Origin of the sequence: Algibacter agarivorans (genome assembly GCF_039543245.1) — a bacterium.
GTDB classification, from domain to species: Bacteria; Bacteroidota; Bacteroidia; order Flavobacteriales; family Flavobacteriaceae; genus Algibacter_G; species Algibacter_G agarivorans.
The window spans coordinates 1-57,671 of sequence record NZ_BAABJJ010000029.1 but is presented as its reverse complement, the minus strand read 5'-3'; the positions used below and the strand labels follow the sequence as shown (position 1 = coordinate 57,671).

Annotated in this window: 39 protein-coding genes, 1 tRNA gene and 2 pseudogenes (1 of these 42 running past the window's edge); 16 read left to right on the top strand and 26 right to left on the bottom strand. The window is 34.2% G+C overall.

Annotated elements, in window-relative coordinates:
* Positions 1–1,318 carry the 3' portion of a serine hydrolase gene (locus tag ABD935_RS09590; RefSeq protein ID WP_345191727.1) on the top strand. It extends 137 nt beyond the left edge of the window, so 1,318 of the gene's 1,455 nt are visible here — the last part of the coding sequence; the start codon falls outside the window, past its left edge; it ends in the stop codon at positions 1,316–1,318.
* A 208-nt stretch (positions 1,319–1,526) separates the two neighbouring features.
* On the opposite strand, the gene ABD935_RS09585 is transcribed toward ABD935_RS09590, so the two are convergent.
* Both ABD935_RS09585 and katG read right to left on the bottom strand, forming a co-directional pair.
* Entirely contained in the window at positions 1,527–1,997 is a 471-nt protein-coding gene (locus tag ABD935_RS09585; protein WP_345191726.1) for an ankyrin repeat domain-containing protein, read from the bottom strand.
* Positions 1,998–2,112: 115 nt separating this feature from the next.
* Positions 2,113–4,314, bottom strand: a complete 2,202-nt coding sequence (gene katG / locus ABD935_RS09580) for a catalase/peroxidase HPI (protein ID WP_345191725.1) — start codon at positions 4,312–4,314, stop codon at positions 2,113–2,115.
* A 219-nt stretch (positions 4,315–4,533) separates the two neighbouring features.
* Here katG and tpx point away from each other — a divergent pair, with 219 nt between their 5' ends.
* From tpx to ribB, 6 genes are all read left to right on the top strand, one after another.
* The gene (tpx, locus tag ABD935_RS09575; RefSeq protein ID WP_345191724.1) at positions 4,534–5,040 is read left to right on the top strand and encodes a thiol peroxidase; all 507 of its coding nucleotides are present in this window, start codon (positions 4,534–4,536) and stop codon (positions 5,038–5,040) included.
* On the top strand, positions 5,033–5,404 hold the full coding sequence (locus ABD935_RS09570) for a diacylglycerol kinase family protein (protein WP_345191722.1): 372 nt from the start codon (positions 5,033–5,035) through the stop codon (positions 5,402–5,404). Before tpx ends, ABD935_RS09570 begins: the two co-directional genes overlap by 8 nt.
* A gap of 203 nt (positions 5,405–5,607) precedes the next feature.
* The gene (locus ABD935_RS09565; RefSeq protein ID WP_345191720.1) at positions 5,608–7,995 is read left to right on the top strand and encodes an FtsK/SpoIIIE family DNA translocase; all 2,388 of its coding nucleotides are present in this window, start codon (positions 5,608–5,610) and stop codon (positions 7,993–7,995) included.
* Positions 7,996–8,004: 9 nt separating this feature from the next.
* Positions 8,005–8,640, top strand: coding sequence for an outer membrane lipoprotein periplasmic chaperone LolA1 (gene lolA1 / locus ABD935_RS09560; protein ID WP_345191719.1), 636 nt, complete (start codon positions 8,005–8,007; stop codon positions 8,638–8,640).
* Positions 8,641–8,798: 158 nt separating this feature from the next.
* Positions 8,799–10,754 carry an LptF/LptG family permease gene (locus ABD935_RS09555; protein ID WP_345191717.1) on the top strand — a complete coding sequence of 652 codons (1,956 nt, stop codon included), beginning with the start codon at positions 8,799–8,801 and terminating at the stop codon, positions 10,752–10,754.
* 30 nt (positions 10,755–10,784) lie between these two features.
* A complete protein-coding gene (gene ribB, locus ABD935_RS09550; protein ID WP_345191716.1) occupies positions 10,785–11,930 on the top strand; it encodes a 3,4-dihydroxy-2-butanone-4-phosphate synthase in 1,146 nt (381 codons plus the stop codon).
* Between the two features lie 19 nt (positions 11,931–11,949).
* Here ribB and ABD935_RS09545 read toward each other — a convergent pair whose 3' ends face one another.
* The 3 genes from ABD935_RS09545 to ABD935_RS09535 form a co-directional block, all read right to left on the bottom strand.
* Positions 11,950–12,183: a hypothetical protein gene (locus ABD935_RS09545; protein ID WP_345191714.1), complete on the bottom strand. Its 234-nt coding sequence runs from the start codon at positions 12,181–12,183 to the stop codon at positions 11,950–11,952.
* Between the two features lie 291 nt (positions 12,184–12,474).
* A complete protein-coding gene (locus ABD935_RS09540; protein WP_345191713.1) occupies positions 12,475–13,677 on the bottom strand; it encodes a DegT/DnrJ/EryC1/StrS family aminotransferase in 1,203 nt (400 codons plus the stop codon).
* Positions 13,678–13,825: 148 nt separating this feature from the next.
* The gene (locus ABD935_RS09535) at positions 13,826–14,455 is read right to left on the bottom strand and encodes an NAD(P)H-dependent oxidoreductase (protein WP_345191712.1); all 630 of its coding nucleotides are present in this window, start codon (positions 14,453–14,455) and stop codon (positions 13,826–13,828) included.
* Between the two features lie 188 nt (positions 14,456–14,643).
* On the opposite strand from ABD935_RS09535, the gene ABD935_RS09530 reads away from it, so the two are divergent.
* Positions 14,644–14,731: transfer RNA gene (locus ABD935_RS09530), tRNA-Ser, on the top strand.
* A gap of 182 nt (positions 14,732–14,913) precedes the next feature.
* Positions 14,914–15,036, top strand: a pseudogene (locus tag ABD935_RS09525) (IS3 family transposase); the annotation flags it as partial.
* Between the two features lie 250 nt (positions 15,037–15,286).
* Here ABD935_RS09525 and ABD935_RS09520 read toward each other — a convergent pair.
* Positions 15,287–16,696: a purine-cytosine permease family protein gene (locus ABD935_RS09520; protein WP_345191711.1), complete on the bottom strand. Its 1,410-nt coding sequence runs from the start codon at positions 16,694–16,696 to the stop codon at positions 15,287–15,289.
* A gap of 344 nt (positions 16,697–17,040) precedes the next feature.
* On the opposite strand from ABD935_RS09520, the gene ABD935_RS09515 reads away from it, so the two are divergent.
* The 3 genes from ABD935_RS09515 to ABD935_RS09505 are packed head-to-tail and all read left to right on the top strand — an operon-like array spanning position 17,041 to position 19,719.
* On the top strand, positions 17,041–17,778 hold the full coding sequence (locus ABD935_RS09515; protein ID WP_345191710.1) for a (Fe-S)-binding protein: 738 nt from the start codon (positions 17,041–17,043) through the stop codon (positions 17,776–17,778).
* Between the two features lie 2 nt (positions 17,779–17,780).
* Positions 17,781–19,148, top strand: a complete 1,368-nt coding sequence (locus ABD935_RS09510; RefSeq protein WP_345191707.1) for a lactate utilization protein B — start codon at positions 17,781–17,783, stop codon at positions 19,146–19,148.
* Positions 19,141–19,719 (top strand): LutC/YkgG family protein, encoded by a 579-nt coding sequence (locus ABD935_RS09505; protein ID WP_345191706.1) that lies wholly within the window; start codon positions 19,141–19,143, stop codon positions 19,717–19,719. The genes ABD935_RS09510 and ABD935_RS09505 overlap by 8 nt, the downstream gene beginning before the upstream one ends.
* Before the next feature lie 81 nt (positions 19,720–19,800).
* Here the strand turns inward: ABD935_RS09505 and aldA are convergent, their stop codons facing one another.
* From aldA to ABD935_RS09480, 5 genes are all read right to left on the bottom strand, one after another.
* Positions 19,801–21,240, bottom strand: coding sequence for an aldehyde dehydrogenase (gene aldA, locus ABD935_RS09500; RefSeq protein WP_345191704.1), 1,440 nt, complete (start codon positions 21,238–21,240; stop codon positions 19,801–19,803).
* Between the two features lie 44 nt (positions 21,241–21,284).
* Positions 21,285–22,574 (bottom strand): class II aldolase/adducin family protein, encoded by a 1,290-nt coding sequence (locus ABD935_RS09495; protein WP_345191703.1) that lies wholly within the window; start codon positions 22,572–22,574, stop codon positions 21,285–21,287.
* 73 nt (positions 22,575–22,647) lie between these two features.
* The gene (locus ABD935_RS09490) at positions 22,648–24,021 is read right to left on the bottom strand and encodes an FGGY-family carbohydrate kinase (RefSeq protein WP_345191701.1); all 1,374 of its coding nucleotides are present in this window, start codon (positions 24,019–24,021) and stop codon (positions 22,648–22,650) included.
* Between the two features lie 10 nt (positions 24,022–24,031).
* The gene (locus tag ABD935_RS09485; protein ID WP_345191699.1) at positions 24,032–25,312 is read right to left on the bottom strand and encodes a sugar isomerase; all 1,281 of its coding nucleotides are present in this window, start codon (positions 25,310–25,312) and stop codon (positions 24,032–24,034) included.
* A 105-nt stretch (positions 25,313–25,417) separates the two neighbouring features.
* Positions 25,418–27,523: a bifunctional aldolase/short-chain dehydrogenase gene (locus ABD935_RS09480; RefSeq protein ID WP_345191697.1), complete on the bottom strand. Its 2,106-nt coding sequence runs from the start codon at positions 27,521–27,523 to the stop codon at positions 25,418–25,420.
* 389 nt (positions 27,524–27,912) lie between these two features.
* Here ABD935_RS09480 and fbp point away from each other — a divergent pair, with 389 nt between their 5' ends.
* From fbp to ABD935_RS09465, 3 genes are all read left to right on the top strand, one after another.
* A complete protein-coding gene (fbp, locus tag ABD935_RS09475) occupies positions 27,913–28,929 on the top strand; it encodes a class 1 fructose-bisphosphatase (RefSeq protein ID WP_345191696.1) in 1,017 nt (338 codons plus the stop codon).
* 8 nt (positions 28,930–28,937) lie between these two features.
* A complete protein-coding gene (locus ABD935_RS09470; RefSeq protein WP_345191694.1) occupies positions 28,938–29,984 on the top strand; it encodes a GntR family transcriptional regulator in 1,047 nt (348 codons plus the stop codon).
* A gap of 101 nt (positions 29,985–30,085) precedes the next feature.
* Positions 30,086–31,132, top strand: coding sequence for a GntR family transcriptional regulator (locus tag ABD935_RS09465; RefSeq protein WP_345191692.1), 1,047 nt, complete (start codon positions 30,086–30,088; stop codon positions 31,130–31,132).
* A gap of 71 nt (positions 31,133–31,203) precedes the next feature.
* Here ABD935_RS09465 and ABD935_RS09460 read toward each other — a convergent pair.
* From ABD935_RS09460 to ABD935_RS09390, 15 genes and pseudogenes are all read right to left on the bottom strand, one after another.
* Positions 31,204–31,551: pseudogene (locus ABD935_RS09460) on the bottom strand (lactonase family protein).
* Between the two features lie 28 nt (positions 31,552–31,579).
* Entirely contained in the window at positions 31,580–31,750 is a 171-nt protein-coding gene (locus tag ABD935_RS09455; RefSeq protein WP_345191684.1) for a hypothetical protein, read from the bottom strand.
* A gap of 46 nt (positions 31,751–31,796) precedes the next feature.
* A complete protein-coding gene (locus ABD935_RS09450; protein WP_345191683.1) occupies positions 31,797–34,226 on the bottom strand; it encodes an endo-acting ulvan lysase-like protein in 2,430 nt (809 codons plus the stop codon).
* 99 nt (positions 34,227–34,325) lie between these two features.
* A complete protein-coding gene (locus tag ABD935_RS09445) occupies positions 34,326–35,690 on the bottom strand; it encodes a BNR-4 repeat-containing protein (protein ID WP_345191681.1) in 1,365 nt (454 codons plus the stop codon).
* Positions 35,687–36,481, bottom strand: a complete 795-nt coding sequence (locus ABD935_RS09440; RefSeq protein ID WP_345191679.1) for a DUF1961 family protein — start codon at positions 36,479–36,481, stop codon at positions 35,687–35,689. The genes ABD935_RS09445 and ABD935_RS09440 overlap by 4 nt, the downstream gene beginning before the upstream one ends.
* A 41-nt stretch (positions 36,482–36,522) precedes the next feature.
* The gene (locus ABD935_RS09435; RefSeq protein WP_345191677.1) at positions 36,523–37,968 is read right to left on the bottom strand and encodes a sulfatase family protein; all 1,446 of its coding nucleotides are present in this window, start codon (positions 37,966–37,968) and stop codon (positions 36,523–36,525) included.
* A gap of 46 nt (positions 37,969–38,014) precedes the next feature.
* On the bottom strand, positions 38,015–39,085 hold the full coding sequence (locus ABD935_RS09430) for an alkaline phosphatase family protein (protein ID WP_345191675.1): 1,071 nt from the start codon (positions 39,083–39,085) through the stop codon (positions 38,015–38,017).
* Between the two features lie 27 nt (positions 39,086–39,112).
* Positions 39,113–40,558 carry a sulfatase gene (locus tag ABD935_RS09425; protein WP_345191673.1) on the bottom strand — a complete coding sequence of 482 codons (1,446 nt, stop codon included), beginning with the start codon at positions 40,556–40,558 and terminating at the stop codon, positions 39,113–39,115.
* Between the two features lie 13 nt (positions 40,559–40,571).
* Positions 40,572–42,053 (bottom strand): sulfatase family protein, encoded by a 1,482-nt coding sequence (locus ABD935_RS09420; protein WP_345191671.1) that lies wholly within the window; start codon positions 42,051–42,053, stop codon positions 40,572–40,574.
* Positions 42,054–42,071: 18 nt separating this feature from the next.
* Positions 42,072–44,456: an alpha-L-rhamnosidase-related protein gene (locus tag ABD935_RS09415; protein ID WP_345191669.1), complete on the bottom strand. Its 2,385-nt coding sequence runs from the start codon at positions 44,454–44,456 to the stop codon at positions 42,072–42,074.
* Positions 44,457–44,520: 64 nt separating this feature from the next.
* Positions 44,521–45,942, bottom strand: a complete 1,422-nt coding sequence (locus ABD935_RS09410) for a sulfatase (RefSeq protein WP_345191667.1) — start codon at positions 45,940–45,942, stop codon at positions 44,521–44,523.
* Between the two features lie 63 nt (positions 45,943–46,005).
* The gene (locus tag ABD935_RS09405; protein ID WP_345191665.1) at positions 46,006–47,493 is read right to left on the bottom strand and encodes a sulfatase; all 1,488 of its coding nucleotides are present in this window, start codon (positions 47,491–47,493) and stop codon (positions 46,006–46,008) included.
* Positions 47,494–47,505: 12 nt separating this feature from the next.
* Positions 47,506–48,843, bottom strand: coding sequence for a sulfatase-like hydrolase/transferase (locus ABD935_RS09400; RefSeq protein ID WP_345191663.1), 1,338 nt, complete (start codon positions 48,841–48,843; stop codon positions 47,506–47,508).
* Between the two features lie 45 nt (positions 48,844–48,888).
* On the bottom strand, positions 48,889–52,380 hold the full coding sequence (locus ABD935_RS09395) for a glycosyl hydrolase (protein ID WP_345191660.1): 3,492 nt from the start codon (positions 52,378–52,380) through the stop codon (positions 48,889–48,891).
* 139 nt (positions 52,381–52,519) lie between these two features.
* Positions 52,520–55,549, bottom strand: coding sequence for a glycoside hydrolase family 2 TIM barrel-domain containing protein (locus ABD935_RS09390; RefSeq protein ID WP_345191658.1), 3,030 nt, complete (start codon positions 55,547–55,549; stop codon positions 52,520–52,522).
* Positions 55,550–55,707: 158 nt separating this feature from the next.
* On the opposite strand from ABD935_RS09390, the gene ABD935_RS09385 reads away from it, so the two are divergent.
* Positions 55,708–57,417, top strand: a complete 1,710-nt coding sequence (locus ABD935_RS09385) for a GH39 family glycosyl hydrolase (protein ID WP_345191657.1) — start codon at positions 55,708–55,710, stop codon at positions 57,415–57,417.
* The last annotated feature ends 254 nt before the right edge of the window (positions 57,418–57,671 follow it).

The following is a 57,671-nucleotide window of genomic DNA, read 5'->3' as shown; positions in this document are numbered from 1 at the left end:
TGTGGTAGGTATGGTCAATTCACATGGTACTACCTTTTACAGCTATGGTGTAAAATCCTCGGAAACAAAAGAGCCTGTAGATGAATATACTACTTTCGAAATTGGCTCTATTTCAAAAGCCTTTACGGGTATTTTACTTGCTGACATGGTTGTAAAAGGAGAAGTAAGTATGGAAACTCCTTTGCAAAAACTATTACCCGATGGTATTACTTCTCCAACTCGAAATGGGGATACCATAAGACTGGTTCACTTGGCCAATCACACCTCTTCATTACCTCGTATGCCAGATAATATGAATAATGAAAATCCGGCTAATCCGTATTTTGGTTACACTGAAAAGCATTTATATGATTTTCTGGACGGGTATGAACTGACTCGGGATATTGGTTCGAAACAAGAATACTCTAATTATGCGATGGGATTATTAGGTGAAGTTTTAGCCGCAAAGTGTAATTCAACTTATGAGGAATTAATGGTGCAAAGGATTGCAAAACCGTTAAATATGAAAAATACACGAATTACTTTTACACCAAATATGTATCAAAACCTTGCAATGGGTCACAGTTTGGGATTGGAAGTTGAAAACTGGGACTTGGGCGCGCTGGGTGCCGGTGGTGCCATTCGTTCGACAGCCACTGACATGCTTAAGTTTATTGCCGCCAATATGGGAATTGAAAAAAGTAAACTTCTCCCTGCCATGCAATTGTCTTATACAAAATCAAGTGAGCAAATAAATGGTTCAGTTGGGTTGGGATGGCATACCAGGCAAGTAGCAGATATGGAACTAGTTTGGCATAATGGAGGCACAGGTGGTTACAGATCTTTTTCTGGCTTTATAAATGGAGGCGACCTGGGTGTAGTGATTCTTTCCAATTCCAATTTTGGAGTAGACAATATTGGATTCCATCTCTTAAATGCCAAATTGAAATTAAAAAATATTAAACCGTCAATTGGCAATAAACTTAACCAAATCTTTGCTCAGGATGGTATTAATAAAGCCGTTAAATCATACTGGAACCTGAAAAAAAATCATCAGGATGAATTCAATTTTAAGGAGTCAGAACTCGACAAATTAGGCGCGCATTTCTATATACAAGGTCAAATTAAAGAAGCACGGGCAATTTTTTGGCTTAATGTAAAAGCATTTCCTGATTCATGGCGTGTTTATGATAATTACGCTTTTGTATTGATGGAAAGCAACAAAAAGAGGAAAGCAATTACCAATTACAAGAAGCTACTTGATTTAAATCCAGATTATGAATATGGGATTGAAATGCTAAAAAAACTAGGCGTAGATATTGAAAACATAAAAAAGTAAGAAGTTAAAGCTAATAAAAACGACATGTTTATCGAGTTGACGGCTCTGCCAGAAACTGACAGAGTGAGGCTCTCACACCACCGAGCGTACGGATTTCGTACTCGGCTCATTAATCATCAAAACCGTCGCTCTTTGTACCGACCATAACTGTTCCCTACTATATAAATGGGCTAAGTAGAGACTTTCCTTTTAATTCCGATAAAAAATTCTATTTCAAAAGTTCTACAATAGCTTCAAACTCTTTTTCCACTGCATAATCCAAAGCTGTTTTTCCTTCATTATCCTTAAGAGAAATACCAACTTTATTCTTAACCAATAATTCCACCATTTTAGTTTGATTATACATAGCTGCAAAAATCAGCGGTGTTATCCCAAGATTATTTTGAGCATTCACATCCGCCCCCTTTTTTATTAAAATAGAAGCCAAATCTGTATTTCCTTTAAAAGCAACACCAATAAGTGCGGTATTTCCAGAACCATCTGCTGCATCTACTTTAGCATTAAAATCTAAGAGTGTTTCAACAATATCTTTTTTATCAAAATAAGAGGCAAAAATCAAAGGTGTAAATCCTCTGGCATCTTTAGTGCTTACTAAATTTGGGTGTAATTTCAATAGTACTTCAACACGGTCTTTTTCACCAGACTGAATAGCCCCAAAGAAAAAATTAATATCATTCATAAATCTTATAATTTTCAAAAAAAAGTGGATTCCGCCTCAAGTCCGGGATGACAAAACTAAAATTGGGATAAGCGTATTGTAACACCCATCCCAATTAAAACTTTTATTCATCTAATTATTTTAAATCAAAACGGTCTAAATTCATCACTTTAGTCCAAGCATCAACAAAGTCTTTAACAAATTTATCTTGACCATCGTTAGCACCGTAAACTTCACACACTGCTCTTAATTCGGTATTAGAACCAAAAATTAAGTCGGCACGGGTGCCTTTAAATTTCACTTCGCCTGTTCTACGATCACGTCCTTCAAAAACAGTATCGTTATTTGAAGTAGCACTCCAAGTGTATGTAAAATCTAAAATATTAGAAAAGAAATCATTCGTTAAGTGTCCAACATTATCTGTAAACACACCATAATCAGACCCATCATAATTTGCGCCCAATACCCTTAAACCACCAACAAGTACCGTCATTTCAGGAACTGAAAGCGTTAATAGATTAGCGCGATCAACCAATACATCTTCAGCTACAACTTTTAATTTTGAATTCTTATAATTTCTAAATCCATCTGCCAATGGTTCTAAATAGCCAAAAGACTCTAAATCGGTTTGTTCTTGAGACGCATCGCCTCTACCCTGCGCAAAAGGTACATTTATATGATGTCCAGCATTTTTAGCAGCTTCTTCTACTCCAGCAGTACCAGCCAAAACGATTAAATCTGCCATAGAAATCGTGCCACTAAATTCATTTTGAACACCTTCTAAAACATTAAGAACGTTATTCAATTCCGAAGGATTATTCACTTCCCAATCCTTTTGAGGCGCTAAACGGATACGACCACCATTGGCGCCTCCTCGCATGTCTGAACCTCTAAAAGTAGATGCCGATGCCCAAGCAGTCCTTACTAATTGAGATATTGATAAACCAGACGCCAAAATCATCTTTTTTAATGACGCTATATCTGCATCACTTAAATTATAATTAACCTCAGGAATTGGGTCTTGCCATAGTAATTCTTTTTTAGGGACTTCTGGACCTAAATATCTATTAATTGGTCCCATATCACGATGTGTTAACTTGTACCAAGCACGTGCAAAAGCATCTTCAAAAGCTTTTTGATCATTATGGAAACGTTTTGATATTTCTAAAAAACCAGGATCCATTTTTAAGGCCATATCTGCCGTAGACATCATTAACGCTTGCTTACCATTTGGGTCTCCTGCTTTTGGAGCCATTCGCGCATTTGATGCCGCTGTTGGTGTCCATTGGTGTGCCCCAGCAGGACTTTTAGTTAATTCCCAATCATAATTTAACAATACATCAAAATATTCATCGTCCCATCGTGTCGGGCTTGGCGTCCAGGCACCTTCTAAGCCACTTGTAATGGTATCATCTAAAACACCTGTTCCAAAAGTGTTTTTCCAGCCTGTACTCATTTCTTCAATAGGAGCGCCTGCGGGTTCTGGTCCAACATATTTATCAGGATCTGCAGCTCCATGGGCTTTACCAAACGTATGTCCACCAGCAACCAAAGCCACAGTCTCTTCATCATTCATAGCCATACGACCAAAAGTGATTCTAATATCATGTGCTGATTTTAAAGGGTCTGGCTCTCCGTTGGGACCTTCTGGATTCACATAAATCAATCCCATGTGCACGGCTCCTAAATGACCTTCTAAATCGCCATCGCTGGTGTCATACCGTTCATCGTTATCTAACCAACCCGTTTCACTTCCCCAATAAATATCTTGCTCTGGCTCCCAAACATCTTCACGTCCACCTGCAAAACCAAAAGTTTTAAAACCCATAGATTCCAAAGCGCAGTTTCCCGCAAGAATCATTAAATCTGCCCAAGAAATTTTATTTCCGTACTTCTTTTTTACAGGCCATAGTAGTAATCTAGCTTTATCTAAATTTCCGTTATCCGGCCAACTATTCAATGGAGCAAAACGCTGATTTCCAGAAGCTGCCCCACCTCTTCCATCACCAACCCTATAAGTTCCTGCACTATGCCATGCCATACGAATCATTAATCCTCCGTAATGCCCATAATCTGCAGGCCACCAATCTTGAGAATCTGTCATTAAATCAATAACATCTTGTTTTAATGCTACATAATCAACACTGTTAAACGCTTTTGCATAATCAAATTCTTCTCCCATTGGATTAGACTTCGGAGCATGCTGCCTTAGAATATTTAATTTTAATTCATTTGGCCACCAATCTCTGTTGTTTGTGCCTCGGCCCGCGGTTTTCTTTTGGTCACCGCTTAAAAATGGGCATTTACTTGCATCCCCACTATGACTATTTGTATCCATGATTTTAGGTTTTATATTTAGTGTCTCTAAATTAATCAATTATTGCTTTGATCCGACATTAAAAAAATTGATTATACTTATTTAAGAATAAATCTTCGTTATAACAAAACGATTACACATAGATATTAATTATTCATTTGTTATAAATTAATAAGAATTTCAGACGTTAATTTATAAGTATAATGTCTATTTTTAACTTCGAATTTAAAAACAAAAAAAATGGCAACAGTAACATTAAAAGGAAACGCAATTAATACTAAAGGAGAATTACCAGAAGTGGGAAGTCAAGCACCTGATTTTGAATTAGCAGCAGTTGATTTATCAAATAAAAAATTAAGTGATTATAAAGGCTCTAGAGTTATCATGAATATTTTTCACAGTATTGACACAAGTACCTGTGCGGCTTCTGTTAGGCAGTTTAACATAGAAGCTAGTGAATTAGAAAACACAAAAGTATTGTGTATTTCAATGGATCTACCATTTGCTATGGCTAGATTTTGTGGTGCAGAAGGCATTAAAAATGTAGAAAATCTTTCTGACTTCAGAGATGGTAATTTTGGTAAGAATTATAATTTAACTTATGTCGATGGACCAATTCGTGGACTTTTAGCTCGAGCTATTATAGTTTTAGATAAAGATGGGAAGATTTTGCACACCGAACAAGTTCAAGAGGTAACTGATGAACCAAATTACAAAGCTGCTTTAGAAGCCTTATTAGATGAATAAAAAAGAAGAATCATTTTTTATTAATAGAATAAAAAGTATTGGTTATGCATTTAAAGGTGCTGTTTTACTTTTAAAAACAGAAGCCAGTATAAAAGTCCAGTTATCTATTGCATTATTAGTTACAGCGGCAGGATTCTATTATAATATTTCTACAACCGAATGGACTATTCAACTTTTAGCCATTGGTTTAGTATTAAGTTTAGAAGGTGTAAATACCGCTATTGAAGCCATTGCTGATTTTATTCATCCAGAACATCATAAGGAAATTGGTTTAATAAAAGATATTGCGGCTGGTGCGGTTTTTATTGCTTCGACTTTTTCTATCATTATTGGGTTTATTTTATACCTTCCTAAGGTTTTTTAATTTACATGAGTGGATAAAACTTAATTAAAAAGATCTCAATTTTCATAGAGACTAACTCAACTAAATATTTTGTTTACATTGCTTTTGCTATTTTTCAAAATAAAGTTCCGTTAACGTTAGTAATTTGTATTTTTGCTGAATCGTTTTTATCGATTCAGTCCTGGCCTTGTTTCAGGATCTCATTTTGAAACCGTATTGCATTAATGGCGAAAAGCAAACCAAAATCTAAAAAAGCACCCAGAAAAAAAACTAAAACACCTAGTTTTAAGTTGTCTAGCCAACAAAAACTGGTTTTAGGCAGCTTTCTTATTATTTCTGGACTACTCCTATTAATTGCATTTATTTCGTTTTTATTTACAGGCGAAGCTGACCAAAGTACGCTATCCGATTTTGCTTCTCGCGATACAAAAACCCAAAACTGGTTAAGCAAATCTGGTGCTTGGTTAAGCGACTTATTTATTCAACGTGGTTTCGGAGTAGCATCTTTTATTTTTTCTGGATTAATTTTCCTATCAGGAGTTTACGTTTTAATGAACATCAATAAAGCTAAACTTAGAAAGCATTGGTTTTGGGGCGTTTTAATAATCATTTGGCTATCTATTCTTTTAGGGTTTTTCGGAAACAAAAATGATATTCTTGGCGGAACCGTTGGTTTTGAAACAAATAGTTTTCTGCAAGATTACATAGGAAAAATAGGTGTTTCACTCCTATTGCTATTCGGGTTAATAACCTATTTAGCAATGCGTTTTAAGGTTACTTTTGAAAGCTTTACCCGTATTTTTAAATCTGCTAAGAAAAATATCAAAAAAGAGTTTTCAGAATTAAAGGATGGTGTTATTATACCAGTAGACAATAATTTGTCTGATGAAGCAGAAGCTTTTAAATCCGCTTTTGAAATTCCTTTAGAAAATAAAGAAGCTCCTGTAAAAAAACACATTACCCCTAAAACAGAATCTGCTCCACTAGAAGTAAAAGTGGCTGAGCCAGAAGACATTGAAGAACCTGAATTAGAGATTAAAGTTGAAGTTATTAAAGAAGAAGTTTCAGAAACGGATAATCTTGCCAATAAACTAGTTGAAGATTTTGGTCAATTTGATCCTACGCTTGAATTGGCAAAATATGAATACCCTCCACTAGATCTTCTTAAAAGATATGATACTGAAGGCATTACCATAAACCAAGAAGAACTTGAAGAAAACAAAAACAAAATTGTTGACACGTTAAGCAATTATAAAATTGGAATTGCGAGTATCAAGGCAACCATAGGGCCTACGGTAACACTTTATGAAATTGTTCCCGAAGCCGGTATTCGTATTTCAAAAATCAAAAATTTAGAAGATGATATAGCCTTATCACTTTCTGCGCTTGGTATTCGTATTATAGCACCTATTCCTGGAAAAGGTACTATTGGTATAGAAGTGCCAAATAAAAGTTCTACGATTGTGTCGATGCGCTCGGTAATTGCATCAAAGAAATTTCAAAGTTCCGAAATGCAGCTGCCAATAGCTTTAGGAAAAACAATTAGCAACGAAACCTTTGTTGTCGATTTAGCAAAAATGCCGCACTTGCTTATGGCTGGAGCAACGGGTCAAGGTAAATCTGTTGGGTTAAATGCCGTTTTAACCTCATTACTTTATAAAAAACACCCTGCTGAAGTAAAATTTATTTTAGTAGATCCTAAAAAAGTAGAACTTACACTTTTTAATAAAATTGAGCGTCATTATTTAGCAAAATTGCCCGATAGTGAGGAAGCTATTATAACAGACAACACCAAGGTTATTAACACATTAAATTCCCTTTGTATTGAAATGGATAACCGCTATGAAATGCTTAAAAATGCATTTTGTAGAAATATAGCTGAATATAATGCAAAATTTAAAGCACGAAAATTAAATCCAAATGACGGACATCAATTTTTACCTTACATTGTTTTGGTGGTTGATGAGTTTGCGGATTTAATTATGACCGCAGGAAAAGAGGTTGAAACCCCAATTGCGCGTTTAGCACAATTAGCGCGTGCCATTGGTATACATTTAATTATTGCAACGCAACGACCTTCTGTTAACGTGATTACAGGTATTATTAAAGCCAATTTCCCTGCACGTATAGCCTTTAGAGTAACATCTAAAATTGATTCTCGAACTATTTTAGATGGTTCTGGAGCGGACCAACTTATTGGACGTGGCGATATGCTTTATACACAAGGCAACGATCTAATTCGCGTTCAATGTGCTTTTGTTGACACTCCAGAAGTTGAAAGAATAACAGACTATATTGGCTCTCAAAAAGCATATCCTGAAGCTTATATGCTACCTGAATATGTTGGAGAGGAAAGTGGCACAAGTCTTGATATAGACATCTCGGACAGAGACAAATTATTTAAAGATGCGGCCATTGTTATTGTAACAGCACAACAAGGTTCAGCATCATTATTACAACGAAAATTAAAGCTAGGCTATAATAGAGCAGGTAGAATAATTGATCAATTGGAAGCGGCGGGAATCGTTGGTCCTTTTGAAGGCAGTAAAGCAAGACAAGTTTTAATAACAGATTTATTGGCATTAGATAAATTTTTAGAAGACGAAATATAATTTTAAAAAATGAAAAAAATTATTACCATAGTATTGATAATACTTTCAGTAAATGTATTTGCTCAAAACAAAGCCAAATCCTTGTTGAATGAAGTTTCAGAAAAAGTAAAAAGTTATGAGAATATTGCCTTAGACTTTAAATACATATTGGAAAATACTTCTGAAAACATTAAACAAGAAACTAAAGGTGATGTTGTTATGCAAGGCGATAAGTATAGATTAAACATTCTTGGTGTTACACGTCTTTTTGACGGTAAAACATTATATAATATTAGCACTGAAGATGAAGAAGTGACTATATCAACTGAAAATAATGAAGAAAATGACGCCATCACACCTAGCAAAATGTTATCTTTTTATGAAGAAGGCTATACATATTCTTATGATATTGAACAAAATATAAATGGAAGAAAAATTCAATATGTAAAGTTAACACCCATTGACTCTAATTCTGAAATCAAGACCATTCTTTTAGGTGTTGATGCACAAACAAAGCACATCTACAATTTAATTCAAGTTGGTAAAAACGGCACTAAAACTACGCTTGTTGTTAATTCTTTTAAAACAAACGCGCCATTATCAAAAACCTTATTTACCTTTGATTCCAATAAGTATAAAGATTATTACATCAACAAACTAGATTAGGCACATCCTTTGAAACGAGTAATAACAAATTTTAAAAACTATTTCTATCTTTTTTAAAAGATTTTTAATATGAGAACGCAGTGGTTATCCCGATAGCTATCGGGATTCTTAATTTTATAATTAGCTTGTTAAGCAAATGATTAACAAAATTTAAACGTGTGAAAATACTAGACCGTTACATACTAACCACATACCTCAAAACTTTTATCAGCGTATTTGTCATTCTCATGATGATTTTTGTATTACAGACTATTTGGTTATATATTAAAGAGTTAGCTGGTAAAGATTTGGATATTGTGGTTATCGTAAAGTTTTTAGCTTACTTTATGCCCAAACTAATACCGCTTGTATTGCCACTTACCATTCTTTTAGCATCCATTATGGTATTTGGAAGTTTTGCTGAAAACTATGAGTTTGCCGCCATGAAATCCACTGGCATTTCATTACAGCGCGCTATGTCAGGGCTTAGTGTTTTTATAGTCATATTAGCCATTACCACCTTTTTCTTTTCAAATAATGTTATTCCTTGGGCAGAGCTTAATTCTTATAATCTAAGAAGAAATATAGCTAAACTTAAGCCCGCTATGCTGCTTGCAGAAGGACAATTTAATCCTGTTGGTACTTACAATATAAAATTTGCTAAAAAAATAGGAGAAAGAGACCTAATAGATGTAACCATACACATTAAAGGAAAAAACGGAAGAACTAACGCTACCGCTATTAAATCTAAAACAGGTAAACTGGTTAGTAATGAAGACTCAGAGGTTATAAAACTTATTTTATTTGACGGGCATTATTATAGCGATGTTTCTCGAACAAAACAAAAAGACAAAAACAAAAACCCATTTGCAAAGAGCAGCTTCGAAAAAAAGATTATCAATATTGACTTGTCAACACTTAATGATGTTGATTTTGATGAAAAAACGAAAACCGACAATTATAATATGCTCCCTATTTCGGGTTTAACCAAAACTATAGATTCGCTTGTTGAAAAAAGTGAATCTGATCATGAAGCTTTTTCTAAAAATCTACATCAGCGCGCTGGCGTTTTAAATAAGATAAAACAAAAAAACACGGTTAAGGATTCTGCTTATTCAGGTGCTCTTTTAGATCTATTTGACACAAAAAACAAGATTAAATTAGTCGATGTAACCATAAGAACCATATCGAATTCCAAACAATTTATTAATTCGAAGAAATCCTCTGTTCAAACCTCAAAAGCTTGGATCAATAGACATGTTATTTCTTTACATGAAAAATTCGCCTTAGGTTTTGCATGTATTATTTTATTTTTTGTTGGAGCGCCATTAGGAGCTTTAATACGTAAAGGTGGTATTGGATTGCCAATGGTAATTGCTATACTATTGTTTTTAAGCTATCATTTTATTGGCATTTTTGCTACAAACAGCGCTAAAACAGGAGACTTTAATCCCATATTAGCCAGTTGGTTTTCAACATTGGTTATGCTACCTCTTGGGGTTTTCCTAACCAAAAGAGCCACGGCAGACAGAGGTTTATTTGAATTTGACGGTATTATGGAACCTCTAAAACGAGCTTTCAAAATTAAAGAAAAAGACACCGTAGACTATAAGTTTCTGTATAATTACAACAATAGCGAATTAATTGATGTCATCAATAAATACAACACCTTGGGACATGAAGAGACTAGCAGATATGAAGCAATTAAAGTTTTAAATTCCAGAGGCATTTCAATAACTCAATTTCAAGAAAATGGAATACATATCAATAAAAGTTATGAAGCTTCTGAAGCCATAAAAACCAATTACAAAGACCACGCTAAATTTGCAATAACACTATATAGTATTGGTGTTATTTTACTGGTATTGTTCTTTGTATTTAAAAACAATAAGTTATTGCCTTTGGCAACAGCATCAATTCAGCTTAGCATTGTTTCGTTTGTGCTGTTTATCATTTACTTTACAAAGTCTTTTATTAATGCTTCCCAATTTTATAATCACATCAATAAAAAACACAAGAAGCCAAAACTTTTTCTTTTACTGCTAGGACTCCCGTTATACATGTTCACTTATATATTCCTAAATGAAAAGATAAAGGAAGACTTAAAACTAAACTGTTTAGAATCTCTAAAATAGCGATATCTTTGCATTATGATTGCAGAAACCATGACACAAAAAAGTAAAACTAAGTTTAAGTTGAATACTATACACGAAGCTATTGACGATATTAGAAACGGAAAGGTTATAATTGTTGTTGATGATGAAAATCGAGAAAATGAAGGTGATTTTTTGGCTGCTGCCGATAAGGTAACACCAGAAATGATAAACTTTATGGCCACTCATGGTAGAGGTCTTATTTGTGCTCCTCTAACAGAAACCAGATGTAAAGAATTAGAGCTTAACATGATGGTACGTAATAATACCGACCCTATGGAAACGGCTTTTACCGTATCTGTAGACCTAAAAGGACATGGAGTAACTACAGGTATTTCTGCAAGCGATAGAGCAAAAACGGTAAAAGCACTTATAGATAGCACAACCAAGCCTTTTGATTTAGCACGTCCTGGACATATATTCCCATTGGTAGCTAAAGAAGGTGGTGTTTTACGTAGAACAGGGCATACTGAAGCTGCAATAGATTTTGCTAGATTAGCTGGTTTACAACCTGCGGGTGTAATTGTAGAGATCATGAATGCAGATGGCACCATGGCTAGATTACCTGAACTTATTGAGGTGGCTAAAACCCTGGATTTAAAAATTGTTTCTATTGAAGATTTAGTAGCCTATAGAATGCAACACGATTCTTTAATTGAGAAAAAAGAAGATTTTCAAATTGAAACCCGTTTTGGAAGCTTTAGGTTAAGAGCGTACAAGCAAACAACTAACAATCAAGTACATATAGCTTTAACAAAAAACCAATGGAAAGACAACGAAGAGGTCCTTACTAGAATAAATTCCACTTTAATTAACAATGATATTTTAGGAACACTTACCAATAATGCCGATAAGCAATTGGATGATATGTTTAAGGTTATAAACGATGCTGGCAAAGGAGCCATTATTTTTATCAATCAAGAATCGCAATCCATGAATATCCTTAAGCGATTATCCTTTTTAAAAGAACATCAAGAGCCAAATAGTATAGCTAAAGCACCAAAAATTAATATGGATAATAGAGATTTTGGTATTGGCGCCCAAATACTCCATGACTTAAACATACGCAAATTACGCTTAATATCTAACACTGGGCAAACAAAACGCGTTGGTTTAATTGGCTATGGCTTAGAGATTGTTGAGTATGTTAAGTATTAATTTACGATTACTTTTTTAACTATTCTTCAATATTGGCATTTACTCCATTCTCTAGTTTAACTATAATTGTATGAGAATTAGGATCGAATACGTAAAACATTAATGTTATTTCATCTTCAACATCTAAATCGATAGATTTATTTAAATCTATATAATGTCCTTGTTCTAATGTAGAATTTGAGCGATTAAAATGACCAACTATATTATTGGAATCCGTTGGAGAAGCCACTGTTGCAAATGTGCCCCTCCCCAAACACTAAAATTATCTGAAGCAATAGAAAAATCAATGGGCATTTGTTGCGAAAAAGCATATTGAGAAACGAAGAGTAAAGCAACTATTAATTTGCTATAGTAATACGTCATAGCGTTATTCTAAAATTCAAAACAAAACTACTTATTACAATTTTAGCCAATAAACTTATAACCACTAAAAAACCATACATAACTAGATAAATGTATGGCTCTTAACTACAACGAGACACTATAAGGCATTAGAGCGAATACAATAACCAAAACCTTATTAGTATTTGCTTTACGTGATGCTTTAATTTGTTTGGAGTACTGAGTTAATAACCTCTACCATCTTACCAGCTCTTTCTTTAACCTCCTGCTCTGTCCAAGATAATTTTATTAAGCAAGATATGTTTCTGGCTATATAGTGGTCAGATTTTTCAAAAGATTCTGTTTGAAGATATTCTAAACCTTTTTTCACTTCCGTGGAAATTGGATGCAGCGATTTTAAATCTTCTAGATGATCCCACTTTCTAATATAATGCCAACTGTTATTGTAATAATTCCAACAGGCATCAACTCCTTTTTCGCTAAATGCTTGCGAAACTTTTGTTGCAGTTTCTAAATCTGGTAAAAAGAAGTTTAAAAATGCACAACTTTCTTCGCCGCCTTCAGGAACTGTTCTGAATATTACTTCTGGAATATCAGCTAAGGCTTCTTTAATGATATTAAAATTGCGTTTTTGAATTTCAAGAAATTCTGGCAAACGCTTTGCCTGTGCCAAACCTACAGCGGCATGCAACTCTGAAATACGGAAATTATAGCCTAAAAACGGATGGGTTTCCGCACCCCGGTCGTTGCCAACATGATCGTGACCATGATCGCTATAATGGTCTGCATTTGTATAATATGTTTTGTTATTGGTAATTACTGCACCACCTTCGCCACAGGTAATGGTTTTCACAAAATCGAATGAAAAACAGCCTAAATCGCCTATGCTTCCTAGCGGTTTTCCTTTATAGTTTCCGCCAATTGCTTGACAGGCGTCTTCTACCAAAAGTAAATTGTGCTTGTTACAAATAGCTTGCAGAGCATCCATATTTGCCATACTACCACACATTTGCACGACCATAACAGCTTTTGTTTTTGGTGTGATGGCCTTTTCAACAGCTTCTGGACTTAATCCTAGAGTATCATCAATATCGACCAATATTGGAATGGCACCAAGCATCATAATGGCTTCAAAACTGGCTACGAATGTAAAAGTTGGCATAATAACCTCATCACCAGCACCAACGCCTGCCGAGGCTAACGCCACAGTAACCGCTGCTGTTCCGCTTGATACCAACTGTACGTATTTGGATTGAAAGGTGTTTTGAAGCTCTTGCTCCAGTTCTTTAGATTTCCAATGGCCTTTACGCATGCCATCGAAACCATAGCGCATAAGCACACCATTATCTAATACATCGTTTACTTCTTTTCGTTCTAATTCTCCAAATAATTCAAATCCTGGCATATTCTAATTTTCTATAATGTTGCATTAAGACGTTGCTTTTGCGTTAGGGATTGAGGCATTTGTTGGAGCTCTTTTTGTGTTGTTGCACCTATGCAACACAAAAAAGCGACTGCCGAAAGCCCGACCCTTGTGGTAACGTCCAAATGATTTATATTATTATAACGGCTTCTTCTATGGGTTTTCTAACTTTTTTGAATGTTGCAAACATATCATCCTCGGCGCGATAACCTATTGGTAAAAGCAGCACTGATTTCAATCCTTTTTCGTCTAATTTAAGAATTTCATCGTACTTTGTTGACGAAAAACCTTCCATTGGACAAGAGTCTATACCTTCGATAGCGCAGACCGTCATTAAATTACCAAGTGCAATGTAAGCTTGATTGGTAGACCATTGCTGGCCAACTTGCTCCGACATACCCTGCATCATGCTAATTAAATCTTCTCTGTAAGGTTTTAAAATATTTTCTGGGGTGTTGCGAATGTCTTTTATATTATTGTAATAGTTTTTAACATCGTCGTCTTCAATATTCTTTTGGATGCAAATAATGAGTAAGTGTGAGGCGTTTAAAACTTGGCTTTGATGGTATGCTGCTTCGACCAGTGGCTCCCTAATTTTCTTATCTTCGATAACGATTAGCTTAATAGTTTGCAAACCAAAAGAGGTTGCTGTTAGGTTAAAAGCCTGTGTTATAACATTTAATTTAGCTTTTGAAAGTTTTTTGGAGGCATCAAATTTTTTTGTTGCGTACCGCCACTCAAGCTGTTTTATAGTATCCATTATGATGTGATGTATTTCTGCAAAAATAAGGTTTGCAATTTTCTTTTTACTGTATTGATATATAAAATATGCACATTGGAAAATACGTAAAATTTATTGTGAAAAAGTTGAGTTTTTATTTGAATAGAATGAAAAAGGACGTTATATTTGCACCCGCATTCAGGCAAATAGCCTGATAAGGCACTCAAGGAGAAATGGCAGAGTGGTCGAATGCGGCAGTCTTGAAAACTGTTGAGGGTCACACCTCCGGGGGTTCGAATCCCTCTTTCTCCGCCAAGATTTATTCAACCCTATAAACATTATGTTTATAGGGTTTTTTGATTTCCTTTTATATCAAGCAAAACCATGGATCAAGAACAATTGTTGTGTTTAAGCAAAAATATTAGTCAGCCTAAAAAGGAAGAAATCTATGTTTCTCACTCCTCTAAACTGTGCTCTAAATGCTTTGATTTTAGCAAAAAAAGTCCATTTTTGAGTATATAGAAATATGTTATAACAAAAAGCGATTACACTCTTCATTAGGATATAAAACTCCACATGAAATAGAACTAGAATTTTATCAATTTAAATATGTAGCATAGGTCTTAGAAAATTTGTCCGACTTTTTGTTGCAAGTCCAAAACAGTAAAATGGTTAGATTTAGTGCGTCCAAAATTTACTTAGGACAGGATTGATAAATAATAATAAAATTATAATGACTAGAATTTTTATTATTATTTTTTTATTTCACAAGAAAAAATTAATCATCAAAAAAATTATTTTAATGTATTTTTCTTCCTTTCAAAATCTTTTCACATTTAATATTACAGTTATTATATTTTATTTACAGAACTATTTCTTTTGAGAATATTTGCTCAATACCAAAAACAGAATACCACATAATAACCAAGCAGGGAGTGTTACAAATGACAAAAACACATCAAATTGAACCGATATAAAATAGAATATTCCAAAGCTAACAGCCCATGCCCAAAACACAGATTTATTAAAGGATAGATTAGCTACTTCCGCATAGTTTTTAGTAATCCCTACTTTTTTATGAAAGAAATGCTCAAAAACTATGATAGCTCCAAAAGGTGCTAAAATAAAACCATAAAGTGCAACAAATCCTAAAAGTTTCATTGCAAACGCAGGGAATAAACCTGCTATTGTAGCTACTGTACCTGCCAATATAGTCACTTTTGCTGTAGATAATTTTGGTAAAATAGCCTGAAATGCTAGTCCTGCTCTATAAATAGTTGGATTAGCAGTTGTCCAACCAGCCAATACTACTGCAATAATACCAAATATACCAATTGCATTATTAGCTAAAGGACCTGGTGCTACAGGTGGCGCATCCCCAACACTTAAAAAGGCTTGCGCTTCTGGAGATTTTAAATAAACTGCGTATAACAAGGCCGCTGCTATCCAAGCCATATAATGACCAACATACATACCAGCTGCTGTTGTCCATCCTGCTTTGGCTTTTTTTGCAAATCTAAATACTGATAAATCAGACATTCCAATATGCATAGCACCATTAGCAAACCATGACCAAATTACGACATGCCAAAATGTAAATTTTGTTTGCCCAGGAAACGGATCTGAACCTTCTCCCCAAATATTCCAAAAATCAGAAAAACTACTTACACCTAATTGATTAAGAGCAACAATACCACATGCAATAAAGGCTACAACAATAATTGGAGACATCCAGTTAGCCGCTTTAGTTACTGTATCATAGCCACGGGCTGCGATTATTGAAATAACTGCTCCAATTAAAATAACAATAATGATCCAAGTTGCCCCATTTGGCATAGTATCCGTTAATTTGGGCATTGGCATATCAAACGGAATACCTACTGCCGTAGCAGAAACCGTAATCATAGACCCTGCTAAGAAACAAAACAATATACCATTTGCTAAATTATAACCTGTCACTAATTTTTTACCACATATTTTTTCTAATTGAAAATATAAGGTTAGCCTATTCTTTACTGCAATTTCAGCAGTTAAAAAACGCCAACTTAAAACGGCTAAAAGGTTACCGATTAGTAATCCAACAATCAAATCAAAAGCACTAACACCTGCTGTTAAAAATAAAGGACCAATCATAAACTCAGTTCCGGCTGCATGCTCTCCGGCATACATACCAATAAAACTTTTCCAGCCTTTTAATTTGGACTGAGGTACTGGAGTTCTTTCAAATTCTCCTCCAGCTTCAGCTTCTAATGTATCTAATTCTTGTTGGTATTGTGACATGATTTTGGTTTAGTTAGATTTTTTAATTTAGCTTTTACAAAAATGAATATACTTAATATTGAACTTTAAAAAATTATATTCATAATTAAATAGTTCTGACGAAAATATACTGTACTTATTAAAACTCTATCCTGTACTGTATGGTATTCTAAAAATCGGGGAATCTATTGGTTCTTTTAAATTTCTAAAAACCCCTTTTTTTAAATCTTAAGAACGAAAAAATCTAAAAATAAAATCTAAAAAACAAATTAATCTTTTACGGGTTAGAACAGGACAGCTAGTTTTTAAGAATACACTACTTTTACTCTAGTTTATACTAGAGTAAATTTTTAATAAAAATAGAGATGAAAGTAGGTTTATTTATTCCTTGCTATATCAATCAGTTATACCCACAAGTAGCCATAGCCACACTTGAATTGCTGGAAAAACTTAATGTTGATGTATATTATCCTCAAGGGCAAACCTGTTGTGGGCAACCTTTAGGGAATTCTGGATATGAGGAGGATTCAAAAGGAGCCTGTAAAGTATTTGTTGAAAATTTTAAAGCCTATGATTATATCGTTGGCCCCTCAGGCAGCTGTATATATCATGTTAAACATCACTTTGATATTTTAGAACAAACACCAGAAGTAAAAAAGGTTAGAGATAATGCCTATGAACTGTGCGAGTTTATAGTAAAAATACTTGGGGTAACTGATCTAGGTGCATCATTTCCTTACAAAGTAGGTCTGCATAAAAGTTGTCATGGCTTAAGAGGTCTTAAGTTAGGTTCTTGTTCTGAAGTTATGGGTATTCATTTCTCAACAGAAGAAGATTTATTAAATGGGGTAAAAGGGCTTGAATTAATGGCTTTAAACAGAAAAGACGAATGCTGTGGTTTTGGCGGTACATTTTCGGTTTTTGAAGAAGCCATATCAGTAAAAATGGGAAAAGATCGTATTAAAGATCATCTCGATAGTGATGTTCAAGTAGTAACGGGCGCAGATCATTCTTGTTTAATGCATTTAGAAGGTTTAATTAATAGAAACCAACAACCCTTGAAGGTGATGCATATTGCCGAAATATTAAACAGTAGTTTATAATTATGAATCACGCAGAAAAAGCAGAAGTATTTAATAAAGATGAAGCTAAAGTTAACTGGCATGATAAAGCCTTGTGGTATGTTAGAGAGAAACGGGATACTTCAGCTCATAAAGTTCAAGGTTGGGAGTATTTACGTGAATTAGGATCAGGTATCAAGGCTAACGTTCTATCAAATTTAGATGAATATTTAGTTCAGTTTGAATCCAACGCACAAAAAAATGGTGTAATTGTCCATTGGGCTTCAAATGCTGAAGAACACAATAAAATTGTAGGTAGTATTCTTGATAAACATCAGGCTAAAAAGGTAGTTAAAAGTAAATCTATGCTTACTGAAGAGTGCCATTTAAATCCTTTTTTGGAAAAGAAGGGCATTGAAGTTATTGACACCGATTTGGGTGAGCGCATTGTGCAATTGGCTGAGGAACCACCAAGTCATATAGTACTTCCTGCTATTCATAAAACAAAGGAAGAAGTTGATGTTTTATTTCAAGAACATTTGGGGACTAAACCTAGCCAAGGAAACCCTGAATATTTAGTTAGTGAAGCACGAAAACATTTGAGAGATAAATTCTTAAAAGCTGATGTTGCTATTACCGGAGTTAATTTTGCTGTGGCAGATACTGGTGGCTTTGTAGTCTGCACAAACGAAGGTAATGCTGATATGGGCGTGCATCTATCCAAAGTACATATTGCTTGCATGGGTATTGAGAAAATCATTCCTCAAGAAAAACACTTAGGTGTGTTTTTACGTTTGTTAGCAAGAAGCGCAACTGGACAACCTATTACAACTTATTCTTCGCATTTTAACAAACCAGAAGAAGGCAAAGAAATGCATATTGTTATTGTTGATAATGGAAGAACGGAACAATTAAGTAGAGAAGATTTTAGGGCTTCACTGCATTGCATTCGCTGTGGAGCATGTATGAACACCTGCCCAATTTATAGACGAAGTGGCGGCCATAGTTATGATTATGCTATTCCTGGTCCAATAGGGTCTATATTATCTCCTGGAAAGGATATGAAAAAGCACAGTTCATTACCATTTGCCTCAACTTTATGTGGCTCTTGCTCTAATGTTTGTCCTGTAAAAATCAATATTCATGAGCAGCTATATAAATGGCGACAAGTTATTGTTAAAGAACAAAAACAACCTATTATAAAAAAGTCTATTTTAAAAGTGGCTGGGGTTGTGTTATCAAAACCAAATCTATACGCTATTGCCGGTAAATCTGCACGATTTGCTTTAAAACATGCACCAAAATTTATGATATACAATAAATTAAATGCTTGGGGTAAAGCGAGAGATTTACCAGAAATAAAAAATGAAAATTTTGATGAATGGTTCAAAAAACGAAATAAAGATGGGTAGAGAAGCTATTTTAAAATCAATCAAAGAAAACAAACCAGATTTACTCCCTATTCCAAAAATTAATGCTGATGCTTTTGCTGAAGATATTAATTTAAAAGATGTATTTAAAAGTAACATCGCTTTAGTAGGGGGTAACATAAAAGAGATTGAAAAGGAAGCTATTGATTTAGAGATCAAAGCATTATATTCAAACGCAAAACATATTGTTTCTGTTACCACAAAATCTTCTTTAGGAACAGTTTCAGTTTCAAAAGATACAGATCCTCATAATCTTGAAAATATAGATCTAGCTATTGTTGAAGGAGAACTTGGTGTTTCAGAAAATGGTGCCATATGGGTGACTGCCGATAATAGTATGGTACGTGCACTTCCATTTATAACTAACGATTTGGTTATTATTCTTGAAAAAGAAAAACTATGTCTGCATATGCTTCAAGCATATGACAATATTAGCCAAAGAGACCGGGATTTTGGTGTTTTTATTTCAGGGCCTTCTAAAACAGCAGATATTGAACAATGTCTGGTTGTTGGCGCTCATGGCGCTATGAGTTTAACCGTTCTTTTAGTGTAATTAATTTGTGTCTAAAATTATATAACAAAAAACTCAGCTAAATTTAGCTGAGTTTTTTGCTTTGGGTTTGTATGATTTATATTAATAATATTTAGCATACACCACACGCGTATGTAAATATTCTTCCATGCCGTGTTTACCATCAGCACCACCGACTCCAGATTTTTTCCAACCTGCGTGAAACCCTTGAATAGCCTCAAAGTGCTCTCTATTCACATACGTTTCACCAAAGTGTAATCCATTTGTAGCACGCATAATATTATTATAGTTTTCTGAAAATATAGATGATGTTAATCCAAATTGACAATCATTTGATAAGGCAATAGCTTCATCCAAAGTATCAAATTTCATAACTGGTAATACGGGTCCAAATACTTCTTCTTGAATAATTTCAGACTGTTGAGAAACATTCGTTAAAAGTGTTGGCTCATAAAAATATCCTCTATCAAATTTTTCATGACGCTTACCTCCTACTAAAACTTCTGCTCCTTCTTTTTTAGCAAATTCAACCATCTCAGAAATTTTATCAATCTGAGCTTTAGAAACTAAACTACTCATGTCTGCATTTGTTCCTGTAAGAGCATCTTCAACAGTAACTTCACTCATTTTTTTAGTGATTTTTTCAACAAATTCATCATAAATACTGTCTTCTACATAAACGCGTTCTGCACAGTTACAAACTTGTCCGCTAAAAATAACTTTTGATGCCACTATGGAGTTTATAGCTAATTCCATATTAGCATCTGCACAAACAATTGCTGGTGCTTTTCCTCCTAATTCTAAAGATACTTTAGTGATATTTTCTGCTGCTGCTGTTATAATTTGTTGACCTGCACCAACACTTCCTGTTAAGCTGATAATACCCGTAATTGGACTTTTTGAAAGCGCATTTCCAACTGTTCTACCTGCTCCACAAACAAAGTTTAAAACCCCTGCTGGTAAATCAATTTTTTGAATAAAATCTGCAAACTCCATGACTGTATTTGGTGCTTCAGAACTAGGTTTTATAACACATGTATTTCCAGTGATTAAAGAGGCCGCCACTTTTCTAGCCATTACGAAAAACGGGAAATTCCAAGGACAAATACCTACAGAGACTCCAATTGGCACTTTATGAAGGTAAATGTGTTCTTTTTCACGATCACTTTGAATAATTTCTCCTTCAATACGTCTTGCCCAACCGGCATTATAGTCAAAATAATCTGCTGTTACATCAATTTCAACTTGTGCTAAACCAATAACTTTGGCTTGCTCTTTGGACAATGTCTCAGCTAAAAACACTCTATTTTCTCTAATAACATCAGCCATTTTATGTAAAAAACTCGCTCTTTGTATTGCTGGTAATGCTTCCCATGCTGGCTGAGCTGCTTGAGCTGCTTCAAGTGCATGATTTGCATCTTCAACGGTGCCTGTAGAAATGGTACTTATCACTTCTTCAGTACACGGATTTAATATTTCAATAACCGATGTGGACTTAGAGTCCACAAATTGTCCGTTAATATATTGCCTGTAATGTTTCATAAAGTTTGAGTTGGATTAATTATATTTTTTACTTGTAAAAAATCTTATGATAAAAACTTTTTTCTTAAATCTTCTACTTGTTCATCGTTGATTGCCACCATGTCTCCAAGTGAATTCCCTAAAACAATAGATTTTGCGCTAAACTCTGCAACTTCCAAATAATCAAAGGTTTGCAATAACTTATCTCCAGTAATAATGACAGAATCATTTTCTATAATTAATGCCGTTGCACAGTTATCAACTATTTTAGAATTGTTGTTTTTTCTAAAATGATCACCGTATTTTACTGCACTAATATCTTGTAAAAAGATCCAGCTTTCCGGAATGGTACGTACATTTAAATATTCTCCTGTAACACCAAAGGCCATTAAATATGGAGATTGTGTCATGATAATAGAATTTACATCCGGGTTACGATTGTAAATTTCTTGATGAATCCAAGTGGCTCTACTCGGTATTTTTCCAGCTTCTCTTTTACCATCTTTAATTTGAACAATATCATCAATATCTAAATCCCAACGATTAATCCCTGTTGGTGTAATAAGAAAATCATTATCCTTCCATCGCATAGATACGGTACCGTATGAGCTAATCATTAAACCTTGCTGACAAGAACGTTGTACAATCTTGCTGATTTCTAAACGTTTTTCAACTTCATCAGATGTATATTCAACATTCTTTAATTCAGGTAATACTCCTGTAGCTTGTGCTTCAAATTCGTCTATTTGCTCATCAGTTAAATATTTTGGCCTGCCTATTTGAGATCCATACAAAATAGTACTTGCACAAAACTCAAGAGCTTCAAAACGTTCATAAGCATCAGTCAAATCACTACCGCCTAAAACAGTGCCGTGATTTTCCATAATTATGGCTTTATACCCTTTTTTAAACTCATCGCCAATAACATCTCCTAAATCTTCACTACCCGGAAGTCTATATTTAGCGTAGCCTATTGGCCCACAAATATGTCTTGCTTGAGAGATGATGTTGGTATTAGGAATTTGACGTACAATACTAAAAGAGACTAATGCAGGAGGATGTGCATGAATTACGGATTTAATATCTGGTCTTGATTCATAAATGGCTCTATGAAATGGAAATTCTGAAGACGGTTTGTGTTTTCCTATAATAGTACCGTCTTTTTTTACACAGATGATATCTGATGCTCTTAACGAACCTTTATCAATAGCTGAAGGAGTTACCCATATATCGCCTTGATCGTCTATAATGGAGATATTACCACCTGAAGTTGTGGTCATACCTCTTTTATAAATTCTATCTATAATTTCTGTAATCTGATTTCTGGGGTGAATTAATTTTATATTCTTAGACATTTTGAATTGATTTGGAATTGTAATATTCTGAGGCTAATATAGTCTCAATGTTTTTTTACTTATTTTAATAAATTTAACCGCTAACAATAAAAGGAACATGCTTTTTAAGCGCATAATTCTCCTTTAAGAATTTAGAGTTTAGTTTGTTGTCTGAAATTGAAATGGCAGCACCTAAAGCAGAACCTAATGAGGCATCTGTTGTACTTAGTTTTTTATCTCTGAAATTATGAGATAACAACTTGATATAAATATCATTATTACTAAAACCACCGTCAATATAAATGCGTTTTATTGGGTCTGTCCCAATGGCTTTTTTGATACACTTAATTTGTAGTAATACGAGCTCTGTCATGAGTTGATGATAGGCATGCTCATATTTATGATATAACATTTTTGTTTTATCTGGCATATCTTCATCAAAAATACTCTCCCATTTATAGCAAAAATTGAAATCTTTCATGATTTCGAGATACGTATCATAATCAAACTTAACCTGACGATGGAAGTCATCATTAACTCCAAAACGCTCATTTAATTTTTCGACTTGTACCTTGTATTCATTACCCAAAAATATACGCGTAGCTTTAACAGGTTTCCCGTTAATACGCATGTAGTTAATAGTGTCTGTATTATGAATATCGTTTGAAATAGGGTTTTCAGTAAATGGGTTGAAAACAATACTCCATGTTCCTGTAGATACCAAAATAAATTTCTTTTTAATACTCCTTACATAAGGTAAAAGTGCTGCAGAACTGTCATGAATTCCAACACCAATTTTTATACGATTACCATTGTAATTCATATTAATGCTGGTTTCGGTAGAAACAATGGGAGGTAAAATTTTATCAAAGCCTTCCTTGTACACCCAACTATGGTAATCTTTCTTTTCATAATCCCAAAGTGCTGTGTGGCAACCAATACTGGTATATTCACTTAAAGGAATACCTGTAAAGACATAACTAAGATATTGGGGTAAGTGTAACGAATATTTTATTTTACTAAAAACTTCTGGTTGTGATTTTTTTAACCAATATAACTGTAGTCCAGAGTTTAGCATGCTTAAATCTGCACAACCTGTATTTTGAAGAAAGGCCTCTTTGGGCCCATAGGCTTCAAAAAATGAAGTGACTATCTCCTCTGGTAAAGGCTTAGTATAGTTATAAAGTGGTGTTAACGGTTTACCGTCTTCATCAATATGAACTAAACTGGCGCCATAGGTTGAGAAATTGATAGCTTTAACATCAAACTCCTTGGCTTCAAGTATTCTATTAAAAACAGCCTTTAGCCATTTTTGTAATGCCGGAAGATTTTCTGTTGGATGTCCATCTTCATCTTCTATTTCTTCAAAAGAAATATATTCTTTATGGACTTCTTTAAAATTTTTATCGAATAGGAAAAACTTTTTATTCGTTTTTCCTATATCGAAAACTGCTGTTACATTTTTCATACTACACCCATTAAAGTCCTGTAGCTACAGTGTTTTTACCTCTTTCTTTAATAAGACCACCTCTAACATCTAAAGCCCTATAAGCGCCTATTGGGCTTAATACACCTCCAGTATTTAAACGGGCTTTTTCAAGTAAAGGTCTCACATCGGTTCTGTAAGCCCCTTGTAAAATTTCTTGACATTTCACTACATCATTATCCAGTTGTGCTGCTTTTAAAGCGGCTTGGTCAATCAGTAAGGCTTTGGCATATGCCTCTTGTATTGCTTCTAATGATTGGATTAAATCTTCTAAAGGATCTTTCACATTATGACTCGCATCAATCATCCAAGCTAAATCTGGATTTTGAGGATTGTTTTCCATGCCATAAACCAATTCGTTAAAAATTAAGAATAGTGCATAAGGTTTGATACTACCTACTGTTAAGTCATCATCACCATATTTACTATCATTAAAGTGAAAACCTCCTAGTTTGCCTTTCAATTGTAAAATAGAAACTATTTGTTCTATGTTAGAGTTTGGAAGGTGGTGCCCTAAATCAACCAAGGTATAGGCTTTATCACCACAACCGTTAGCTAACATTAATGAAGCCCCCCAATCTTGAATCACCGTACTGTAAAAGTTTGGTTCGTAAGGTTTATATTCAATAAGCATTTTCCAATCATCTGGTAAGCCTTTATAAATATCTATAAGACTGTTTTGTGTATTTTGAAAAGCGGTTTGAAAGTTGTTTTGTCCTGGAAAACAAGACCCATCAGCCAACCAAACGGTTAAACTTTTAGACCCTAATTTGTTTCCAATATTAATAACATCTAAATTATGAGCAATCGCTTGTTCACGAACGGCTTGACTGGTATTGCTTAAAGAGCCATATTTATAACTTTCTTGAGCATTTTTTTGATCTTGAAACGTATTAGAGTTTACCGAATCAAACTTGATATTCAACCCATCAGCTTGTTCTTTAATAGCAGCATAATCTGAAGGGATATCCCAAGGAATATGCAATGACACAGCACCTGCAGTTTGAGTAAGTGCATGTAGAACACCAACGTCCTCTAATTTTTGCTCAAGACTTGAAGGCTCACCAAAAAAAGAAAAGCGGCCGAAACGTGTACCTCCAGCCCCTAATGCCCAACTTGGTATGGCAACCTGGAATTTAGCTAATTTAGACACGATATTTGAAACGTCATGCCCCTCTTTACTCAACTTATTGGCTAAAAAATCAAAATTTTCGTTATGACTTTCCAATCCTTTTTTATTATAATCTGAGATTTGTTCTTTTTGAATTTTCATAATTTTAACATCTTTCTAAAAAAAGAAACTCCCATAAACTTCAATTCAATCTTATGGAAGTTTGCTTTTACTCAACTAAACAATAACTATACTAACTTTTATGTTCTATCTTACAAAGGCATTCGCCATTCCACCATCAACATTAATAATGTTTCCCGTGGACTTATCAAGAATACCTACCAAAGAGAATACGCCGTTTGCAATATCATCTGGTGTGATAATTTCATTCAACAGGTTTCTTTTTGCATAAAATGCAGGTAACTCTTCAACGGTAATATTATTTGCTTTAGCTCTACCTTCTGCCCAAGCGCCTTCCCAAATTTTACTCCCTACAATAACGCCATCAGGATTTACGGTATTCACTCTAATTTTATCTTTTGCTAATTCAGCAGCTAACAAACGTACCATATGCTGTTGTGCTGCTTTGGCAGTACCATAAGCTACGTTATTTGGACCTGCAACTAAACCATTTTTACTAGCTATAGCTATATAATTTCCGCCTAATCCTTGTTGACGCATGATGGCTGCAGATTGTTTGGCTAAGTCAAACTGACCTTTTACTAAAATACTTTGTAGAATATTCCAATCTTTATCAGTAGTATCTTCTAAAGGTTTAGAAATGGCTAATCCTGCACTATGCACAACAATATCAACACCCCCAAATTCAATACATGCCTTTTTATAAGCTGATGCTATAGATTCTGGATTGGTAACATCACATATAGCATAGGTTGATACATCTCTTTTATACGTAGCGTGTGCTTCTTTTAAACTGTCTTCATTGATATCTGTAAGTACTACATTAGCACCTTCTGCAGCTAATTTATCAGCAATCGCTTTACCAATACCACCACCAGCTCCAGTAACAAAGGCTACTTTGCGAGATAAGGGTTGTTCTTTTGGCATACGTGATAATTTCGCTTCTTCTAATAACCAATACTCAATATCAAAAGCTTCTTGTCTTGGTAATGAGGTGTAAGCGGTAATGGCTTCTGCACCACGCATCACGTTGATCGCATTGATATAAAACTCATTCGCTACACGTGTGGTTTGTTTGTTTTTTGCAAAACTAAACATCCCAACACCTGGATATATAATGATTACTGGATTGGCATCACGCATAGCTGGACTGTTGTCCTTTTTGCATGTGTTATAGTAATCTGCGTATTCTTGTCTGTAGGCTTCAAATGCTGGTTCTAATTTTTTCAGAATAGCATCTGAATCAGTTAAATCTTCATTTTTATCTAAAGTTAATACTAGGGGTTGAATTTTTGTTCTTAAAAAATGATCTGGACAAGAGGTTCCCATAGGCGCCAAACGTTCAAGATCATAACTATTGATGTATTCCATGACCACATCGGTATCAGAAAAATGACCAATCATTCTATTTTCAGAAGAACATAAGCCTCTTAATAAAGGCATGATTTGAGCCGCTTTTTCTAAACGATCTGCTTTTGGTAAACTTTCTATTTTTTGTCCACCGAAAACAGAACCTTTTTCTTTTATTTTTTGTTCAATATACTCAGAAGCTCTTTCAATAACCTCTAAACTGTTGATATAACACTCATAAGAGGTATCTCCCCAAGTAAATAAACCGTGACTACCTAATACGATACCACGAATTCCTGGATTATCAGCTAAACATTTTTCTATTTGAAGTCCTAAATCAAATCCCGGTCGTTGCCATGGTACCCAGCCCATAGTATCGCCCCAAATTTCTTTGGTTACTTTTTCACTGTCTTTGGCCGCTGCTACTGCAATTAAAGCATCTGGGTGCAAGTGGTCTATATGTGCAAATGGCAATAAACCGTGCAAAGGTGTGTCAATTGATGGTGCTTTACTATCCAGATCATAAATACTGTGGTTAAATAGTCCAACCATACGGTCTTCATCTTCCAATCCGCCGTAAACATTTTTTAAATTACGCAAACGATCAACATAGATCCCTGCAATGCCAGCCCTGCTTAAAGTCCCAATATCACCACCGGAACCCTTGATCCACATCACCTCAACGTCCTCATTGGTAAGTGGGTCTTTTTCTGTGGTCCTGCAACTGGTGTTGCCTCCGCCATAATTGGTGATTCTTAAATCAGCTCCTAATATATTTGATCGGTATAAAAATAAGGCTATCTGATCATCGCCTAGAGCTGCAGCTTTTTGCTCATCCCATAAATAATCAACGTATTTAAAAGTCTCTGCTTTGTTTTCCATGTTTAGTGTTATAATAATAATAATAATAATACCAAAAATATATTTGTAAACACACTTTCCTATCCTGTACTGTACCGTAATTTCAAATATTACACATTAAAATATGTTTTTTCTATGCATTAACACCAATCAACACACTATTTATCAGGTGCTTAATTTTTTATACTTAATCTCTCATTATTATAGAGACATTATATTTTTAACCTATTTTAAAAAAAACCTTTTAAATATCTCCCTCTAAAAGGCTTCTAATTTAATTATTAGGCCTTTGAAATAATACCGACAGGATACCGCAGGATTCTTTCGATGTTTTCAATACCTATTTTTGTATTCAAATATTTCAATTTAATAATCACCTTATTTAAACGAAAATAAATAGGAACTTAATTATGAATAAAAAACATACTACCCTAGGAGAATTTATTATTGACAATCAAAAACATTTTAAATATTCTTCAGGAGAACTTTCGAGATTAATAAATTCCATCCGATTAGCAGCTAAAATAGTGAATCATGAGGTTAATAAAGCTGGATTAGTTGATATATTGGGGGCAGCTGGAGAAACCAACATACAAGGAGAAGATCAACAAAAACTTGATATTTATGCTAATGAAGTATTTAAATCTGCATTAATAAACCGAGAAATTGTGTGCGGTATTGCTAGTGAAGAGGAAGAAGATTTTGTTACAGTACAAGGAAAATATAATGCACATGACAACAAATATATTGTTTTGATAGACCCTTTAGATGGGTCTTCTAATATTGATGTTAATGTATCTGTAGGTACTATATTTTCTATATATAGAAGAAAAACTCCACTAGGCATGCCTGTAAGAAAAGAAGATTTTTTACAAAAAGGGAATGAACAAGTGGCAGCTGGCTATATTGTTTATGGCACTTCTACCATGTTAGTCTACACTGCTGGGCATGGTGTTAATGGCTTTACCCTTAATCCTGCTATCGGTAGTTTTTATTTATCCCATCCAGATATGAAGTTTCCAGAAACTGGAAATATATTTTCTATAAATGAGGGGAACTATGCTCATTTCCCTCAAGGCGTAAAGGATTATATTAAGTATTGCCAAACTGAAGAAGAAGATAGACCTTATACATTTAGATACATAGGCTCTATGGTATCAGATTTTCATAGAAATATGATTAAAGGAGGTATTTACATCTATCCTGCCAGCTTTAAGGCGCCTAAAGGAAAGTTGCGCTTATTATATGAATGTAACCCGATAGCATTTTTAACTGAACAAGCAGGTGGCAAAGCAACAGATGGATTTAAAAGAATTATGGATATTCAACCTACTGAACTACATGAAAGAGTTCCTATTTTTTGTGGAAGTAAAAAAATGGTTGAAAAGGCTGAGTACTTTATGCATAAATACCCTAAAAACGAGTAAACTAAACTATGGAGATACATAAATTTATTAAAATTGACGTAGATTCAAGGATACCTAAGTATCAGCAAATTGTTGACTCTGTTATAAATAATATTTCTTCAGGTGATTTTAAAATTGACCATAAAATACCTTCAATAAATAGGCTTAGCGAAGATCTATACCTTTCAAGAGACACTGTTGAAAAAGCTTACAGTATCCTTAAAGACCGTAATATAATAACATCCATACGAGGTAAAGGCTATTATATTTCTCGAACTAAGCTAATAAAGAAATTAAACATTTTGTTTCTCATCAATAAATTGAGCTGGTACAAAATGGAAATCTATCATTCTTTTATTAATAGTATTGGTCCTAACGCATATGTTGACCTTCATATATATCACTGTGATGAAACTTTATTTTTAAATTTGCTAAGTAAGCATGAAAAAGCTTATGACTATTATGTTATTATGCCCCATTTTAAAACTGAAGACCTTCAGCATACGAGCACGACAGTTGCCGTATCTCGAGCAATAAATAAAATTCCTAAAGAGAAACTAGTAATTCTGGATAATAAGAAAATCCCAATAAAAGATAATATTATCACAGTTTATGAGGATTATGAAAAAAACATCTTTAATGCTCTGAAAAATGGGATTGAAAAGATTTCTAATTACAAAAAAATAATTCTTATCTATCCAAAAAAAACTATTTATCCCTACCCTAAACGCATTAAAAAAGGGTTTATAAAATTTTGCGTTGAGCATAATTTTGACTTTGACATCTTAGATCAAGTTTACAATGATATGATTCTATTAAAAGGTGATTTATTTGTTACTATAGAAGAAGACGATTTAGTCAATTTGATTGAGCAAATAAGAGACAAAGAGTTTGTTTTAGGTAGGGATATAGGTGTCATTTCATATAATGACACGCCTCTTAAAGCACTTCTTGGTATCACAGTTATATCAACAGATTTTAAAATAATGGGAGAAACAACATCTCACATGATTTTAAATAATGAAAAAGGCCAATATAAAGTCCCATTCAATTTTATTGATAGAGATTCATTATAGTTTAGTTACTACAAGCTATAAATAGCATTAATTTTAATCATTTTATTTTTTCTATTTCAAAAAAACCTTTACTTTTCATCAATTAAGTTTTGATTTCAAAAATGAATCTAATTAAGTACATAAAAATTGACGAAAATTCAAGGGTTCCAAAATACCAGCAAATTATAGATTCTATAATTAATAATATTTCTTTAGGGAATTTAACGATGGATCAAAAGATTCCTTCAATAAATATGTTTAGCGAAGAATTTTATTTATCAAGAGATACGGTTGAAAAAGCATATAGTATTCTTAAAGAACGGAATATCATAACATCTATTCGAGGCAAAGGATTTTATATTTCCAGAACTCAATTAATCTCTAAGGTTAATATTTTATTTCTAATTAATAAATTAAGTTCATATAAACTAAGAACATATAATCACTTTATAAATGCCATCGGAGCAAATTCTCATACCGATTTGCATATTTATCATTGTGATGAAAGCCTTTTTTTAAATTTATTAGACAAAAACAAATCGGCGTATGATTATTTTATTATTATGCCGCATTTTAAAACTGAGGATTTAAAACATGTTAGCCTCACTGATAAAGTAGTAAAAGCTATAAAAAAAATACCTAATGAAAAACTCATTCTTTTAGATAACATCAAACCAAATTTAGAGGGTAATTTTGTAGAAATTTATCAAGATTTTGAAAACGATATTTATTCTGCCTTAAAGGAAGGACTAAAAAAAATAAAAAAATACCAGAAAATCATGTTGATATATCCTGAAAGGGCTATATATCCTTATCCACGAAGGATTTTACATGGTTTTAGAAAATTTTGTGTTGAGTTTAAATTAGATTTTGAAATTTTAGATAAGGTATATGATGAGATGATTTTAAAAAAAGGAGATTTATTTATAACCATTGAAGAATCCGACCTAGTAAACCTTGTGAAACGAGTAAGAGAAGATGAGTTTAAACTTGGTGAAGAAATTGGCATTATATCTTACAACGACACACCATTAAAAGAACTCTTAGGAATTACTGTAATATCGACAGATTTTAAAGTAATGGGAGAAACTGCAGCAAACATGATACTGAATAAAACAAAGGGAAAAGTAAAAGTGCCTTTTAATTTTATTGACAGAGAATCATTGTAATTGGTTGATTTCGTATTGAAACATTTGAATACTTGAAGGATTATCTACGTATATATCATGAGGTAACTTTGTTAATTGCCCTTTTTTTTATCCCTTTTAAAAACAACAATGTTGTTGGTAAACTGATTTGCTACCAATACATATTTTCCAGATGGATCAATAGCTAAATTTCTCGGGTGTTTCCCATAAGTAGGTTCATGATCGACCAAATTTAGTTAACCTGTTTCTTGAATTATAGAAAATATTAAAATACTATCATCTTCTGGTCCGTGATTAGTAGCATATAAAAAATTACCATCAGGTGAAATATGAATATCCGCAGCCCTATAAATCTGTTTCTTCTGTTTATCAGATTGATAGTCTTTCATCATATTTAGCTGTCCCATCTTCATATTTAAAAGCGGTAATTTTCCGCTCAGCTCTGAAATGCTATAACCAAAATTACCGTTAGGATGAAACGTGAAATGACGTGGACCACTCTAAAGTAAATTTTAAAGTCGCTTCTCCTGTTTCATCATTAAACTCATAGATATGTATGCCCTCTCCTGGTTTATTATCAGTAAAACTACTTACAAACAATAGTGTTTTACTTTTAGTTTCATTGTTTTTACATGCCACAAAAAACAGGAAGAATACTAAAAGTGAACATTTAAAATGTGTTCTATTAATTTGAATAGGATTTATAGTAGGAATTGGATGAATCGGTCTGAACAGTGTGATCTCTATATCTTAAATTTTTACCATCACCTACATAAATGCTTTTCAAAATTACATTTTCATCCACAGTAATAATAGCAAAAGTACCTTCAAAATAGATATCATCACCTTGAAATATTTCATCTTTCGATTGCGTAATAACGTATTGAATTAAAACTCCGGAAGGCGTTTTACTCACAATTTTCAACCCTTTATACAAACCGTCTTGCTCTATTTTTGAAACTGATCTAATTGTTGGCTTCTCTTTTTCATTAAAAGGTTCAAAAACCACAACAAAAGGATTGCCCCAAGCTTCACCTTCATTACGTATTACTAATGTTGGTGTTGGTAAATTATCATAAGGTTTTGGCGCTTCAAAAGTAATAGGTGCCTTTACTTTGGTAAACGTTCTATTTTTAAAACCCGGAATATGGAGTTGCATAAAAACACCTCCTTGGGCTAATCGTTTTGTATGAAATGTAGCTTTCACATCTTTATCATAAACTTTTGATGTTTTTACATGCTTAAAAAAATGCCAACCAGGGTTTCTATATTGCTTATTATGTACCCACTCTGCCTTAGCATTTACTTGATATCTATTAGGTGCTTTTTCTAACTTTATATCATCATTTTCAAAAAGGAGCATATCCCCAATGCTATGATACAAATAATCATGGTACTCATTTGGCAATTTGGATTTTGACCGAAAAACGTCCACATAATAACCTGTGGTTGGAGAAGTACGTATTAAAGCTAATGTCCGTTCTTGTGTAGCTTCTGCCTTTTCTCCTTTATTATCTTCAAAACTAGTTAAACTGAACGAATGATATGGGGACACCCCTTCTGCTCCAACTTTAGGCTCCATTGCAATTGGTTTAACTGTATTAATTCCCAAATTTACCCATCCACCTTCACCTTTCGAACTTCCGTTTACAATAACTGTATTGTGAGCAGCAAAAATTCTGGAATAGTTTTCGTGCAAATCTTGTCCATAATTTTTTCTACCATGATCTACACCTAACACCTGTCCTTTTCCATACAATTCAATATTCATACCCTCAGCATGACCGTGTACCATGTGAGCGCCCCCTACAAAACACATTAAACCATCTTTTGGATCATTTGTGCTACTTAAATTGCGCTGCAGTACAATGCCAGCGTGATAAACTCTATCGGTTCTTGGCAACTCAATCTTGGCAACTTCTTTACTCATATCATTATTGTACCAAAACAAAGCTTCTGGATTTTTTCTATGGTATTTACCTTTAGTCATGGCCCTTTTTATGAGCGGTGAAAATTCATCTTGCAACTCTTGTAAACTATCCATTTTAGCCAACACATAGGCATTTTCATAGGCTTCGTAAGGGACATGGGCACGTCTATGTCCATCTCCCCACCTTATAATCTCATTATTTGGATATACAAAATAGTCAAGTCTAGGTAATGCGAATAATATGTTTTGATATTTTTCTCCCAGCTTTAAAGACGAGTTATATCTATTAACAACCAATAATAATTTTGCTAAAATGGCTGTTGAATGATTTAAATATTGTGATGTCTCTGGCCAAATATCACCTTTATTCTTATAATTTTTAGCCATGACATTAAGTGCATCTTGATTGACTGTGTTTTTAGTTAAGAAGTAAGATAATAATTTTTCTCGCTCTTTTTTGTCATCCATCGCCAAGGCATTATATACTAAGTTTGGCGATTCTAAAACTGAATGGTTAGAGCCTGTTTGACCGTAATTGACAGTGATATCTGCATACGTTCTACAAACATCTTGAAGTTCATTTACTGGAAAAAACACTTTTTTGTTTTTGATGATATCAAAAGCTTGTCCTCCGTTTTTAATGTAAGGAGCAGTAAAATCATAAATTAAAGGTACTTTGTAGCCTATTACTCTTACTTCTCGGAAACCATCATTAGGAAACAACCAGCCACCTCTACCATGCCAATCTGAGAGTTTGGATTTTTGTGCTGATTTTGTAAAAGAATATAAAATACTACTTGCAACATAGGCATATTTTTCGTCTTGAGTTAGATAATACATGATGCCACAGTCTAAAGAAACTTGCAGATATTTAACCAATAATTCCATATGCTTCTTTTCAACGTCCGTGGCATTATCAAGATTTTTTTGGACACCATTTTCTACATGATACGTTTTATAAAAAGGTGGAAAGCTATTTTTTTGACCTTTGGACCAATTGAATGGCAATTGTTTGATATAACTTTCGGGGTTTTTATAAAAGGTTTTAACCTGAAAATCAGTATTTACTTTTAATTTAATATAAATTTCTTTTGCCCAATTTTGAGTATTTATTTTCTCAAGAACTTGACTTCTCTCTTCTGAGGTAACTAAAATAAAAGGACGATCCTTTGATTGACTGAGCATCTTAAAGCTCATCATCAGAAAAAGTAAGATGAATGCTTTGTTTGAGTTTAAAAAATAGTGTTTTAACAACATCCTTTTACGCAATTTTAATTAATAAGTTTATTCTTTTACTGCTTCTGATTCTTTTTTAGAACGATAAATAGGTCCATTATCTCCCAATAAGTACATTTTCACAAACTGATTCCCTTTTTTTTCTGCAACTATTATTTTTGCATCAGGATGCGCATTTCTAATAAAATTTGACAATAGAAATTTTCCTTTTTTGCTCTTCAATAAAACTTTATCTTTTTTAAAACTATTCCCATTATCATCACTAACCCACCACGCTACATCTCCTTTTTTTCGGCTTGTATCTCCAAGTAATAGTTTTATTTGGTTGTTTGAATTTATTAACATTTCTCCTCTAGCCCCTTCAGGCAATCTAGTTTTATTGTTACTCTTCCATTCTTGCCCTGTCCAATAATAATGTTGTAAGGTTTTTATTCCTCCATGCTTTTTATCCTCATAATCTCCTTCATAAGAAGTCACATGTGGGTTGCCAAACTTATCCAATCTGGCAATTCCATTATGTGTCCATCTTTCTTCTGTATTTTTTATTAAGGTCATTGTATCTGCTTCCTCTTTGGTAACTGGTAAAATTAATTTTTGATTTCTCACATTATAACATTCGTTTCTATTTGTATCAAATCTCATGTAATACACGTTATGACGTTCTCCATCATGATGTGGTCCTTTGCAAACATGATAATTATACGTAGCTATAATGTCGTTATTTTTTCCTTTTGAAAAATGTAAATACCAAGAATCACAAATTACCGGATTTTCTTTTGTCCCAGTAGTCTGCTTAGTTTTTATAATCGATACCGGATCTGAAAAGGTTAATCCGTCGTCTTTTGATAATTGATACACCCAATTGCTTCTATGCGCTCCATGTCTGTAAAACAAATATAAATCTCCTTTATCCATTTTAATAAATTGACTATACGTACCAAAAGGAGAAATATTATCAACCTCTTGCCAACTAGAAATATCTAAAGGATTTTTTGTTACTATATGAATTTGTTTTCCGTAGTGATAATTACCTAGCGGATTTTCACCTAAATCTGGAGTACCACTATGACCTCCAAAAACAATATGAATGTATCCTTTACTATCAATTACCAAAGTAGGTTTACCATGATTATCCGTTCTTCTACTTTTATTTTTTCCCATTAAGCTGGTACCTGCTTTAAAAGGGCCTACCCATGTTTTAGTTTTATGATGATATGCAGCTACGTATGGGTCTTCAAGAGGACCTTGATAAGACACATAAGTAACTCCATTATAACACTCACCTGCATTACCTGTCACGGGATTACCAAGGGCATTGCTTGCAAAATAATCTACTTTTGATCTATTTTGAGCAAACCCCACTAGGCTTAATAACATCAACGTTGAGAATACCAAACACTTTATATCTTTCATTTACTATATATTTTAAAGTTTTTATAAACTGAAGAACGAGTATACATCTGTCGTAAACCTATTCTTCCTTCAGTAACGGGATCTATATTTGAAATATTCCAATGGAACAATTTCACACCATCTTTACTTTCCATTTTAAAAAACAGATGATTATTAGTTTTTACAGCTGTAATATGATACAGCTGACCCGATTTAAAAAACCCTTGCCTATCATAAGATGGTTCTATTTGAGTTATATCAAAAAGTTTGTCATCGGGTTTTGGGTATTTTCTTGCACGCACGTAATGAAAGGAATTTTCGCTATTACCAAACGCCGAATAACTAATATGGAACACATTCATATTTTCAAAATATGTCCGCATTGCAGGTACTTCTCTTAACTTACTCCATTTGAATATGTCTTTTTCATAAACGCCTTCTTCATCTCCTGTGGCTTGAATATATAAAATATTTACATATTTGGTTGCATTGTCAGTTCTAGTATAATCATATTCAATTTTTATATCTCCAGTAAAACTTTGCTTAGTCCATAAAACTGCGTGATGCGCATCATTTTTATATTCTGGGCCCGCTTTAAAATGCATACCTTCTTTTGAGTTTTCAACTGTTGCAATTAAGCCATCTAAGGTCCACTGCTCTGTCCAGTCTTTAATGCCATTATCATTAAAAGCATGTTTCCACTGATTACTTTCATTTAATGCTTCAAAAACAACATCATTATTTTGGGCTAAACTAAAACTGGTAATGACTATAAATGCCATACTAAAAGTCCATTTTAATTGATGTCGCATAAGTTCAATTTTGTTTACTCTATCTATAAATCATTAGATAATTACTTAAACCATTCTGTATTATATATATTTCGTAATCTTTCTAAGTCATCTTTAAATTTTATATCATTAGTGAAATGTGTAGTCTCAAAAGGGTCCTGTTTTAAGTTTAACAATTGTTCTTCAATCCCATCAGCATCATAGCGCGCATATTTCAAACCATTTTTATCAACAACCATCTTACCTATTTCACTTTCTACACCAAGTGTTTCACGCCATTCTACATCTTCACCTTCAAAAAGTGGTCTTAAGCTTTTAGCACGAACATCAGAAACACCTTCAATATTGGCATAATCGCAAACTGTTGGAAGTAAATCTAGCCCGTTAGAAACTAAATCTGTTGTATTAATTTGACCTGCCGGTATATGCCCTTTCCACATCGCCATAAACGGAATGTTTGCTGATTCTTCATATAAGGTAGACTTATGTTCCATACGATGACTTGCACTCATATCACCATGGTCGCTTGAAAAGATGATTAGTGTATTCTCTTCTTGTCCGATATTCTTTATAGCATCTAAAAGCACTTGTACTTCTTCATCCATAACCTCCGTCAAACGATGGTAGGCATACCTGTGACGTTTCCAATCATTATCAGTAAAATGCTCTCTTGCATTTTTACGAAACGGTCTCGCATTAATTAGGCTCTTAACCGCTTTAGGTTCATCAATTTGAGGTTCGTAATTTTTAGGCAGTGGCGGACAATAGCTTGCATAAAATTCATCTTCACTGACACCTTCAGGAATTTTCATGGCATCATCTAAGGTTGCTAGTTCAACTTTTGCACGTTTTAATAATATAGCATCATTTTTGCTGGTAGCTTTTTCACGTAAAGCCATGTAGCAAATATCATGTGGATTTATTAATGAAACCACCATAAAGTAAGGGTTTTTATGCTTTTCTTTAATAATATCTGCCGCTTTATTTACCAACTCGCCTCTTTCGTCATCACTAAATTTATTAAAACCGAGTGCCTTAGGCGTTAAGGACTCAGGTAAATGTTCTTTGCCTCCAAAATACAGCTCATAATTAGCTTCTTTTAGGTAGGAAGCTATAGTTGTGTTTGTTACTTCTTGAGAAACCTCAGGTATTTTCATAGACGCTCTGTTTTCTCTAATTTCATTCCCTTCATCATCTTTGAAATAACTTGGAAAGCGCCCTGTCATCAAACTAACTCTAGCCGGTGAGCAAACAGGATTAGTAGTATAGGCTCTGGTAAAACGCATACCATTACTAGCAATATAATCGAGTGCAGGTGTTTTTAAATAGGTGTTACCAGCGCAACTCATCATATTCGCACTCATTTGGTCAACATATACATATATGATGTTAGGTTTGGTTTCTTTTAGGTCTACTTTTTTTGCCTGATTCTGGCAACTTGTTATTCCTAAAAAAAGGAATGAAAGCACGGTAAGTAATTTGTGATTTGGATTTGCTATAAATTTCATGACTTATTCTTTACTTTTAAAAAAACTTCTTTTCGTTTTTATGTTATTAGTTGTTAATAAAATTTAGCATGTCTTCTCTGTAATGAAGATAATCATTGGGAGGAGACCCTAAATTATTATTTAGATATGTTTTTATCCATTGGGGATGTTTTAAATCATTAGAATTTCCTTCAAATATATTTTCAAGGAAAATTCCAGTTGTTCCTGTTTGCTTAAGACCATTTATCTTTGAAGTATAGCCTTTAAGTGGTGGTAAACCCATAAAATAGTTGGTTATTAAAGCCACATCAGGTGATTCAGCATACGGGATACTTACCCCCTTTTTAACGCCAGGTCCATAAAAATTCATGTAAATCTGCCATGAGGATAACTGCTCAGAAAGATGATTACTTTTAGTTAATGTGCCCATACCATGGTCTGCAGATATGATAAAATATGCAGTTTCCCATAAATCTTCATCTTTTAAAAACGTCACTAGCTTTCCTAATTCGGCATCAGCATTTAAAATGGCATTGATGTACTCAGAATCGGGATTGGTTTTATCCTGCGGTCCTTTCCAGAAACTTCTAATCTCCTGTAAATGTAATCGCACCAATCTTGCACCATCTTCCTTGATATGCTTAATACCTAAATCCACCGCCTTTTGGTCGGGCATAATCTCAGCATAGTAAATATCAGGTGTTTTAAAAACATCATATAAGGTATGACCACCAACATAAACAGATTTAATGTTTTTTCTTCTGGCTGAAAGAAAAATATCATCCAAATCTTGCGTTTCAAAAACATGAGTGCCTGTATGCATCCCAATATTTGGTGGTGATGCACCGCCCCAAGGCTCACTACCATCGGGTAATTTTACCCGTCCAACCGGACTGTTAGAATAGGCATCTTGTACCACAACTCCATTTTTAGCAAAATATTTTAAGTTTTCTGCTCCTGCTTCAATAGCCGTTTCAACAGCATCTTTCATTAAACCATCGATAATAAACTGTACAACCACGGGTTGTTTGTTTTCTGATTTTTGAGTTTGCTCTACAGCCAATTGTTTACGCTGCTTGGATTGATTACAACTTGTTAGTAAAAATACTCCTAAGATTAAAGTTGATAATATTTTCATTTTCGTAAATTATTTAAATCACTCTTTTTATTTTAAAGGTTTAGAATCAACTAGAAAATCTTTTCCCCATTTTGCTCTTAACTCAGTTGCAAGTTGCTTCACGATGTCTTGGTATTCTGATTTTTCAGCCAAATTATCAAGTTCTAAAGGATCGGTTTTATGATCAAATAACATACGTGCATACGCTACTCCATCATCTTTGGTCCATTCGGTATAAAACAAATCTCCTTTAATTAGAGTAACAGCGTCTTTAAATTTACTAACGGCCCAATCTTTCTCAGGTTGCTGGCCATCTAAAATTGGGACAAAACTTTGACCATCAACTGTATTTGGAGCTGCAATACCAATTAGCTCAGTTAAACTGGGATAAATATCTATATACTCTACAATAGCATTTGTTTTTTGACCTTTAGTCTTCCCTGGAACTTTAATTACCATTGGCGTTCTCAAGGCCGTTTCAAAGGTAACGTGCTTACACCATAATTTATGATCGCCCAAATTCCAACCATGGTCTCCCCATAAAATCACGATAGTATCCTCTTCCAATTCTAAGCGTTTTAATTCGTCTAAAACTAAACCAATTTGCGCATCTACATAACTTACACAGGCGTAATAACCGTGAATCAATTGTTTAGCTAATGCGTCAGGAACGTCCCCTTTCTTGGGAATGTTTCCATAATTGCGCAACTCACCAAAATTGTGAAATGCTTGTTTAGGTGTTGATTCTGGCTGCGTATAACTATCTGGTAATTCAATTTTCGACCTATCATATATATCCCAATACTTTTTAGGCGCATTAAACGGTAAATGCGGTTTCATAAAGCCTAAAGCCAGAAAAAAGGGCTTGTTTTTATTTTTTAGCATTTTTAAATCTGCAATCCCTTTTTGGGCAATTTTACCATCAAAATAAGCAGAATCATCGACATCTGCCATTTCAAAAGCACTGGCACCACCCATAGCTAAATTTGCGCTGCCATTTTCAATTATGTTTTTTTCTAATTGATAATTGCGAATATTACCTTTTGGAAACCATCTGTTATCCCAAGCTAAACTATCGTCATCATTATTATGATAAATTTTCCCATTCGAAATGGTTGTATATCCGTTCTGTTTTAGAAGCTTTGGTAATGAAATAGCATTGGGAGCATCAGTATCTGCCCTTGTACTATAATTTATAAAACGATGCCTAGTTGGACGCATGCCTGTTAGTAAACTAGCCCTTGAAGCACCGCATACAGGAATATTACAATACGCCCGATTAAACACTAAACTCTCATCAGCTAATTTATCAAGGTTTGGAGATTGAATATGATTAGCACCATAAAAATTGAGTTCTGGCCGCAAATCATCAACTGCAATAAACAAAACGTTCATTGGTTTTTGATCTAGTGTTTCTGCAGTTTTATCTTTTTCATTTTTACATGACATAAAAAGAAAAGATAAACCAAATGCGTATGCGAAGAATTTATTCATTTTTAAGCGTTTTTTACCAATGTTCAATTACAATATAATCGCCTTTTTTCAAGGTGTTTTTTATAGAATCAGGAATTTTTCGTCTGGGTGTATCTTGGTCTAGCTTAAATCCTTTTTTTCCTTTTGGAGTTATGATTGGCATATTACCTAGGGATTCATCTAAAATATCTCCTTGAGATTTCATCCAACTGAATAAATCCTTTTTTAATTGTTCTTTAATCCCTTGTAATTCTGCATTTTTAGCCAAATTGTTTTGCTCAAATGGGTCATTCTGTAAATCGTACAATTCCTCATGAGGCTCGTCTTTATGTGTATTTGCACCTCTTTTGATGAAGTAATCTACATTTGGTTTTCCGGTTAAATTTTGCTCAACCACTTCCAATGAATTAAAGTTTCGGATGTATTTATAGCGCTTATCACGAATCATTCTTGAGGGGAAAACCTCAGAGTTTAAAATATTTTGATTCGTTCTTACTCCATAAACGTATTTGTTTACTTCAACATCATTGCCTTGTAATAGTGGTAAAAAACTATTCCCATCCATATCTTCTATAGACTTACCTCCTGCAATATTCATTAATGTTGGGAGAACATCGGTATAATGAATGAGTTGATTTGAAGTAGTCCCTGGCTTAATTACTTTTGGCCAACGCGCCACAAATGGCACTTTTAAACCTATGTCTTTGACCGTAAACTTCCCTGAAACCCCATGATCTGCACTATAAATAAATAGGGTATTGTCATCTAAATACTTATCTACTAGTTTTAAAACACCTTCTATTTGCGTGTTATCTTCCTCAATACTTCGATAATAACCTGTTTTAGATTTTACATATGCATTATCATTTTTTTTGTGTTCGTTAAAAGGATAAAACTTAATATCATCGGCATTTGGGTTATCAACATCAAAATATTTACCATGAGGGTATTTCGATGTGATAAACATACAAAATGGCTTTTTAGACGTTTTGAAGTAAGCCCCTATACTATCTAAAGGAATATAATCTCTAGGTACATCTTTTTTAGGAACCGGCTCCCACTCTCTATCCCATTGATATACACTTTCAGGTTTTACGTGACTTTTACCTGCCAAAACCACTTCATATCCCAAATTTTTCATTTGTGCAGTTATACTTTTTATATTAGGTCTTGTAGCGGTATGATTCGCAAAACAACCGTTTTTGAGTGGATATTTACCCGTAAAAAGTTGCGATCTACTTGGAGCACAAATGGCTTGAGCTGTAAAAGCATTAGTAAATAACATCCCTTCTTTTGCCAAACGGTCTACTGCCGCTGTATTTACTTTTTCATTGCCATAGCAACCATAATCGTATACATCTTGGTCGTCTGCTAAGTAGAAAATTAGATTGGGTTGCTTTTCAAGTGTGTTTTCATTCCTAACATAAATATTATCACTACTTCTTTTATTAACGCAGCCCGCACAAAAAACTAAGATTGTAATTAGTAGTAAGTAATGCTTAAATATATTGCTCATTTTTAGATTGGTTGATTTTTAATTTATTTGATTTTCTCCACTTTTCAAAACTATCTGTTTTCCATTTTGAATGTAGGTTCCCGTAAGTCCCTCCGGAAGAAAAACACTTCCTATTATGCGTTTGTCCTTTGTTTTCTTTAGGTTTACTTTAATCTCACCAAATCTATGAGGCATGGCCCCTTTAACCCATTCTAAATCTCCCAAATGTGGTTCTATTCTAACAGAATTAAACCCTGGAGCAGCAGGTTCTATGCCACATACCAGAGCTAAATAATAATACAAAGGTGATGCACTCCAAGCATGACAATCGGAACGTGTTGGGTCCGCTTTCTCGGGAAATGTAGTCAGGCCTTTATCAATTAAGTCACTTAAAGTATCTAAGGTTGATATATACATATCGCCTAAACCTACCTTTTTCAAGGCTGCTATCTTGTAAAAATCAAAGTAAAATGAAGTTTGCGCCATATCCTTATTATTAAAAACACGTTGCATTAAATCCTTTTCTTGAGTTCCATTAAAAGCGTTACTTAATATCGCTAAGACATTAGCATGTTGACTAAAAGCACTTTTTTCTGGCGTATCGGCTAATAATTGCTTATCCTCATCCCAACAATGTTCTAGTATCGATTTTTGAGTAGCTTCTGCTTTTTGAGCCCATTTTTTTTTGAGTCCAAACATGCCGTAAGCATCAAATATTTCCATAGCCTTATGAATGGTATAAACATATTGCATCCCAATAACGGCAGAGTATTCTTTCTCTTTGGTTGATGGCGGGTATCCCGTTTTCCACTCATCAACCCAATCTACAAAAAGCCAACTTTCTAATTTACCAAGCATGCCATTATCCGCTACACGTGCATCGTACCAATTAAGGATATCAAGTATAGCAGGAACCATCTTCTCAATAAATTGATCATCTTCACAATGCATCATATAATCGTTTACCATAGTAATCCAAACTAGTGAAAAAGGTGCTATAATTTGCTGTGTACTACTTGGGTACCGCGACTGAGTTAGTCCGAACGGCAATCGAGAATCATAATAATCTTGAATGGCATCTTTCCATAATCTCATGTCAGCAGAAGCATAGGCTGTGTTGAGTCCTTGTATACGCGTATCACCCGTGTATTGTAGTTGCTCGTAGTAAGGGCAATCAAAAAAGATTTCCCCAGCACATAAACGTTGGGTTCTCCAAGCCACATCAAAAATATCGCTCAAACGAGAGTCTTCACTTTCAAAAGTGGACTTTAGCTCGAAAGGATACCCCGTAAACTCACTATTAAACCCTCCAAGTACTAAAGGCTCTTTACCTGTTGTAATTTCTAATTCAACATAACGGAAACTGCGCCACCAAAGTGGTTCAAAAAGTCTATCATCTCCGCCATCTACTTCAATGATATCATAATTCCCCCACATGACTTTACCTTCAACTTCGTTTCGATTGCCTTTATCAAAAGTAGGCTTGCCATCTTTTGGGATAAAAAGGCTCTCAGCATAGGTCATTTTAATACGACTATTAGCGCCTTTGCTATATTCTAGTTGCGGATAAGCATTGGTTAAATGGCCTTGATCCAATAAAATAACGGCGGTACTATTCGCAGGGATTCTAACAGGTTTACTGCCTGTTATCAAATCCTTTGCATTTTTTACACCTTCCATTCTTCGTACTGAAGCGAAGTGCTGTATTTTAGTTTCCAGCATTGGAATGGAACGCGGACACAACAGGCGTTTATCTGTTTTTCCTGTAATATTATAGTAATTCATGGGCATCCCATTATTACCTTCTTTTACCTTTTTCCACGCTATTTCATTATCTGATGTTTTCCAATGCCATGGATGTAAATCTCCTATAAACTTTTCTCCAGGTCCGCTAGCATAAAAGCGTCTAAGGTGGTTTATTTTATAAAAAGAGTAAGCCTCATCTAGAGCTATATCCCAAGTTTTATTGGTATTTATTTTCTGTTCTTGTTCTGTGTTTCCTTGAATGATTAAACCTGTTTCAAGCGACATTTGAGCGACAGGTTTAAACGCTGCCATATTCCATACTTTTGCCGCTATATGGTTCTTACCATCTTTTAAGTAAGGAGCAATATTTATTGTCTCAAATTGCCAACGATTCAAATCACTTCGAGCTGGACCACGAGTTACTACTTTTCCATTAATGTACAATACATATCGGTTATCTGCCGAAATATTTATTACATAATCTTTAGGTAGTGTTTCAAAAGACAAAACTTTCTTAAACAAATAAACACCTGTTTCATTACCTGCTATATCAGGATGGGTTATCCACTTAGCCGACCACAGTTCTTTCAGTAATTTAGAATTAACATCAGCTACGTTTTGTGCACTTAGTAGAAGTCCACAAAGTACGGTCATAAAAGTTATAATCGTTTTTTTCATTAGTTTAGGTTTATTTTAAAAGTCACAACTGAAACTCTTTGAGTAATTTTTAAATCTTAATTATTTATTTCAAAAAGTCTTTACCCCATTTATCTCTTAATTCTATTGAAAGTTTTTTAACCTTATCTTGATATTCTGGTTTTTCTGCTAGATTATCTAATTCTAATGGATCTGCTTTATGATCGAATAGCATACGCGCATAGGCAACCCCTTTATCATCCGTCCATTCGGTGTAAAACAAATCGCCTTTTATAAGAGTAACTGCATCTTTGAATTTAGAGACTGCCCAATTTTTCTGTGGTTTTTCTCCATTTAAAATAGGCACAAAACTTTTACCGTCAACTGTGTTGGGAATATCTAATCCCGCAAGTTCTGCTAAACTTGGGTAAATATCGATATACTCGGTAATGGCTTCTGTTTTTTGTCCGTTTGTTTTTCCTGGCACTTTGATTATCAATGGTGTTTTAAGCGCAGTTTCAAAGGTCACGTGCTTGCACCATAATTTATGATCGCCTAAATTCCAACCATGGTCTCCCCATAAGATGACGATGGTATCATCTTCTAAATCTAATCGTTTCAATTCATCTAGAACAAGACCTATTTGTGCATCTATGTAACTTACACAGGCATAATATCCATGAATCAATTCTTTAGCCAATGCTTCTGGTAAGTCCCCACGTTTTGGTATGTTTTCATATTGACGCAATTCTCCAAAATTATGAAATGCTTGTTTTGGAGTTGTTTTTGGTTGCACATAACTCTCGGGAAGTTCTATTTTATCTCTATTATATAAATCCCAATATTTTTTTGGTGCTGTAAAAGGCAAATGTGGTTTTGATAAACCCATAGTTAGAAAAAATGGTTGATTTGAAGCTTTTAATTTTCTTAAATCATTTATCACTTTCAATGCTGTTTTTCCATCCCTATACACTGAATCATGAACTTCGGCAGCTTCAAAAGGCAAACCTCTGCGGGTGTTTTTTCTAATGTCTTGACTTTCAGCTAATGCATAATCCCATAAACTATTTGGATGCCAAATCGCATCCCAAGCCTTAGCATCATCATTCTTATAATGATATATTTTCCCATTTGATATTGTAGTATACCCATCATTTTTTAATAACATAGCCAACGAGATAGCCTCTGGGTAATCTTCATCTTTTTTAATATGCGCATTGATAAATCGTTTTCTTGTAGGTCTAGCGCCTGTCATTAAACTGGCTCTAGAAGCACCACACACTGGAATATTACAATAAGCACGACTAAACACTAAACTCTCACCTGCAAACTTATCAAGGTTTGGCGATTTAATATGATTAGCCCCATAAAAATTAAGTTCCGGGCGTAAATCGTCAACGGCAATGAATAGGATATTTGGTTTCTCTTTTTTAGAAGCCATAGGTTCTGCTTTTGGCTTTGTGCCGCAAGCAAAACAAACAACAGTACAACTTAAAACTATAATTGATTTGAATTTATAATACTTCATTTTATACTGTTATTATTAGTTCTTAATATTATCTATCTGCTCCAATCACATCTATAAGTTTTTCTACAACTCATTTACACGTTTTTTTTGCTCCACAAAATAGGGCTGAAACGTATAGTTGGATTCTGAATCCCATTTCACATTCGTTTTTGGCAATAAGGTTTTTAACGATTCAATTTTATTGTTGAATTTAGGATTATTTGCTTCATTAATCCATTCATTAGGATCTGTACTGTGATCATAAAACTCTTCCGTACCATCTTCATATTGTATATATCTGAAACCATTTACTTTTATAGCATGATTATTCATACCAAAGGTTGTTATGGCTCTAGCAGTTTCTAATCCTTCGTCATTTTGCATCATAGCAACTAAACTGTTCCCTTCATTCCTTTCATAGCCTGGTAATCCGCTTAATTCCAAAAGGGTTGGATAAATAGATAACATCTCAACCGGTGCTTCTATTTTCTTTCCTTTTGGCAAATTAGGTCCTACAAACATTAACGGTGCCTTGGTTGCCGTTTCCCAAAGGGCGTGTTTTGCAAAGGTTCCTTTTTCGCCCAAGCGGTAGCCATGGTCTGACCATAAAACCACTACGGTATTATCTCCATATTTACTTTGTTCTAAAGCATCTAAAACGCGACCCAATTCATAATCCACATAACTCATGCAGGCTAAATAGGCTTGTACTATCTTTTTCCATTCGCCACTTTCTTTAGCCCATTCTGTTGATGGCATCATAGGCAAATCATTTATTTGCAACCCTACTGGCGGAATATCATTTAAATCATCAGCTAAATATGGTGGTGTTTCTATGCTTTCTAAAGGGTGCATATCAAACCATTTTTGTGGCACATACAATGGTACGTGAACACGCAAAAACCCAAGTCCCATAAAGAATGGCTTATTATAATCCCTATTTAATCGCTCCACTACCCAATCGACAGATTGGTGGTCTGGCATTAAGGTATCATTTTCTGGAAAAGCTCCCCAATCGGTGCTCGTTCTTCCATGAGTTCCTTTAATGCCTTTTCCAAAACCATCCCAAACAAAACGCTTTTCTGGGTAAGGTCCAAAACCTTTTACACGTCCACCAGATTCTTTAAATACGCTGTCTGGGGCATGGATATGAAACAGTTTTCCAATACCCATGGTATGATAGCCATTTTCTTCAAAATATTCTGGCAAAAATGTAATATCTTTAGTTGCGGGATTTCCAGCTCTCCGTATTTTATTATCTGGAGTCATACCATAGATTCCTGTCGTTGAAGGTCTAAGTCCTGACATCACTGATGCCCTAGACGGGCCACACAAAGGCGCTTGTACATGTGCGTTTGAAAAGGTAACTCCCATAGCTGCCAACCTATCAAAATTAGGCGTCTTCGCATTTGAAAATCCATCAATAGGCGTTATCCAATTGTTTAAATCATCAACCGCTATAAATAAAACATTTGGCTTAGATGTTTCATCCTTTACAACATTTTTTTTTTCATTATTACATGAATAGATGAATGTCAATACCAACAATAATACCAAGTGTGTTTTATTCATAATACATTCTTTTTATTCTGCTCTAAAACCAGCGATTTTTTCTTGTAAATCTTTAACTATTTCTAGGTTAGCATCTGCGATGTTATTTTTCTCAAATGGGTCTTCTTCAATATTGAATAGTTGTACCACTTCATCCTTCTTTCTTTCAGGATCAGGGATAATGATTTTGTAAGGAGGAAAAATAGCCATATTGTAAAACATGCTATTTTCTATGGTATCAAAATCGTGTGCATATACTTCTCCAAAGATACCTTTACGCTCACTTAACGCTTTTTTGTCTAAAACGCTCACACCTGAGAGATTTTCAGGTTTTTCAATACCTAAAATATCTAATACTGTTGGCACCATATCAATACTACTTGAAATGGTATTGTTATCCATTTTGGGTGTGATTTTACCTTTCCATTTGTACATAATTGGTGTTCTAATCCCTAAATCATAAGGTGCTCTTTTTGATGTTTTCACGTATGTACTTTTATTGGGTTCTTGTACCCAGCCATTATCACACACATACACAAATAAGGTGTTTTCCATTTGTCCTTTAGCTTCAATCATATCAAATAACTCTCCACAAGTTTCATCGAACCATTCACACATGGCCCAATATTTAGCAACATATTCAGTCGGCGCTTTGGGTAAATATTTATCCAATAGTCGTTGTGGTGGTGTGTGAGGTTGATGTGGTAAAAACGGTGCATACCATAAAAAGAAAGGTTTCTTTTCTTTTAACGCTAAATCTACATAGCTGTTAATGGTATCTAATCCATTTCTTCCAATTTCTAGTCCAAAATCACCATGACGTCCACCACGTTCTGGGTCACCGTGCGTCATCCCATAATCAAAACCACCACCATTGTGGTTACCATGCCACCATTTCCCTGTTTGAAAAGACAAGTACCCTTTTTCTTTTAGCATATCTGGAAGTGTAGTTTGCTTTTCAAAAGCAGAAATAACTGGCTTATAAGCTTCCGCTCTATTTTTTTGGCTTGCTTTACGATCTCCTTCTATACGTTCATAAACCTTATCGTTTCCTAAAATGCCATGATCTTTTGGATATAAACCCGTAATAATTGTTGCCAATGATGGCGAACATAAAGGTGTTGGCACATAACCTCTTGTAAAGGTCAAACTCTCTGAAGCAAATTGATCTAAACGAGGAGTTTCAATATGCTCATGATTCATAAAACTATAATCTGTCCAAGACTGGTCGTCGGATAAGATGAATACGATATTGGGTGATTTTTCGGTTTGAGTGTATCCTGTTTTCGACTTACTTTTTTCTTTGTTTCCACAAGAAATAACAAAACCAATGAGAAGCAAAAGGATGCTAATTTTTTTTACTGTTTTCATTTTATTCAAAATTTATTTAATTTTTAAGTTTACTTTTTTATAAATTTATTTTAATTCTTTTACTACAGATACATTAATTTTAACTGGCCCTAATAAACCCGAAGCTAATAACTCATCATTTTTACTCCAATGTTTCCAAGATGGAAAAGTTGTTCTTTTTGAAGGACGCTTTGTATTATTTAGTAACCAATCTGGTAAGCTTTTCATTTTTTCTCCATTACGTTCAAAATCTAACGAAAAGTTCTCATCTCCAATTAACCTATTTGGCCATAAGTTGGTTACTCTAACTTCGATGGTGTTTTTTCCTGAAGTTACAAAACCATCAATATTTATTCTAAACGGTGCTTTCCATAAAATTCCTGCATTTTTTCCATTTATAATAACCTCAGCAATTACAGCCACACTTCCTAAATCTAGCTCTAATGTATTTTCTGATTTTAGCATTTTTTTAGAAAGTTGAAACTCTTTTTTATACGTTGCTGTACCTGAAAAATGACGAATAGTTTCGTTTGAAGATTCAGACCAAGACGTTAAGCTATCAAAGGTTGAATTTACTACAACTTCAATATTTGATTTGAAGGATACATCCCAAGCACCTGTTAATTCAATAGGTTTTGGCACTGATTTTACTGTTAACAATTGTTTTTCCCCAGAAGCACTTGTAACATTCATTTTTCCAGCATAAGGCGTTATCCAATTTACTTCATCATTCTTAACAACAAGTGCTGGTTTCGAAACATCTTTTGAAAGATTTAATACTTGTCCTTCAGGTATAAATACGATACGTTCCTCACCGTCAGTTCTAAATGTAATACGCAATCCAACATGTTCACCTTCGGCAACTTTACTGTCAATTAATATATTATTTACAGGGATTTTTAGTTTTCCTTGAGATACTAAATCAGTTATTTTGTTTGTGATATTGAATGTTTTATAATTTCCTGGAACACCTTTGGTTTCGGGTTTAAACTTACCAAAAACAGCTTTTAAAACTTTAAGTTCTTCATTCTCTGAATTAATAGCTATATATTCTCTTTCCTCTGCGTGAATTTGATGAATTGTTTCTCCTATTTGATATTCCATTCTAAATTCTTTTTTATAACCCATAGCTGGATCGCAATCACAAAAACCCCTAGAAATTTGAAAATCTAATTGACCATCTTTAACCGCACTAGCTACTTTATCTGTAATATCGATTAAGCCATCTTGTAAAAATGTACCATAATCGGCTTTAATAATTTCCAAGTTTGAAAGCGGCTCTAAAACCGGGTTTCCTAGTGCCATTGAAGCTTCAACAAGGTGGTTTTTATTGGCTATTGGTTTTCTAAAAATCACAAATACCGATGCTTCCATACCTAATTGAATTGGCATACTGATAGTTCCATCTGAATTATCTTTCCAAACAGCAAGCGCTTTTATTTTTCCTGTTTCAGCATTCCATAGTTCAGGTTGTTTTCCAGTTACCCTAAATGTGGCTGAAATTTCTCTACTTTCTTTTTTAGCGTTGGCAATAAAATAAATAGCTGCATCTGATGTTTTTCTGTGAATAAAACTAATATCTGAAGCATCATTGCTTTCAATCTTAAAATCAGCAGGAATATTACCTTCTTCTAAAAACGAGCTAATAGAACTATCTTTTACCAAACCTTTACGCCATAATTCTTCAGCAAGAACTTCAATATCGTTATCACAATTGGGATAATTTTCAAGACTTGGTGATTTATTAGGACGCTTACCAATAACGGTTGCTCCAGCTTTTGTAAACTCCTCTATTTTAGAAAGTGTTTCAGGCTTCATCCAACTAGATTGTGGCAACACCAACACACGATATGCATTTCCTACTGAAGAATAAATAGTTCCATCCTTCACTGTAAGTTCACCTAATTTATTAGCGCCAATTAAATCATAATCAAAACCCATTGCTTTAATTTCGGGCATTAAAAAAGCCGTGTTAGGTGAAGATTCTCCTGTAAACACCAAAACATCCGCTACATTTTTACCTTGTTGCAGTAAAAACTGAGACTTGGCTATATAATCCATAAAGCCTTTTCCTTGAGCCCACCAAGTATTTAACCGATTAAAATCGGTTCCGTGATAACTTAAAGCCAAGCCGGGAGCAACGTCCCAAGGTTGATGCACATAGGTGTGAAAAATAAAACGTGTTATCCCTTGCGCCCAAGCCTGATCTCCAATAGATTTTAATTGTGCCGGATGGTCATTCCAACCTCCAATACCTGTAAAAGATTCTGCGCCTACAATTGCACTTCCGTTTAAATGTGCTATGGAAGATACAAATTTAGGAGAATCAAAAAACGGATGACCACCGCTCCAAAACTCGCACATTACAATGTCTCCTGTAGCACCAACTTGCATATTATCAAAAGGCCCCCAATAGGGTTCTACAGAGAATTTCAAACCATTTTTATGACACAATTCTCTAAAATGTCCATAATAATTATTCGCTATTAAATCGCCAATAGTTCTACGGAAATCCCACAGAAAACGTTCTGTAACTTCGCCACTTTCCACGTAATAACCTGCCAAAGTTGGTAGATATTCGTGTAAATTATAGCCTCTTAATTTTTCAAATTCAACATCAAAACCAGCAGTCCAATTGGTTGTTCCAACCTCGTAACTATCTATCAGGCAATTATTAACTGTCGTACCAATTAAATCGCCCAACCTATCAATAATTGGCTGAATACCACCTTCCCAATAAACATCAACTGCTTTTTGGCTCATTTTATCTACTTCCAACCCATGACCTCCATCTGGTGCTGGATGGTTCTTTTTCCCTTTTGCTGTATGTCCTATTCGTAAAATAACCCATTCGCCTTTTGGGGTTTTCCATTCTAAAAAACCATCGTTACTAACTTTTGAAGTTAAATCTATAATTTCATTTTTATTGATTATAGCTGAAGTTGAAATTAGTTTCGTATCTGGCAATAAATGATTTCGAATACGATCAGAGAGATTTTTATAATCTAAATTGTCTATTTTAATTGCTTCTTTTGGTTTTGGAAATGCTAAAATGGCAATATCTTTATAAAAACCTAATTTGGTTTCAGGCTGCGGTAAAATGCCCTTAAATAACCGACCTTCTTCAAGAATAACTTCACTATACACCACCGTTTGCATTGCATATTCTGGAGAAACCCAAGGCCCACCACTAGATGACCAACCGGCACTGTTGTGAAAGGTTAATTCTAAGCCCAAACGCTGTGCTTCGTTTGCTGAATAATGAAAAAGGTCTAACCATTCATCGGACATATATTTTACTGGACCTTCCGGAAAACCCAAGTGTACATTAAACAATTGCGCTTCTTGAATGCCCACTTGTTTCATAGCTTCTAAATCGGCAGTAATCCCTTTTTTAGAAACATTTCCACTGATCCAATGCCACCATGTTCTGGCTTTAGCTTGGTTTGGTGGCTTTAAAAATCCTTGTTCAAGATTATTTACTGTTAAATCTTTTTTGCTTTGTGCATTGACGTTTAAAGTTATTAGGCAAAACAGTAAAATTATTTTTTCTTTCATAGAAAACGTAACATAATAATTATAACAATTCATCAACTAGTATTTATTCACACTAAAAATCATAAACAAAACATTTAAAACAATTAGAATTCCCATTATCAATATTAATTTTATCATTCATGCTTTCTTGTAAATAGGCTTAATCAATAAAAAGTTCATCAATGAATGGTCCACTTTCTCCAGTTGTCTCTATCCTAATATTATTAGCTCCTGCTTTAAGTCTTAATATGGCAGGAACAAATCTCCATTCTTTTTCCCATCCCCCTGTTGATGGAAATTCTAAATTTCTTATATACTCATCGTTTAGATATAATTTCATAGTATGCAATTTCCCTTCATTGTTATGCATATACCTAAAACGCATACTGTAATCACCCTCTTCCCCATCATTTTCTTGATAAAATGTTATAGCACCTTCTTTACCATCAAATCTTACGAATCCGCTACCTTTATAACGATGTGCATCTTCACTTACTTTGGCGCCACCTTCTAGAATACCTTCTTCGGCAGAAATGTTTACGCCCCTGCCTATCCACATATCTTTAGAGTGTTCATCTCCCCAAAATAAGCCTTCGTTTTTACCAAAGGTTTCTTCCATGTTTAATACAACTTTTCCATTTTGTTTTACTAAGGCTTTCACTGTTGTTCCATCAACAACTTCAAAAGCACCTTCATAAATAATACCCTTTGTTTCAGGGTTTTCGCCATTGATTGTGTAAACGATTTCTATATCATCAACAGTTGAATCACCCAAAACGTTAACTTGTTTGGCATCAATGGTAATTTTATTTGAAGTATATAATGCTTTATCTCCTAAAATTGATGCCATTATTAACGAAGCGTTTTCTGCATTGGGTAATGCTCTTAAAAACAGTCTCGTTTTACCAAAAAATAAGACTCTAAAATCTGATTTTGTTCTACTCGTAGGGTCTATAGGATTTCCGTTTTCCATAGAAATCTTCTTTACATCACCTTGAATATTATAGTAGACTTTATTTTCTCCGTATGGATATAAATTATTATTATCATCTAATCCTTCTGAAGTGATAATATAACTTGCAGTAAAACTATCTTCAGCATCTAATTTTTGAATACTTGTTTTTAATTTTGAAGGTTGCTTACTTGTGCTAAAAGAGGTTCGTTTTACTTCTTTTCCAGCAATATAAGCTACAGCTTCTAGCTTACCTTCTTGATAAGGTACCATCCATTCGCATTGCATTTCGTTCCAAATGGTTCCTGGTTTGTCTTTTCCAAGTGATTTTCCGTTTAAAAACAACTCTACTTCATCGGCATTTGAATATACCCAAACTGGAATAACAGTACCTTTTTCCATTCTAGGGTGTGTCCAACTTGGTAGCATGTGCAACATGGTTTCTTTGGTCCATTGGCTTTGGTAGAAATAGAATAAATCTTTTTTAAATCCAGCTACATCCAATGCTCCACCCATAAATAAATTAAAAGGTAAACCGCCGTGAACCAAACCAGCTTCACCGTAATAATCAAAACCTGTCCAACGGAAATGACCACTATGCCATGGATGATCACGCATCACTTCCCAATATTTTCTAGCCGACACTCTTACCGTGGCATTATCATAAGACGAATTGAAACTTTGTTTTCTGTTTCTCCAGTTTTTAGGATTAATGCCTTCATAGAAAAAGATTTCTTTTTCGGTTAGATTTGGCAATTCATAAGTACCAGGTAATTCATTATCGCGCCACCATGTTTGCGTTCTATAATACCCTCTTGTTTGCCAAGTGTGTGGTGCTTCGGTAGAAATAAAAGGTTTATCAAAGGTTCTACTTTCTATAAATGATTTGGTTTCAGAACCACCATTAACACCAGTAATATCCATATCTTCTGGATTTCCAGCTCCTGAAGTAAATAATCGGGTTGGATCTAAATTCTTTCCAAATTTCACCAATTCTGGGGCTACATCACTATGGGTTTCATTACCTAAACTCCAAACAAAAATACTTGGATGGTTTCTATCTCTTGTAATCCACTCTTTTACATCACGCTGCCACCACTCGTCAAAAGCTTGCTTGCCATAATCTTGAGGTGCTTTTTTGTGCCAACCATCAAAAATCTCATCCATGACCAACAAACCAATTTCATCACAGATATCATAAAACATAGGCGGTGTTGGGTTGTGCGATGGACGAATAGCATTAATACCCATATCTTTTAGGGATTGTAATTTCCAACGTAATAAAGGTTTTGTCCAAGCGCCTCCTACAGGTCCACCTTCCCAATGCTCGCAAACGCCCTTTAATTTTACATTTTCGCCATTCAACCAAAATCCTGTTTCGGCTTTCCATTCTACAGTTTTAAACCCAAACCTAGTTTCTACTTCATCAATTACTTTTTTTCCGTTTAAGATTTGGGTAACCGCTTTATATAAAGTAGGTGTTTCTGGACTCCATAATCTTGGGTTTTCTATTTCGAATTGATAGCTTGGATTTGATGATTTTAATTTTTTACATGTATTGGTCAATTCTTTTCCTTCTGGAGAAAACAATTTCACTTCATATTTTAGCTTCTTTAAATCGCCATTAATTTCTGCATCAATTACTACTGATGCCTTATTTTTTTCAATAGAAGGTGTTTTAATAAAAATACTGTTGGGCTTAAAATGTGTTGGATTGACCTCTACTAATTTTACTGGTGCATAAATACCGCAAGGGTGATACCACCTTGCAGAAGGCTCTAAAGCATTATCTACTCTTACTGCAATGGTATTTTTTCCTTCTTTTAAGTATTTAGAGATATCATAACGAAAACTAATATAGCCATAAGGTCTTTTTGCTATGTAGTTCCCGTTAATCCAAACTTCACTATTCATATATACACCATCAAAATTGATATAAGTGATTTTAGATAGGCTTTCTTTTTTAATGTTGAAGTATTTTCTGTACCAACCAATACCACCATCATGATAACCGCCACCTTGACCTTGATCTCCACCTTTTCTCACGCCTTTTTCGAACGACCAATCATGAGGAACGTTCAAGGTTTTCCAAGAAACATCATCAATGTTTTCTTTTGAGTATTTAACATTATCTTCTAGAATAAAATGCCAATTATTATTGAAGTTAGTTTCTATGCGTTGAGCATAGCTAAAACATGAACCGAAGCTTAAAAACAGTAGAAAAACTATATATTTCATTTTCATTTTGATATTTAAACAAAAATAGATTCAAATACTATATATATAATCCTGTAGTGTCATGTTTTATTGTTTATTACGACATATATCCACCGAGATAGTACAGCATAGCTGTTTCAGGTTAAAACGTTATTTTTGAAATAAAATAAAACTATGTTATGAATTACTTAAAAAAGAACACATTCTTTTTCTTTATCTTACTGATATCAGTCAGCACCATTTTATATACTTGCTCAAAAGAAGACGAAGTAGAAAAAGAACTAGAAGAAGAGGTTATTGAAAACCCAGACCCAGAGCCAGACCCAGATCCAGATTTAGATATACTACCGCAACCCAATGTTGACCCTGACAAAGTTGTAACCATTAATACTGGAAGTGCTGTTGGAGAGTTTTACAATTTTTGGTCTACACGACCTATGATAAATCAATCCCGCTTTAACGCTCCTGGTTTTAGAACGTCTTTAAACACAATTAAAGATTATGTAAAAAGCTACAATTTGGTGAGAACCATGGGCGGGAGAACCGATAATTTAAATGACTTCTATAAAGGTGTAGATGCCTCTGGTAATATTATTACAGATTTTAGCGAACTCATATCTACTATGAGAAACTTTAGGAGCACAGGGTTTAAACCTAGAATTGTGTTGAGTAAGGTACCTTGGGAAATGGTTGCTGTGAAAATAGTTAATACATACGGAAATACAAGTCCACCAGACGACTATAACCTTTGGAGACAATATGTGAATGCTTTTTTAACCACGTTAGTTAACGAATTTGGAATGAGCGAAGTGAAAACTTGGCGTTTTAGAGTAAGTACAGAACCAAATTACACACCCAACCACTGGAATGGTACAATGCAAGAGTATTTTAAACATTATGACATTACCGTTGATGAGGTTTTAAAAGTAATACCTGATGCCATTATTGGCCCTGGAAATATGCTTACCGAAGGTGCAGCAACTTACACAACTCAACTTATAGACCATTGTGCAACAGGAACCAATTATGCTACGGGTGCTACAGGTACTAAAATGGATTTTTTCAGTATTTCATATTATGAAAAAATTGACAAGAACACAGTGGCTTTACCACAACTTATTGAACCTTATAGAAATAAATTGAATAGTTATTCGCAATTTAGCAACATACCTCTTGATATACAAGAATTTGGAATGCTACGCGATGAAAATGGCGTAAGAGGAGTTAGTTTAACTGACGCAACAGAATTAGGAGCCAGTTGGTACGCAAGAGTAGCTGATTTGGCCTTCGAATATAGAATAACAGAGATATACGATTGGGGGCAAGAAATTGAATCTGTTAATTCTAGTAATTTACCTCAAGGAAGAAGAAACGTAACCAAAATGTTTCAAAAGATTGAGGGTGGTAATAGATTAGTAGCTATAGATAACCTTTCCTCTACTGTACATGCCGGGGTTATTCCTGTTACTAAAAATGGGAATATTTACCTGCTCGTTTACAATCATAACACATCCAGAAACAGTACTTCTAAACGCACCTTTTTCCCTCAACTGGAAGGTGGTGAAATAACTTCAAATACTAGATGGAAAATAAATGAATGGACTGTAGATAAAGAAAATAGTATTGTAATGCATGAATTATATAAAGATATAAGAGCAGCTGGAGTATCAGAAAAAACTAATGGACGTATTTATGGCAACAGACCATCTGACCGCTTTGAAGATGGCTGGAAAAATGTATTAACTTCTAATTTATCTAAATATGAAGACCTAGCTAAGTTATCTAAAACCATTACAGATAAATTTGTTGAAAAGAAGGATGGTAAACTTACCCTAGAAGTTAAACTAGAGCCTCATAGTGTAAAACTTATCGAGTTAATACCGGAATAATTAGCTGATATTAGTTTAAATTTTAAAACCCCTTTTACAAATTGTAAAATGGGGTTTTATTAGTTTTATAAGTTTTTCTTTCAAAAAAAACTCTAATTAATTTTGGGCAAATCATTTCTAAACAAAGTTTTTCATGAAGAAGTATCTATATTTTCTTTAGAAAAAGTAGCATTATCTTCTAAAGTAAAAAACCACCGTTAAAAACGGTGGCTTTGGTTTTCAGATTAGACCCAAAGGGTCATAACACTCATTTT

What these genes read in the sequence shown, in the direction of transcription:
- ABD935_RS09450 (WP_345191683.1), bottom strand. Translation starts at nt 34,226, where the DNA reads ATGCTCAGTCAATCAAAGGATCGTCCTTTTATTTTAGTTACCTCAGAA.
- katG (WP_345191725.1), bottom strand. Translation starts at nt 4,314, where the DNA reads ATGGATACAAATAGTCATAGTGGGGATGCAAGTAAATGCCCATTTTTA.
- ABD935_RS09435 (WP_345191677.1), bottom strand. Translation starts at nt 37,968, where the DNA reads ATGAAATTTATAGCAAATCCAAATCACAAATTACTTACCGTGCTTTCA.
- ABD935_RS09430 (WP_345191675.1), bottom strand. Translation starts at nt 39,085, where the DNA reads ATGAAAATATTATCAACTTTAATCTTAGGAGTATTTTTACTAACAAGT.
- lolA1 (WP_345191719.1), top strand. Translation starts at nt 8,005, where the DNA reads ATGAAAAAAATTATTACCATAGTATTGATAATACTTTCAGTAAATGTA.
- ABD935_RS09465 (WP_345191692.1), top strand. Translation starts at nt 30,086, where the DNA reads ATGAATCTAATTAAGTACATAAAAATTGACGAAAATTCAAGGGTTCCA.
- ABD935_RS09385 (WP_345191657.1), top strand. Translation starts at nt 55,708, where the DNA reads ATGAATTACTTAAAAAAGAACACATTCTTTTTCTTTATCTTACTGATA.
- ribB (WP_345191716.1), top strand. Translation starts at nt 10,785, where the DNA reads ATGACACAAAAAAGTAAAACTAAGTTTAAGTTGAATACTATACACGAA.
- ABD935_RS09585 (WP_345191726.1), bottom strand. Translation starts at nt 1,997, where the DNA reads ATGAATGATATTAATTTTTTCTTTGGGGCTATTCAGTCTGGTGAAAAA.
- ABD935_RS09420 (WP_345191671.1), bottom strand. Translation starts at nt 42,053, where the DNA reads ATGAGCAATATATTTAAGCATTACTTACTACTAATTACAATCTTAGTT.
- ABD935_RS09570 (WP_345191722.1), top strand. Translation starts at nt 5,033, where the DNA reads ATGAATAAAAAAGAAGAATCATTTTTTATTAATAGAATAAAAAGTATT.
- ABD935_RS09565 (WP_345191720.1), top strand. Translation starts at nt 5,608, where the DNA reads ATGGCGAAAAGCAAACCAAAATCTAAAAAAGCACCCAGAAAAAAAACT.
- ABD935_RS09470 (WP_345191694.1), top strand. Translation starts at nt 28,938, where the DNA reads ATGGAGATACATAAATTTATTAAAATTGACGTAGATTCAAGGATACCT.
- ABD935_RS09410 (WP_345191667.1), bottom strand. Translation starts at nt 45,942, where the DNA reads ATGAAGTATTATAAATTCAAATCAATTATAGTTTTAAGTTGTACTGTT.
- ABD935_RS09515 (WP_345191710.1), top strand. Translation starts at nt 17,041, where the DNA reads ATGAAAGTAGGTTTATTTATTCCTTGCTATATCAATCAGTTATACCCA.
- ABD935_RS09495 (WP_345191703.1), bottom strand. Translation starts at nt 22,574, where the DNA reads ATGTCTAAGAATATAAAATTAATTCACCCCAGAAATCAGATTACAGAA.
- ABD935_RS09520 (WP_345191711.1), bottom strand. Translation starts at nt 16,696, where the DNA reads ATGTCACAATACCAACAAGAATTAGATACATTAGAAGCTGAAGCTGGA.
- ABD935_RS09485 (WP_345191699.1), bottom strand. Translation starts at nt 25,312, where the DNA reads ATGAAAATTCAAAAAGAACAAATCTCAGATTATAATAAAAAAGGATTG.
- ABD935_RS09505 (WP_345191706.1), top strand. Translation starts at nt 19,141, where the DNA reads ATGGGTAGAGAAGCTATTTTAAAATCAATCAAAGAAAACAAACCAGAT.
- ABD935_RS09440 (WP_345191679.1), bottom strand. Translation starts at nt 36,481, where the DNA reads ATGCGACATCAATTAAAATGGACTTTTAGTATGGCATTTATAGTCATT.
- ABD935_RS09510 (WP_345191707.1), top strand. Translation starts at nt 17,781, where the DNA reads ATGAATCACGCAGAAAAAGCAGAAGTATTTAATAAAGATGAAGCTAAA.
- ABD935_RS09425 (WP_345191673.1), bottom strand. Translation starts at nt 40,558, where the DNA reads ATGAATAAATTCTTCGCATACGCATTTGGTTTATCTTTTCTTTTTATG.
- tpx (WP_345191724.1), top strand. Translation starts at nt 4,534, where the DNA reads ATGGCAACAGTAACATTAAAAGGAAACGCAATTAATACTAAAGGAGAA.
- aldA (WP_345191704.1), bottom strand. Translation starts at nt 21,240, where the DNA reads ATGAAACATTACAGGCAATATATTAACGGACAATTTGTGGACTCTAAG.
- ABD935_RS09400 (WP_345191663.1), bottom strand. Translation starts at nt 48,843, where the DNA reads ATGAAAACAGTAAAAAAAATTAGCATCCTTTTGCTTCTCATTGGTTTT.
- ABD935_RS09395 (WP_345191660.1), bottom strand. Translation starts at nt 52,380, where the DNA reads ATGAAAGAAAAAATAATTTTACTGTTTTGCCTAATAACTTTAAACGTC.
- ABD935_RS09490 (WP_345191701.1), bottom strand. Translation starts at nt 24,021, where the DNA reads ATGAAAAATGTAACAGCAGTTTTCGATATAGGAAAAACGAATAAAAAG.
- ABD935_RS09480 (WP_345191697.1), bottom strand. Translation starts at nt 27,523, where the DNA reads ATGGAAAACAAAGCAGAGACTTTTAAATACGTTGATTATTTATGGGAT.
- ABD935_RS09535 (WP_345191712.1), bottom strand. Translation starts at nt 14,455, where the DNA reads ATGGATACTATAAAACAGCTTGAGTGGCGGTACGCAACAAAAAAATTT.
- ABD935_RS09405 (WP_345191665.1), bottom strand. Translation starts at nt 47,493, where the DNA reads ATGAATAAAACACACTTGGTATTATTGTTGGTATTGACATTCATCTAT.
- ABD935_RS09415 (WP_345191669.1), bottom strand. Translation starts at nt 44,456, where the DNA reads ATGAAAAAAACGATTATAACTTTTATGACCGTACTTTGTGGACTTCTA.
- ABD935_RS09445 (WP_345191681.1), bottom strand. Translation starts at nt 35,690, where the DNA reads ATGAAAGATATAAAGTGTTTGGTATTCTCAACGTTGATGTTATTAAGC.
- ABD935_RS09390 (WP_345191658.1), bottom strand. Translation starts at nt 55,549, where the DNA reads ATGAAATATATAGTTTTTCTACTGTTTTTAAGCTTCGGTTCATGTTTT.
- ABD935_RS09540 (WP_345191713.1), bottom strand. Translation starts at nt 13,677, where the DNA reads ATGCCAGGATTTGAATTATTTGGAGAATTAGAACGAAAAGAAGTAAAC.
- fbp (WP_345191696.1), top strand. Translation starts at nt 27,913, where the DNA reads ATGAATAAAAAACATACTACCCTAGGAGAATTTATTATTGACAATCAA.